Below are 54,219 nucleotides of genomic sequence, written 5' to 3'. Positions count from 1 at the left end.
TTCGTATACAAATGAGTTGAGCGACCCCGCGGCACCTTATCCTGTGCGCTTGGGGTTGTTTTTCGTTTTTTTTGCAAGCCAGCTTCAGGACTGCCCAAGATGACAGAGCACAGCCTCTGGCGTTTCTCGCGTGCGTTGCATCGCGCGATCAACGACCGGCATTTCGAGGACATCGAGGCCCTGATCGAGGAGGACGTCGAGTGGGCGCTCTACGGCCCGATCGACATGTTTCCGTTCCTCGGCGCGCGCCAAGGCAAGGACGCCGTGCTCGACGTCATCCGCCAGTTCGCCGACAATTTCCAGGTCCGCCGCTTCGACCGCGAGAGCATCATGCTCGGCGTCGGTTCCGCCGCCTCGATGCTGCGCTATTCGCTGACCGCCTTGGATTCCAGCAAGCCGATCAGCTTGCGGGTGGCGCAATTCGCCCAGTTCAGGGCGGGCAAGCTCACCAGCATGCGCGTGCTGATCGACACGTTTGATCTGGTCGAGCAGGCACTCGGCCGCGCCATTCATCTGCCCAAGATGACCAGCGTCGGCTGAACGGAACACCAACGGGCCCCGCTGTTCGGGACCGATGGCTGATGCTCCCCGCAACGCGTCCTGGCCTCCAGCCCCGCCGGATGCAATCGTGGAGAAGCTCGTCCTCGGGCGCGCGCCTTTCGCGCGGCCCGTTGGTTCGCGTTTGATGGAACCGCCACAATTTCGCAACGATGGTTCCGCATCCTGGGCGGGAACTGGGCTGACGGGCAGGACGATGGAATTCGCGACAGGGTTTGGCTGGACCAGGCTGCCGATGCTGGCGGCCGCTTTCATCTTGGGATCGGTGCTGACGGTTTCGGCGCAGATCATTCCGCCCTTCTCCCCCGGCCCGGCCGCAGCGCCCGACGACGAGGCCGAGACGGCGGAGGCCCCTGATGTCAACGACCCCGACCTGCTCCGTGGCATCGACGTCGACAAGCTCGATTGGGGCCAGCTCGCGATCGACGCCGGCACGCTCAACGACATCATCGCCGCCAAGAAGCGCGCCCAGGCCGCCGCCAAGGACGGGCTGAACTGGGCAACGAACGCCAACGCCAACGGCTCCTCGGCGGTGACGGTGAAGCAGTCGGTATCCTCATTCTGGGACGCCCGCATCGGCGCCGACATGACGGTGACGAGCGAGCCGCGAACGATGTCCGAGCTGCTGGCGCAGAAGGCCACCAATGGCGGCAGCGTGCCTCAGTCGTCCGGCAGCGCCTGGGCGGCCGCGACCGCGCCGGGCGCGGGCGCGATCTGGGACAAGACCGCAGTCGAGGCCCGCGTCGATCCCGGCGCCGAACAGAGCAAGCTCGGGGCGTCGCTGATCAAGTCGGTGCCGCTGTCGGGCGACACGTCGCTGACACTCCAGAACGGCTACAGCGTCAACCAGCAGGGCACCACGGCGCTCCCCGGCGTCGGCGGTCACATCACGCGCAATTACGAGACCGACCAGTCGGCCAAGGTCACTCTCACCGACACCGGCACCAGCATCACCGCGGGCCAGTCGCTGTCGACCACCGACGACAAATGGCTGCGCAAGGTCGGCGCGGAACAGAAGCTGTTCGACAACGTCACCGTCTCCGGCTCGGTCGGCGAAACCTCGCAAGGGGCGATCAACAAGAGCCTGACGGCGGGTTTCAAGAAGAGCTGGTGAGCGTGTTTTCGCCTCGCCCCGCTTGCGGGACGAGGGAGTCGAGCACCGACCGGGCCGCGCATTCACTTCGGCGCGGCAACCGCGTTCAGACTCCCGTAACCATACGCCACGGCAAAGCCCCCGAATGGACCGCCCTTGCCGCACCTCGGCCAAGTTGCGGCCAAAATCCGACGCCCTAGTCCCAGACTGACGTCGTCGTGCGGGGGACACTCGCGCTGCGCTCAACGCGAACAGGGGAACAACGATGAACGCCATGCGTCCGGAAAAGACCGAAGGTACCGAGACCGAGACCATCGACACCAACCTCGCCGCCGTGACGGAAGTCGAAGCCGGCATCCGTGACTTCGTCCGCAACGACATCGCCTATCTGCGCCGCCCGGCATCGACGACCACGGACGCACCGCCGCTCGATCCGAGCGCGGAGGCCACCGTCACCAACGTCAACTCGCTGATCCAGCGCGTCGCCGGCACCTCGCTCGCCGAGATCGAGAACTTGATTTCCGAGCTCGAGAGCCTGCGCGACCTGCTCCATGCCGAAGGCCAGCGCGTCCAGCGCGAGATCTCCGGCTACGCCCAGCTCAGCCAGGCCGCGATGAAGTCGACCCGCATGATCGCCGACAACGTTTCGCAGTGGAAGCGCGCCGCCGACGGCCTGCGCAACAGCTGATCGTAAGATTCCGCATCACCAGCCGCCGCGTTCCGAAAGGGGCGCGGCGGTTTTGATTCTGGGGGGCATCCTCAATGTAGCGTCATCATCCGCGAAGGCGGATGATCCAGTATTCCAGAGGCGGTGATGTGACACCGAGACGCGGCAGCCTACTGGATGCCCCGCTTTCGCGGGGCATGACAGCGGAGGGGTTTGAACTTCCCGCATCCCCGCGGCGACTAACGCCAGGCGCCCTTGCCATCGCGGCCGGGCCTGGGGACATGTCATGGAAAGCATTCGGCCCGACACCACCGACCCGATACCGCTGCGGCCCGCGCCGAACCAGTTCGGCACGATCATGTTGCGGTTTGTCGGATTGCTGGCGGTTGCGATCGCGATATTGGCGTTCGTCTATAGCCGCTGAAGGCGGAGGCCGCGTTGCGGCCCCGCGGAGTTAACGAAATCTTACCGGGCGGCTTCCACGGTCGAAGCTTCCAGGGTGTAGGCACCATCGGCATAGCCCTTCACCACCATGCCGGCCACCAGCATCACGGCCAGCGTCGCGGTAGCAAAGATGAATCCGACCAGCTTGAGTGCGCCGCGGTCTGCCATGGTCCTCGTCCCCTGTACTCTGCCCAGTTCGTTCAAATAGACAGCGACAGGTTCATAATTGGTTAGCAACTCGATGGTTCCGCCAACTGCTTCGCGGGAAACTATGTTGCGCAGGCTTATGGCAGCCACCCGGAATCGCGTCCATAGCGCGGGGGCAACACTCGCACGCTGTTTTCGTCGTTCATTCTGGAACGAATCTAACCGCCGTTCCCACGCATCGGCACGAAGGCACTGGCGGTGATGGCGTAGACGTCCTCGCCGCGCTGGTTGGTGCCGGTGGTGCGCGCGGTCAGGATGCCCCAGCCAGGTCGCGAGGCGGAGCTGCGCTTGTCGATGACGACGTTGACGTAGGTGACGGTGTCGCCGGCGAGCACCGGCCTGATCCAGCGCAGGTCGCGAAAGCCCGGCGATGGGCCCCACACCGCGACCTCCTCGCCGCGCGAAACGGCTTCCCGCGCCAAACGCTGGCCGTCGGCGACAAGCAGGCTCATGCAGGCCGAGCCGACATGCCAGCCCGAGGCCGCGAGCCCGCCAAACAGCGAGTTCTTGCCCTCCTCGTCGTCGAGGTGAAAACGCTGCGGATCGAATTTTGCGGCGAATGTCTTGATCGACTCCGCCGTGAACGTATAGGCGCCGATCTCGCGGCGATGCCCAACCTCGATCTCCTCGAAAAACGGCATCAGACCGCCCCCTCGCGCCGCTTGATCAGGATCGGCGAGGTCATCTCGCACAGCGCCTGCCCCGCCGCGTTGCGCACGGTGCATTTGAACTTGACGATGCCGAGCTCCGGGCGGCTCTTCGAGCTACGGGCCTCCACGACATCGACGTCGAGCATGAGGTCGTCGCCGGGTCTCAACGGCGACAGCCAGCGCACTTCATCGACACCTGGAGATCCCAGCGACGCGGCGCGGGTAATGAAACCGTCGGCCATCATCCGCATCATCAGCGAACAGAGATGCCAGCCCGAGCCGGACAGGCCGCGCAGCATGCTCTTGCCGGCGGCGTCCTCGTCGAGGTGCATCGGCTGCGGATCGAACTCGGCGGCAAAGGCCAGGATCTCGTCGCGCGTGACATGGCGCGGGCCGAATGTTCCGAACCGGCCGGGCGGGAAATCTTCGAAGGTCAGGGTCATCTTGGGAAAGGTTTGAGGGAATGACAGATTGTGGCCGCACTTTGCGGCAATCTCAACCCGCCGGCCCGCATGGCTCGTGCTACATTCGGCGCGCCGGCGTGGTCTTGAGTCGGATCGGTCAGGGGTCTCGATCCATTTGCAAGGGCCGGCAACACCTGAATTGCCCTGGGGAGAGCAATGTTTTCATTCAGCGACCTGTTTCAATGGGACCGCTTCATCACGCCGACGATCATCAAGACCTTCTATTGGCTGGTGATCGCGCTGATCTGCCTGTTCGGCCTCTCCGGCATCTTCTCCGGCCTCGCGATGATGGCGATCAGCCCGTTCGGCGGCTTCCTGATGCTGCTGTCGTCGATTGCGAGCGTCGTCGTCGGAATCGTGTTCTCGCGCATTCTCGCCGAGCTGATCCTGATCATCTTCCGCATCAACGAGCATCTCGGCGCGATCAGGGATCAGGGCGGCGGGATGAAGTGAGGCAAGCACCGGCGCCGTAGGCTGGGTTAGCCGAAGGCATAACCCACCAACTTCGTTCTGCAAACGAGGAAGCATGGTGGGTTACGCTGCGCTAACCCACCCTACGAACCTATCCAGATCTTACGTATTGAACCTGAAATGCATCACGTCGCCGTCGGCGACGACGTATTCCTTGCCTTCGAGGCGGAGCTTGCCAGCATCGCGGGCGCCGGCTTCGCCGCCGAGCGCGACGTAGTCCTCATACGCGATGGTCTCGGCGCGGATGAAACCCTTCTCGAAGTCGGTGTGGATCACACCGGCCGCGCCCGGCGCTTTGGTGCCGCGATAGATGGTCCAGGCGCGCGCTTCCTTCGGGCCCACCGTGAAATAGGTGATGAGGTCGAGCAGCGTGTAGCCGGCGCGGATCAGGCGATCGAGGCCGGCCTCTTCGAGACCCAGCGTCTCCAGGAAGTCGGCGCGTTCGTCACGTGAGATGGTGGCGATCTCGGATTCGATTTTCGCCGAGATGACGACGGCAATGGCGCCCTCCTTGGCAGCCTGGTCCTGCACCGCCTTCGAGAACGAATTGCCAGTCGCGGCCGAGCCTTCCTCGACGTTGCAGACATAGAGCACGGGCTTGGAGGACAGCAGGCCGAGCATCCCGAAGGCGCGCTCCTCCTCCGCCTTGCGTTCGACGAGGCGCGCTGGCTTGCCCTCGCGCAGCAGCACCAGCGTACGGTTGACGAGATCGAGCTGCTCCTTGGCGTCCTTGTCGTTGCCCTTGGCCTTCTTGGACAAATTGTCGACGCGCTTTTCGAGGCTGTCGAGATCGGCGAGCATCAGTTCGGTCTCGATGGTCTCGATGTCGGCGAGCGGGGCGATCTTGCCCTCGACATGGGTGATGTCGGAATCCTCGAAGCAGCGCACGACATGCGCGATGGCGTCGACCTCGCGGATGTTGGCGAGGAACTGGTTGCCGAGACCTTCACCCTTGGACGCGCCGCGGACGAGGCCGGCGATGTCCACGAAGGTCAGCCGCGTCGGGATGATCTGGCCCGACTTGGCGATCGCTGCGAGCTTGTCGAGCCGCGGATCCGGCACCGCGACTTCGCCGACATTCGGCTCGATCGTGCAGAACGGATAATTGGCCGCCTGCGCCGCGGCCGTCTCGGTCAGCGCGTTGAACAAAGTCGATTTGCCGACATTGGGCAATCCGACGATCCCGCATTTAAATCCCATAATGTCCTCTATTCATGTTCGTCATGGCCGGGCTTGACCCGGCCATCCACGTCTTTGACTTGCGGCACCAAGAACGTGGATGCCCGGGACAAGCCCGGGCATGACGGAGAGCCAGCTATTCCTTGCCGTTGTCGTCCTTGGTCAAAAATCCCTTCGCCTGCATGGCGAGGTGCACCCTGTTGGCGAAAGTCGCATCCGTGCCTTTGGCAACCAGTGCCGCGTGCTCGGCCACTGCGTCGCAGAGCGTCGCCACCCAGTCGTTGTCGGCTTTGGCGAAGTCCGACAGCACGTGGCCGTGCACTAATTCCTTGACGCCGGGATGACCGATACCGAGCCGCACCCGGCGATACTCGTTGCCGATATGGGCGGAGATCGAGCGCAGGCCGTTGTGGCCGGCGATACCGCCGCCGACCTTCACCCGCACCTTGCCCGGCGGCAGTTCGAGTTCGTCATGGAATACGGTGACGTCGCCCGGCGCGATTTTGAAGAAGCTTGCCGCTTCCTGAACGCTGCGGCCGGACTCGTTCATGTAGGTCATCGGCTTGAGCAGGATCACGCGCTCGGTGCCGAGCGTGCCTTCCGAGGTCTCGCCCTGAAACCTGCGGCGCCAGGGCGCGAAACCATGACGCCGTGCGATCTCATCGACGGCCATGAAGCCGACATTGTGCCGGTTACGTGCGAATTTCGGGCCGGGATTGCCGAGCCCAACAAACAGTCGCATGACGCGGCGCGCCCCTCGCTCGGCGCGCGGTCAGGGACCGCGCGCCAGCTTTGAGAGATTACTTCTTCTTGTCGCCGCCGGCGGGCGCCTTGGCAGCCGGGGCCTTGGCAGCCGCTGCCGGAGCAGCAGCACCCGCAGCCGGAGCAGCACCAGCCGCCGGAGCAGCAGCACCCGCAGCAGGAGCAGCAGCCGCGGCCTTCTGCTCTTCGGCGTAGCCGGACGGCGGCACGATGGTGACGAGGGTCGCGTCCTCGGAGGTCAGCGCCTTCACGCCAGCCGGCAGCTTGATGTCGGAGAGATGCAGCGAGTGGCCGATTTCGAGCGAACCGACGTCGGCCTCGATGAACTGCGGGATGTTCTCCACGCCGCACTCGAGTTCGATCGCGTGCGCGACGATGTTCACGGCGCCGCCGCGCTTCACGCCGGGCGAGCCTTCAGCCTTCACCACGTGCAAGGGAACGCTGATGCGGATGGTGGCGCCTTCGCCGAGCCGCATGAAGTCGACGTGGATCGGGAAATCCTTGACCGGATCGAGGTGGTAGTCGCGCGGAATCACGCGGTGCTTGTTGCCCTCGAGGTCGATGTCGACCAGCGTGGTCAGGAACCGGCCGGCGAGGATGCGCGTGCGCAGTTCACGATCTTCGATCGAGATCGTCAGCGGGGGCTGGTTGTTGCCATAGATCACTCCGGGCACTCTCCCGGCGCGACGCTCAGCCCGGGCGGCCCCCTTGCCGCTCTTCGGACGTGCGGTCGCCTTCAATTCCTTGACGGTCGCCATAACGTTAAGTCCTTGTTTTTGCAAAAGTTAATGGGCCGCAACGCGGCCCATGGCATACGCCGCAGCAAGCCTCCAGGGGTGCGGGGGCTGCGGACGTGGCGGGCTTTTACCCGGAAGACGCGGAAATGACAAGGAGAATGGGCGGCCGGTAGCCCGGATGGAGCGCAGCGTAATCCGGGACCTACGCCGCTGGAACACCCCGGATTGCGCTGCGCTCCATCCGGGCTACGATTTCCCCCTACCCGCCGAGCTTGGCCTCCAGCGCCGCGATGCGCGCCTTCAGAGCCTCGTTCTCCTCACGCGCCAGGCGCGCCATGTCCTTGACCGCCTCGAACTCCTCGCGCTTGACCAGGTCCATGTCGCGCAGGAATTTTTCGGCCTGGGTGCGCATCACCGTGTCGAACTCGCGCTTGACGCCCTGCGCGGCACCGGCGGCATCGTTCATCAGGCGGCCGATCTCGTCGAAAAACCGGTTGTTGGTCTGGGTCATGTCGGTCTCCTGGCGGCTTTCGATGAACTCTGCGCGAACGCGCGGGGAGACAATGGCAACCCGATGGAGCCGGTTCAAGGGCCGATCGGCGGTATCCTTGTCATGCCCCGGTTTCCTTGCAATCGTATTCAACGTCCCTGCATAAGAAGAATCATAAAAGGCGCTCGATATGATCGACCAGCAGATCGCGATCCCCACCAAGGACGGTCACACCGCAACCTTCATCAGCCATCCCGAACGCGGCGGGCCGTTTCCGGTCGTCCTGTTCTACATGGACGCGCCGGCGATCCGCGAAGAGCTGCGCGACATGGCGCGCCGGCTCGCGACATCGGGCTATTACGTGATGCTGCCGAACCTCTATTACCGCTCCGGCGTGATGGAGCTCGGCGCGCTGCCGGCAGATCCGAACGCTCCGGAACGCAAGCGCATGTTCGCGCTGATGGGATCGCTCACGATCCCCATGATCATGGACGACACACGGGCGCTGCTCACCTATGCCGAGGGCCAGGCGGCCGCGAACACCAAACTGATCGGTACCGTCGGCTACTGCATGAGCGGCCGCTACGCCGTCAACGCCGCCACGCACTTCCCCGATCGCGTCAAGGCCGCCGCCTCGGTCTACGGCACGCAGCTCGCAACCGACCAGGACGACAGCCCGCATCTCGCGGCAGCCAAGACCAAGGCCGAACTCTACTTCGCCTGCGCCGAGACCGACATCTACGCGCCCGCCGAGATCATCGAGAAGGTGAAGCAGGGCATGAGCGGCGCCAAAGCCGAAGTCGAGATCTATCCCGGCACCCATCACGGCTTCGCCTTCCCCAAGCGTCCGGTCTACGACCGCGACGCCGCCGAGCGGCATTGGGAGCGCCTGCTGGCGCTCTATCGCCGCAATCTCGTCTAGACATAGAAGGCGCGATGCCCTTTCTGCTCATCGACTTTCCCGCCTTCAAGCCGATCGCGATCGAGATCGGTCCGTTCGCGATCCGCTGGTATGCGCTGGCCTATATCTGCGGCATCGTGTTCGGCTGGCTCTATGCGCGCTCGCTCCTGAAGAAAGAGCGGCTGTGGGGCGGCCCGGCGCCGATGTCGCTGGTGCAGATCGACGACTTCATTCTGTGGGTCACGCTCGGCATCATCCTCGGCGGCCGCACCGGCTACGTGCTGTTCTACAATCTGCCCTTCTTCATCGACCATCCCGCCGCGATCTTCAGGCTGTGGGAAGGCGGCATGTCCTTTCACGGCGGCTTCCTCGGCTGCGTCGTCGCGGTGATGTGGTTTGCTTATCGCAACGGCATCTCGATCCTGTCGCTCGGCGACATCACAACCGCCGTCGCTCCGGTCGGGCTGCTGCTCGGCCGCATCGCCAATTTCATCAATGGCGAATTGTGGGGCCGCGCCGCCGACCCGGAGCTGCCCTGGGCGATGATCTTCCCCAACGATCCCACCCAGCTGCCGCGTCATCCGAGCCAGCTCTATGAGGCCGGCATGGAGGGCATTTTGCTGTTTGCCGCCCTCGCAATCATGATCCGCTTCGGTGCCCTGAAACGGCCGGGCATGATCCTCGGGGCGTTCATCCTGATCTATGGTTTGAGCCGGATCGCCGGCGAGCATTTCCGCGAACCGGACGTCCAGCTCGGCTTCCTCTGGGGCGGATTAACCATGGGCATGCTGTTGTCGATCCCAATGCTTATTGTCGGCCTCATACTTATTGTATTGGCAGTGAGGCGCGATGCGCCGAAGCCCGCAGGGGCTATTCGTTAATTCCTCTTGAGAAGATGGACCGTGACCGACCAGCCGTTACTCGACGAGATCAAGGCGCTGATCAAATCCTCAGGCCCCATGCCGGTCTGGCGGTACATGGAACTGTGCCTCATGCATCCGCGCTATGGCTATTACGTCTCGCGCGATCCGTTGGGACGAGAAGGTGACTTCACCACCGCGCCCGAGGTCAGCCAGATGTTCGGCGAGCTCCTGGGCCTGTGGACCGCCTCGGTGTGGAAGCAGATGGGCTCGCCGCAATTCCTGCGGCTGATCGAGCTCGGCCCCGGCCGCGGCACCATGATGGCGGATGCGCTGCGTGCGCTCCGCGTGCTGCCGCCGCTCTATCAGGCACTCCATATCCACATGGTCGAAGTCAATCCGGTCCTGCGCGAGCGGCAGAGTGCGACGCTGTCGGGCGTGCGCAACATCGCCTGGCACGACAGCATCGACGACGTGCCTGAGGGACCGAGCATCATCCTCGCCAACGAATATTTCGACGTGCTGCCGATCCATCAGATGGTCCGTCACGAGAACGGCTGGCACGAGCGCGTGATCGAGGTCGACGCCAATGGAAAACTTCAATTCGGCGCGGCGGCCGAGCCGACGCCGCGCTTCGAGGTGCTGTTGCCGCCTCTGGTCCGCGCCGCGCCCGTCGGGGCCGTGTTCGAATGGCGGCCAGATGCTGAGATCATGAAGCTCGCCAGCCGCGTGCGCGACCAGGACGGCGCGGCGCTGATCATCGATTACGGCCACCTGCGCAGCGATGCCGGCGACACCTTCCAGGCGATCGCGCGCCACACCTTCACCGATCCCCTGAAGGCGCCGGGCCAGGCCGACGTCACAGCCCATGTCGACTTCCAGGCGCTCGCGCGCGGAGCGGAGGACGTGGGCGCCCGCGTGCACGGGCCGGTGACGCAGGGCGATTTTCTCAAACGCGTCGGCATCGAGACCCGTGCAGCCGCCTTGATGCAGAAGGCGGCGCCCGACGTCGCCACCGACATTTCGATCGCGCTAAAGCGCCTGACCGAAACCGGCCGCAGCGGCATGGGCTCGATGTTCAAGGTGCTCGGCATCTCCGAGCCGCGGCTAACGGGCCTTGCGGGCCTCAGCGATCTCGAACGCACCGGAGACGGTTCATGACGCTTGCCTCCTCGCTGCTGTCGGCGGTGCCGGGCCTGCGCCATGCCTTCTTCACCCGCGAAGGCGGCGTCTCGGGCGGCATCTATTCCGCGCTGAACGGCGGGCTCGGCTCCAATGACGATCAACTCCTTGTCGCGGAGAACCGCCGCCGCATGGCCGAGCATGTCGGCGTCGCACCGGAACGCTTTCTCAGCCTGCACCAAATCCATTCGCCCGACGTGCTCGTGGCCGACGCGCCGTGGCCGAGCGGGCCGCGGCCGAAGGGCGATGCGCTGGTGACGAAGGTGCCCGGCATCGCGCTCGGCGTCTCCACCGCCGACTGCGGGCCCGTGCTGTTCGTCGACCCCAATGCGGGCGTGATCGGCGGCGCGCATGCCGGCTGGAAGGGTGCGCTCACCGGCGTCCTGGAGCAGACCATTTCGGCGATGGAGAAACTCGGCGCCTCGCGCGGCGGCATCATCGCCGCGGTCGGCCCGCTGATCCGCCAGGACAGTTATGAAGTCGGCAACGAGTTCGTGACGCGCTTCATCGAGGCGGATGCGGACAACGCCATGTTCTTCATCCCGTCGGTGCGCGAAGGACACGCGATGTTCGATCTCGCCGGCTTCATCCGCAAGCGTCTGGAAGCCGCGGGCATCCTGATGATCGACGATCTCGGTCTGGACACCTACGCCGACGAACGCTTCTTCAGCTACCGCCGCTCGGTACATCGCAAGGAGCCGGATTACGGCCGCCACGTTCACGCGATCGCGCTCGAAGCGTGAACACAACGGCAACCCCGTGTCATTCCGGGGCTATGCCTGCGCGCGATGACAGTGGCCTGTGGCGCCCCCGCCCTAGACGTTAATGCGTTTTAACGATATCGCTGCCCTCCATAATGAGGGACGCGTCATTCATCTTGCGCCGCGCGGGTTCGCGCGTGCTGGCGGTCATGCTGCTGACGGCTGCGACAGCCCTCGGCGGCTGTGCCGGTGGCGGTGGTGCCGCGAACTCCTATGCGATGGCGCCGAGCGCCGGCTCCGGGGCGACAGTCGCGTTCGAATCGATCGACGGGCCGCCGCCGCAAGTGTTCGACCGCATGGTCGGCGTGCTCGACAGCGAATCCAAGCTGCGCAGCCTGTCCGTGGTCTCGCGCGAGGGGACGGCTGCCTACCGCGTGCGCAGCTACCTCTCCGCCCAGATCGTGCGCGGCAAGACCGTGATCGCCTGGGTCTGGGACGTCTACGACGCCAACCAGCAGCGGGCGCTGCGCCTTTCCGGCGAGGAACCGACTGCGGCCAAGGGCGGCCGCGATCCTTGGAGCGCGGCCGACGACCTCGTGCTGCGGAAGATCGCCCAAGCCGGATTCAGCGGACTTTCCAACATGATCAACGGAACGCCGGATGCGCCGGGCTCGGCTCCCGGCTTGCGCGGGCCGGCCGTGGCGAGCGTGATGCCGGAGGCTCCGGTGGCCGAGATGCCGGCCTCGGCGCTGGGCTATGCCGAGCGATAACCCCCGCGAAACCACGGCCCCAACTTCCAGCCAAACCGTTGGCCGGACTCAGGATTTCGCAGGGAAAACGTAGCCTCCCGGGTTGCCATCGCAGCCCCCGGCCTGATATTTCCTCGCCCGTCGTAACCGTGCTTCGAGTGGGTATTGTTTGATGTTGAACATCGTGTCCAGCAAAGCGCGGGAGGAAGCGTCCATGTCGGCCAAGAACGGCTCCATCAAGCTCGTCGCCGGCAACTCCAATCCGGCTCTCGCGCAGGCCATCGCGCAGGGTCTCGACCTGCCGCTGACCAAGGCGGTGGTACGGCGCTTCGCCGACATGGAGATCTTCGTCGAGATCCAGGAGAACGTGCGCGGCTCGGATGCCTTCGTCATCCAGTCGACCTCGTTCCCGGCGAACGACCATTTGATGGAATTGCTGATCATCACCGACGCACTGCGCCGCTCCTCGGCGCGCCGCATCACCGCGGTGCTGCCCTATTTCGGCTACGCCCGGCAGGACCGCAAATCGGGTTCGCGCACGCCGATCTCGGCAAAACTCGTCGCCAATCTGATCACGCAGGCCGGCGTCGACCGTGTCATGACGCTCGACCTGCATGCCGGCCAGATCCAGGGCTTCTTCGACATCCCGACCGACAACCTCTACGCGGCGCCGCTGATGGTGCGCGACATCAAGGACAAGTTCGACCTCTCCAGGACGATGGTGATCTCGCCCGACGTCGGCGGCGTGGCGCGCGCGCGCGGCCTCGCCAAGCGCATCAACACCCCGCTCGCGATCGTCGACAAGCGCCGCGAGAGGGCGGGTGAATCCGAGGTCATGAACGTGATCGGCGACGTCGCCGGCTACACCTGCATCCTGATCGACGACATCGTGGACTCCGGCGGCACGCTGGTGAACGCGGCCGACGCGCTGATCGCCAAGGGCGCCAAGGACGTCTACGCCTACATCACCCACGGCGTGCTCTCCGGCGGCGCGGCCGCCCGGATCACAAACTCCAGGCTGAAGGAGCTGGTGATCACCGACTCGATCCTGCCGACGGATGCGGTGAGCAAGGCGCCGAACATCCGCACGCTGCCGATCGCCAGCCTGATCTCCGACGCGATCGCGCGCACCGCGGCGGAAGAGTCGGTGTCGAGCCTGTTCGACTGATTTTTTCCGCCTCTGGCCGCTTGCGGGCGGAGGGAGTGCGAGCGTCTACCGTGTCCCTTACGAGGCAGCCCCCGGGTTGTTGCCAACGACCGCCCATGACATCATCCGAATCCCGAGTCATCTCTGCCCTCTGGATGCCCGATGCCACGCCGGAAATTTGCCTGGGACAAGCTGTCGGATGACGAGTTGCTCAAGCAACGCCTCTCCAGCCTGAGGGTTACGGTCGAAGGCACCTGGCTCGAGGACTGCGTCAGCACGCTCTACGAGGAGCTGGAAGAACGGGATATCCGGCTGCGGCCGCACACATGGATGTCGAGCGAATGGTTCAGTCCGGGCGGCGTTCCCGGCATCGCCATTCCGTTCTATCTCGCTCATCCCCGCCTGATGAAGCTCGAGAAGAAGATGATGTTCGACGTCGAGGGTGGAACCTGGCGCGAATGCATGGCCATTCTCCGTCACGAAGCGGGCCACGCCATACAGCACGGCTACCAGCTACAGCGCCGCCGGCGCTGGCAGCAACTGTTCGGCCCGTCGTCGAAACATTATCCGCGCTATTACCGGCCCAATCCGGCGAGCCGGCGCTATGTCCAGCATCTGCGGCTCTGGTACGCGCAGAGCCATCCGGACGAGGATTTCGCCGAGACCTTTGCGGTGTGGCTGCGGCCGCGCTCGAACTGGCGGACGCGATATGCCGGCTGGCCGGCATTGAAGAAGCTCGAATATGTCGACGAGCTGATGGGCGAGATCGCGGGAAAGCGGCCGCCGATCACGACGCGGGAGCGTGTCGATACGCTGGGTCGGCTCAGCCAGACGCTCGAAGAGCACTACAAGAAGAAGCAGGCGTTCTACGCCTTCACGCCCCCCAAGACCTACGACCGCGATCTCTCCCGGCTGTTTTCAGCCGATCCACGGCATCACCGGTCGAAGCCGGCTTCGGCCCTGATCCGGCGACACCGCGCCCATATCAGGCAGCTGGTGGCGCGATGGACGGGCGAGAATCAGCTTACACTCGATGCCGTGCTTGACGAGATGATCTCCCGCTGTCGCGAGCTCGATCTGCGCGCCGTCGGCCCCGAACAGAAACTCGTTCTCGACTTCATCGTCCTCGTGACCGCCAAGACGATGCACACGATGTTTGGCCCGTCTCAGCGAAAATGGATCGCACTATGAGACGTCTCCGCATTCTGGTCCTCATGCATCCGGACTTCCTGCCCCCGGACTCCTCCGACGGATACAGCCCGCAGGAGATCAATGCGTGGAAAACCGAATACGACGTGGTGAGCACCTTGCGCGCAGCCGGCCACGAGGTTCGACCGCTCGGTGCGCAGGAGGAAATCAAGCCGGTGCGCGAGGCGATCGAGGAGTTCAAGCCGCACGTGGTTTTCACGCTGCTGGAGGAATTCCACAACAACGTCGCCTTCGACCAGCACATCGCGAGCTATCTCGAGCTGATGAAGGTCCCTTATACCGGGTGCAATCCGCGCGGCCTGACCCTGGCCCGCGGCAAGGATTTGTCCAAGACGCTGGTGCATCACCGCCGGATCGCCGCGCCGGCCTTTGCCGTCTTCCCGATGCGCCGCAAGGTGAAACGCCCGACGCGTCTTGCGCTGCCGCTGATCGTCAAGAGCCTGAACATGGATGGCTCGTTCGGCATCTCGCAGGCCTCGATCGTCGACACCGACGAGAAGCTGGCCGAGCGGGTCGCCTTCATCCACGAGCGGGTCGAATCCGCCGCCATCGCCGAGCAGTTTATCGAGGGGCGAGAGCTTTACGTCGGCGTGCTCGGCAACAATCGCTTACGCGTTCTGCCGATCTGGGAGTTGAAATTCGGCAGCATGGGCGGCCGCTCTTCACGGCACATCGCCACCGAGAAGGCCAAGCACGACACCGATTATCAGGAGAAGGTCGGCATCGTCGACGGGCCAGCGAAGGATCTGGCGCCGGAAGTGACCGCCAGGATCCAGCGGGCCGCGAAACGCATCTATCGGGCGCTTGGCCTCGACGGCTACGCGCGCATCGATTTTCGTCTCACCGCCGACGGCACGCCGTATTTCATCGAAGCCAATCCCAATCCCGAGATCGCGAAGAGCCAGGAGTTCGCCACAGCGGCTCAACATGCCGGACTCAAATATCCGGCCCTCCTGCAGCGCATCCTGGCCCTCGGAATCAGCCGCGCCAAGGCGGGGGTCTCGCTCGGCTGATGACGAACACGGCGGCGATCGCTCCTCATCCGTCGAGACGCGCTTCGCGCCACTAGGGATGAGGAATGGTCGTCGCGCGGCGTTACGCGATTCCCGCGGCGACCTGGCCGCGCAGGCGTTCGAGCCCGAGCAATGTCTCCGCACAGGCGGCCGCCACCTCGACGCCCTTGATCGCAAAATGCTTGCGGAAGAAATCGTAGTGCACCTCGGTTTCGTGGAATTGCTGCGGCGTCAGAACCGCGGAGAACACGGGCACCTCGGTGCGCAGCTGCACGTCCATCAACGCCTTGATCACGGTGTCGGCGACGAACTCATGGCGATAGATGCCGCCGTCGACGACGAGGCCGGCCGCGACGATCGCGGTGTAGCGCCGTGTCTTGGCGAGGATCTGCGCATGCAGCGGGATCTCGAACGAGCCCGGCACCTCGAATACGTCGACATGATTGAGGTGGCGCGCTTCCGCCTCCCTCACGAAGGCGATACGGGCCTCCTCGACCACGTCGCGGTGCCAGCAGGCCTGCACGAAGGCCACCCGCTGCGGTTTCGCGAAGCGCGGGTGCTCGGGCGCCGGATCCTGCGGAACCGGCGGTGGCGTTTGGGTTGGTTGGGAAATTTCGGCCTTGGAAGTTTCGGCTTGGGGGTCTTGCAACATCTGATTCATGGCTTTCCTCAGTTAAGGACCAGAATCAGGGCACACGGAACGACAACAGCCGCATCCTGCGATGCGTCTGCCACCGACCGTTCTCTTTCATCCGGACTTTAACCGTCGGCTTCGGAGTTGCACCGAATCTGCTGACCCTTCCCCTCAGCAAGGCTTTGAGGAAGGCGCTCGCGGGCTTAGGCCTTACGGCCCTTACCGCCGGTGGGGACTTTCACCCCGCCCTGAGAACATCGGCCGTCCGGAATGAACGGCCTGACCGAAATATGACGCCGGTTGGGGGCCGCGGCAAGCGGGTTCCGCATGGGAAAACCGCATGGTCCCATGCCGCCATGGCGGTCCAGAGGCACGCGACGGAATTAACGATTGGCGGGCCATCGAATCCGATTCCGATTTGTTCTTCCCGTTAATAATTGTGGCCGAGATGAGCTGTGGACGAACGAGTCCTGGCTTGTGGACGGACTCGGCAGCCAGTTGCGCAGATTCCGCAAATCACATCAGTTGATCCGCGACAAGCCCGCGCTGATCCGAACGGATCGCCTTAGCAATATTAAGGGAGCGCGCGCCGGACCAACCGCGTGCGTATCAAAGACAACAAAAAGGCAAGAGGTCGAGACGGCATGTCCCTGCTCGAAGGCACCATCGATTCCAAAAACCATCCGCTCGCGGTGGTCGAGGATATCGCTGCCAGCAACAACTGGCCGTTCGAACGCTCCGGCGAAGACGAACTCACGATTGTCTCCAAGGGACAATGGACCGACTACCAGATCTCCTTCACCTGGATGGGCGAGATCGAGGCGCTGCATCTGGCCTGCGCTTTCGACATGAAAATTCCGGTTGCGCGGCGATCGGAGGTCCAGCGGCTCGTGGCCGCGGTCAACGAGCAGCTGTGGGTCGGGCATTTCGACCTGTGGACCACCACCGGCATGATCATGCACCGGCAGGCCTTGGTGCTGCCGGGCGGGCTCATCGCCTCCACAGGCCAGTGCGAAGCCATGCTCGCCGGTGCCATCCACGCCTGCGAACGCTATTTCCCGGCGTTCCAGTTCGTGGTGTGGGCGGGCAAGTCCACGACGGAAGCCATGGACGCGGCCATGTTCGACACGGTGGGCGAGGCGTAGTTTCTTGTCGTCCCGGCCTAGTGCGCAATTGCGCACGGGGGGCCGGGACCCATACCGCGTGATTTCGCTTGTGGCACGCTGCTTGTTGCCAACACCTCCATCCACTAGAACCAGTTGTGGTTATGGGTCCTGGCTTTCGCCAGGACGACGGCGGTGGCAACGGCTATGACGAGCAACAGCACTCTCGAAAACATCACCGGCACCATCCTGCTCGCCGGCGCCGGCAAGATGGGCGGTGCGATGCTGACCGGATGGCTTTCGGGCGGGCTCGATCCGCGCCGCGTCGCGGTGATTGATCCGCACATCTCGGCCGAAATCACCGCGCTTGCCGCTAAGGGGGTGGCGCTCAATCCGGACGTGGCGGCGGCGGGCCCGGTCGAGACGCTCGTCGTCGCGGTGAAGCCGCAAATGTTCCGCGAGGCCGGCGCCAAGCTGAAGCCATACGTCTCGGACAAAACTTTGGTGGTGTCGATCATGGCGGGAACCACGATCGCCTCGCTTCAAGAGATCTGCGGCGGCGCGGTGGTGCGCGCGATGCCGAACACGCCGGCCGCGATCGGTCGCGGCATCACGGTGGCTGTCGCCGCGAACAACGTCAGCGCACCGCAACGCGCGGTGGCCGATGCTCTGCTACGCGCCACTGGCTCGGTCGAATGGGTCGACGATGAGAGCCTGATGGACGCGGTGACCGCGGTGTCCGGCTCGGGCCCGGCCTATGTGTTTCTGCTGGCCGAAGAGCTCGCGCGCGCCGGCGTCGAGGCGGGATTGCCCGAGGCGCTCGCGACAAAACTCGCGCGCGAAACCGTCGCCGGCTCGGGTGAACTTCTCCACCAGTCGGAGCTTGCCTCCGGCACGCTGCGCCAGAACGTCACCTCGCCCGGCGGCACCACGGCCGCGGCACTCGGCGTGCTGATGGGCGAGCCCGGCCTGCGCGATCTGATGATCCGCGCGATCGCGGCGGCGACGCAGCGGTCGAAGGAATTGGCGAAGTAGCTAGAGCGCGGGGCTACGTCGCCCCCAGCCGCTTGTTGAACATCGCGACATTGACGAGCCCGCGGGCGTGGCGGCCTTCGCCGAGCTTGCGCGAGCCCTCGAAGGCCTCGACCTCGAAGCGGATGACGCGGCGCTCGACTGCGAAGACCTTCGCGCTGGTCCGCACCGTCGCGCCGACGAGGGCTGCTGCAAGATGGCGGATGTCGACCTCGGTGCCGACGGTGACCCAGCCCGGCTGAAGGGCGCTGCGGATCGCGTCGCCCGACGTCATCTCCATTTCCAGAATCATCATCGGCGTCGCATAGACCATCGGCATGCCGGGCACGAAATGCCCCACCGTGCGCTCCACCGGCACCACCAGCGTGCGCTCGGCGCTCATGCCGACCTTGATGAAGTCACGTGCGTCCATGGGCCCTCCCCCGTCGTCCTGGACAAGCGAGCAAAGCGAGCGCCGATCCGGGACCCATTACCCCGACTGAAAATTGTCATGCGCGGTCTAAACCACGACCTGCTGCAACAACTGCCGTTTGGATAATGGGTCCTGGCTTTCGCCAGGACGACAGTTGCGTTTGCAGCTACAGGGGTGACTATTTCTTCGCAGCCGCCGCGCGCTCCACGAACGTCTTGCCGCCCTTCATCTTGTGGCGGAGCGGGGCTTCGTTGATCTGGATGACGACGGCGTCGGCATCGACGCCGAGGTTCTTCACCAGTGCCTGGGTGATGTCGCGCATCATGCCGGCCTTTTGCTCGTCGGTGCGGCCTTCGGCCATGCTGACAGTGATCTCAGGCATTTTTCTCTCCCTTGGGGCCGAACACCGGCCATTGACGAGCGTCATCAAACAGGAGGTGGATGCCCGGGACAAGCCCGGGCATGCCGGCGTCAGCGAATGGCTAGCCCCAGCTCACGTCATGGCGCGCCAACACCTCGCGCACTTTGGCGACGAGGTCGGCCTCGCTGCACGAGAACTGCGCCGGGCGGCTCTCGCGCCATTCCTGGTTGGAAGCGATCGCGGCCGCCGCCTTGGCGCCCTCGATCAGATCCTTGATCTGCACCTCGCCACGCGCTTTTTCATCCGAGCCCTGGATGATGACGCACGGCGCTTTGCGGCGATCCGCATATTTGAGCTGGTTGCCCATGTTCTTGGGATTGCCGAGATAAAGCTCGGCGCGAATGCCGGCGCTGCGCAGGCTTGCAACCATCTTCTGGTAGTCGGCGACGCGATCGCGATCGAACACGGTGACGACGACGGGGCCGAACCCGGGCTTCGTGTCGAGCTTGCCGAGCAGCGTCAGCGCCGCCTGAAGCCGCGACACGCCGATCGAGAACCCGGTCGCTGGCACCGGCTCGCCGCGGAAGCGCGAGACCAGGCCGTCATAGCGTCCACCGCCGCCGACCGAGCCGAACCGGACCGGACGGCCTTTTTCGTCCTTGGTGTCGAGCAGCAATTCGACCTCGTAGACGGGACCGGTGTAATATTCGAGGCCGCGCACGACGGACGGATCGATCTTGATGCGGTCTGCGCCGTAACCCGACGCCGTCACCAGTTTGGCGATCTCTTCCAGCTCGCTCACGCCGGCCTGACCGACTTCGCTCTTGGCGAGATAGGTTTCCGCCGCGGCGATCGCCTCCTTCCAATCGTCGCGCGGTTTGGTGATGGCAAGAACGACGTCGGCCTCCGACGCGCTCAAATTGGCGCCCTTCGTGAAGTCACCTTTCCCTTCTTCGCCGCCATCCCATCTACCGGGACCGAGCAGCTTGCGAACTTCCTCGGCGGGAAACTTATCGAGCTTGTCGATCGCGCGCAGCACGGTCAGCCTGCGGCCCGCGTTCTCTTCGCCACCGAGCCCGATTGCTTCCAGAACGCCATCGAGCACCTTGCGGTTGTTCACCTTCACCACATAGGAGCCGCGCGCGATGCCCAGCGCTTCCATCGTGTCGGCCGCCATCATGCAGATCTCTGCGTCGGCCGCCGGCGTTGCCGAGCCAACCGTGTCGGCATCGAACTGCATGAACTGGCGGAAGCGGCCGGGGCCGGGCTTTTCGTTGCGGAAGACATAGCCGACGCGATAGCTGCGATAGGGCAACACAAGACCGTCGGTCCCGTAGCGCTCGCCGACATAGCGCGCGAGCGGCGCGGTCAGATCGTAGCGCAGCGAGATCCACTGCTCGTCGTCGTCCTGGAACGAGAACACGCCCTCGTTCGGACGATCCTGGTCGGGCAGGAATTTGCCGAGCGCATCGGTGTATTCCATCGCCGGCGTTTCCACCGGCTCGAACCCGTAGAGCTCGTAGACGGCGCGGATCTTCTCCACCATCTCGCGCGTCGCCCGGATCGCGGCGGGATCGCGATCCTCGAGCCCGCGCGGCAAGCGCGCCTTCAGTTTCTGCGGTTTTTTGGGTTTTTCGGCCATGCGCGGCATTTACCAGCCGACGCGCGAAGCGGCAACTGCCGGTTAGTTCCTTACGGCTGCTCCATCCGTGCCCGGAGCGCATCCGCGTCCGCTTTCGGCAGCGACTTCAGCGTCGGCTTGATGGTTTCGCCGCCGACGATCTTGTCGTTGCGCATGAACATCCAGTCCGAGATGTCAGCTTCAGTGAATTCGACCTTGTCGCCTGCCCGCTTGCCGGGCAGATCGCGTGGCTCGTTGGCGAAGAGGCCGGAATAGGCCCCATTGGGTAGCTTCTTCACGTCGGCCATCCAGATGTGCTCACCGCCTTTGCGGGTCGAAAAGTGCACCTTCAGGGCATGCCCAGTTTCCGACGGCTTCGGCGCCTCGTAGGAGGCCCAGAAGGTCGGCAGCGTCCCACGGGCGCGCGCGATCGCGGTGTTCATCTCCGGATCGGTGGTGCGCACGTCGACGACGGGCGAACGGCCCTCAGCGGAGACATCCGGCTTGGGGCCGATGGTCAGAATGCCGAATACGGTGATGCCGGTGACCGCGGCAAGAACCACCCATTTCAGGGACTGGGGAAGAGTGGATGTCATGATCGCGATGTCCAGGTATTCGAGGTCTCGGACTTTGTCGTACGATCATCGTGTCGCGTTCATTGCGCCTCTCTCTCGCGAGCGGAGAGAGAGAGAGAGCGAGGGCAAAAATCAAGACAGATTGCGGATCCAGTTGTGCGGATCGTTGGTGCGGCCGTACTGGATGTCGACGAGCTGCTTGCGCAGGCCCATGGCGACCGGGCCGGCCGCGCCGCCGCTGATCTCGAAATCGCCGCTCACCGAGCGCACCGTGCCGATGGGCGAGATCACGGCGGCGGTGCCGCAGGCAAACGCCTCCTTCAGCTTGCCGCTTGCCGCATCCTTGCGCCATTGGTCGAGCGAGTACGGCTCCTCGCGCACGGTCTTGCCGGCGTCCTTGGCCAGCGCGATGATGGAATCGCGGGTGATGCCGGGCAGGATGGTGCCGAGCGGCGGCGTCGAGAGCGAGCCGTCGTCGAACACGAAGAACACGTTCATGCCGCCGAGCTCTTCGATGTAGCGGCGCTCGATCGCATCGAGGAAGACGACCTGATCGCAGCCGTGCTGGATCGCTTCGGCCTGCGCGCGCAGGCTTGCGGCATAGTTGCCTCCGCATTTGACGGCGCCGGTGCCGCCGACCGCAGCGCGCGTGTAATTCTCGGACACCCAGATCGAGACCGGCGCGGGGCCGCCCTTGAAGTAGGAGCCGACTGGCGAGGCGATCACCGCGAAGATGTATTCGGACGACGGCTTGACGCCGAGAAAGGTCTCGCTCGCGATCATGAACGGGCGCAGGTAAAGGCTGCCCTCGCCGCCCGGCATCCAGGCGCGGTCGATGCGCACGACTTGCTCGACCGCCTCGATGAAGACGTCTTCGGGAAGCTGCGCCATCGCCATGCGGTCGGCCGAGTCCTTGAAGCGCCGCGCATTGGCGTCGGGGCGGAACAGGTTCACGCCGCCGTCGTCGCGCTTGTAGGCCTTGAGGCCTTCAAAAATTTCCTGAGCGTAGTGCAGGACGGCGCCGGCCGGATCGAGCTGAAAATTGGCGCGGGCCTCGATACGCGCCTCGTACCAGCCGCCCTTGGCCTGGTTGTAGCGGACCACCGCCATATGGTCGGTGAAGACCCGCCCGAAACCGGGGTCCACCAGCTTGGCGACCCGATCCTTCTCTGGGATCGGATTGGATGCGGGCTGGATGTCGAATTTCATGCTCATGTCCTTGCCTCCCGCTGCCGGTGGCGGCGCCGTTCTGGCACCCGCCTGCCCTGATTTGGGCCCGGCTGGCTCGATTGGTTTCTGGCCGAACCGCCGCCAGCCTTGTTACGGCCGGTTTCCGTGGCCAGCATGTCACCGAGGACATGCTTTTGCGGAAGACGGAAGTCCAGTATGTTTTGCCGAAATGCCGTTCGACAATCGCACGGTAGATCTGCTCCGGCCGTCGCCGCCTGTCCGGCCCTGTGCGGCCGCCTTGCTTCGATGCCCACCCGATGCGAAACGATCTAAAATTTCGTCCGGGCCGATCGTTTTGTAACATTCAAACCAAGATACGTCAATATGCCTGACATAAATTTCGCGACTCCTTCTCAAGACGCTGCCGGGCCGCGGCCGGCCGCAGACGACGGAGGCAATTTGCGCTGGGATATCATCGAACTGCTGTTCTTCGCCTATCGCGATTTCGTCGGCGATCCCGACCAGGAGCTGGAGGCGTTCGGCTTCGGCCGGGCCCATCACCGCGTCATGCACTTCGTCTATCGTTATCCCGGGCTCAAGGTCGCCGACCTCCTCGACGTCCTGCGCATCACCAAGCAGTCGCTCGGCCGGGTGCTCAAGCAGCTCCTGGACGAGGGCTATATCGTGCAGAAGACCGGCGACAATGATCGCCGCCAACGCCTGCTGTTTGCGACGCCGAAGGGCGAGGCGCTGGTGCAGAAGCTCGCCGGTCTCCAGACCACGCGCATCACCAAGGCACTCGCCGAGATGGCGCCGCAGGATGCCGAGACCGTCAAGCGCTTCCTGCGCGCGATGATCGACCGCGACGATCCGGATAAGGTGCTCGAGACGATCTTTGCCACCGTCAATCAGGACAAGGAGTGACCGTGCCGCTCGCTGCCACGCTCGCACGCCCGCCGGCACGCCCCGCCGACGATGCTCCGCATCTCCTGCTGGTCGACGACGACCGCCGCATCCGCGACCTGCTCTCGCGCTTCCTTGCCGGCGAAGGCTATCGCGTCTCGACCGCCGCCAGCGCCAGCGACGCTCGCGCGAAGCTGATGGGCCTGCACTTCGACCTCTTGATCCTCGATGTCATGATGCCCGGCGAGACCGGCTTCGATCTCGCCCGTTTCATCCGGACCTCGTCCTCGGTGCCGATCGTGATGCTGACGGCGCGGCATGAAGCCGAAGCGCGCATCGAGGGCTTGCAGATCGGCGCCGACGATTACGTCGCAAAGCCGTTCGAGCCGCGCGAGCTTGCGCTGCGCATCAACAACATCCTCAAGCGCGCCGCGCCGCCGCCACAGGCCGCTGCGGTCGAGAAGATCGCGTTTGGCCCGTACATCTATCACCTCGACCGCGGCGAATTGCGTCAGGGCGAAGACGTCATTCACCTCACCGACCGCGAGCGCGAGATGCTGCGGATTTTATCGGAGACACCGGGCGAGACCGTGCCGCGCAGCGCGCTGACCGGCAATGGCAGCGTCAACGAGCGCGCCGTCGACGTGCAGATCAACCGCCTGCGGCGCAAGATCGAGACCGATCCCGCCAATCCGCTGTTCCTCCAGGCCGTGCGCGGCATCGGCTATCGGCTGGTAGCCTCGCCATAAAAAGTGAAGCGCCACCGATGAGCACGATCGATACCGGCCTGACGCTTTTGAAGAGCGCCGCCGGCCGCGTCTCCGCCGCCAATGGCTGGATGGGCAACGCGTTCAAAGGCTGGATGCCGACCGGCCTTTATGCGCGTGCGCTGCTGATCATGATCGTGCCGATGGTGATCCTGCAGTCGGTCGTCGCCTTCGTGTTCATGGAGCGGCACTGGAACACGGTGACACGGCGCCTGTCGGCTGCGGTGGTACAGGACATCGCCGCGCTGATCGACGTCTACAAGGGCTATCCGCAAGACCGGGATCGCGACCAGATCCGCCGCATCGCACAGCAGCGCCTCGGCCTCGTCGTCGATTTCCTCCCGGCCGGCGACATGCCGCCGCCGGGACCAAAGCCGTTCTTCTCGCTGCTCGACCAGACGCTGTCGGTGCAGCTCGGCCGCCAGATCGGGCGCTCCTTCTGGATCGACACGGTCGGCCGCTCCAACCTTGTCGAGATCCGGATCCAGCTCGACGACGCCGTGATGCGCGTGTTCGCGCAACGCAGCGCCGCCTATGCCTCGAACTCGGAGATCTTCCTGTTCTGGATGGTCGGCACGTCCTCGATCCTGCTGATCGTCGCGGTGCTATTCCTGCGCAACCAGATCAAGCCGATCCTGCGGCTTGCCGACGCCGCCGAAAGTTTTGGCAAGGGCCGCGAGGCGCCGAATTTCCGCCCGCGCGGCGCGCGCGAGGTGCGGCGCGCGTCGGTCGCCTTCCTCGAAATGAAATCGCGCATCGAGCGAACGATGGAGCAGCGCACCGCGATGCTCGCCGGCGTCAGCCACGATCTGCGCACGATCCTGACGCGGTTCAAGCTCGAGCTGGCGCTGATCGGCGACAGCCCCGAAATGGAGGGCATGCGCAAGGACGTCGACGAGATGTCGATGATGCTCGAGGACTACCTCGCCTTTGCCCGCGGCGATTCCGGCGAGCAGTCGCAGCCGACCGACATGGCGCAGGCGCTCGAGGAGCTGCGCAGCGACGCCGAACGCCACGGCCACACGGCGACCGTCGCATTCAACGGGCTGCCCGTGGTCACGGTGAAGCCGGCCTCGTTCAAGCGCTGCCTCGCCAACCTCGTCACCAACGCCGCCCGCTACGGCAAGAGCATCGCCATCACCGGCCAGCGCGATCACCGTTATTTGACAGTGACGGTCGACGACGACGGACCGGGCATTCCCGCGCATCTGCGCGAAGAAGTGTTCAAGCCGTTCCTGCGGCTGGACAACGCCCGCAACCAGGACGAAGGCGGCACGGGTCTTGGCCTCGCGATTGCCCGCGACATCGCCCGTTCGCACGGCGGCGACATCACTCTTGGCGACAGCCCGATGGGGGGATTAAGGGCGAGCGTGCGGATACCGGTGTAACCGGTGATGTAGCCCGGATGGAGCGTAGCGCAATCCGGGATTCTTTCTTCGCGATCGATGCACCGGCCCCGGATTTCGCTTCGCTCCATCCGGGCTACGATCTTCCCTACTTCGGCAACAGCGCTTTCAGCTTGTCCATGTCGCGCACGTTCATCTTGAAGCCGCCGGGCATCACGATATCGCCGGGCTTCTGGTCCGGCTTGCACGCCCCCAGCCATTTCGCTTCGAGCTGCATGGTCGTGTCGCGGCCAGCCGCGCCGGCGGCGCCGCCTTGCGCGTGCGACGACGTCTTCACCGTATAGGCCGAATTGAAATCGCCGGTGATCTCAGCATGCGAGGCCGTGCTGATGCCGGCGACGTTGCACTCGGAATCGCTGACATAGCCGGTCGCGGTCTTCTTGATGTCCTGCTTGGCGCAGATCTGCTTGGCCATCGGGGAGACGTTGTTGTTCATCTCCTTGTCGACGGTCTCGTCGGTGCAGTGCTGCATGGTCATCTCGGGCACGGGCGTGCCGGTCCTGACCATCTTCAATTCCCACAGGCCCGCCTTGCGCACCGGCAGGTCGTCAGCGCGGACGCTGCCTGCCGACAAGACGAGGCAAAGCGCGGAGCCGAGCAAAGCGAGTTTGCGCGTCATGTGGGAAGCTCCCGGCTGCGAGATAGCGGCGCTACGAAAGCGCCTCAGTAGAGCGTGCGGATCGGCTGGTCGGCGGCGCCATAGGGCACCCAGCGACAGGAGAACGAGATGTAGCCGCCCTCATAGGCCTGCACCGCCAGGAATTTGGCGACCTTGCTGTAGCGCGCGCAGTGATCGACCGCGACCTGCCGCGCATCCACTTGGGTTGCCATCGAATAGGCGATGATGCCACCGGTGTCGTTGCCCTTGAACGGAGGCACCGGAAGCAGATCGGCGCGCGCCGACTGGCTCGCCATCATACCCAGGGCAAGAAGGCCCGCGGCCGCAATGATTCGCATTCCCGTCACTCCGATTGGTTGGCGGCAGTTTACGGTGCCAGCGCGGCGGTGGAAAGAACGGAAGGCCCCTCTAGTGCAGCATTGCGGTCAACTCGTCGGCAAGTGTTGCCGCGCTGCACTTGACCTCCTCCGGCCTTCGCGGCACCGTCGGACCCTCGCAGATCATGCTGTCTGGATCATCCATGCGCGCCTCGACCTTCCTGAAATCGCTCCGCTTCGCCGCCGTGCTCGGCCTCCTGTTCGGGGCGCTGTCGCTCGGCGAGGCCAGGGCCGCCAATCCGCTGGAGCTGAATTTCTGGCTGAGCGGGCCGCGCTATGACGGCAACGTCTCCGAATGCGACAGGGCGCTGCCGACGATCGCCAGCCAGTTCTGGGAGAAAGAAAGCTCGTTCTGGAATTCCTCGTTGAAGATCACGGGCTTCGCCGCGGTTCACGAGACCGCGTTCCGGCCCTGGGCATCCGACAACATCCCGCGCCGCTATTGCACCGGCGAGGCCATGCTCACGGACGGCAAGATGCGCAAGGTGCATTTCTCGATCGTCGAGGATGGCGGCTTCGCCGGCTACGGTCAGGGCGTCGAATGGTGCGTGGTCGGGCTCGACCGCAACTGGGCCTACAACCCGGCCTGCCGCGCCGCCAAGCAATAACTGAAAAAGTTCTGATCCGGACCGGTCCGGCGGCCGAACGACGGTCGCCCGAATTTTGTTCTTGAAATGTTCCTGTCGCCTGCTAGGCTGATCTGCACAGTCTAGTTGAGGGGCGTCGCCATGTTTCATTCCAGATTGCATTCCTTTTCCCGCCTGATGATCTCACTGACGCTTGCAGCCGGGTTGGCTGCATTGGCCGGTGGCGCCAAGGCCCAGGACAAGCGGCAGAACACGCCCGGCGAATTCGATTTTTATGTGCTGTCGCTGTCGTGGTCGCCCTCCTTCTGCGAAGAGGCGGCGGAGCGCGGCGGCCGTTCGCAGATCCAGTGCAGCGGACGGCCCTACGCTTTCGTGGTCCACGGTCTGTGGCCGCAATATGAGAACGGTTTTCCGGAATATTGCCAGCGGCCGTCGCCGCGGCTGAACCGCAGCATCGTCTCCTCCATGCTCGATCTGATGCCGGCGCCGGGGCTGATCTTCAACGAGTGGGACAAGCACGGCACCTGCTCGGGGCTGGCCGACCGCAGTTATTTCGAGACGATCCGGAAGGCGCGCGCTGCAATCAAGATTCCGGCTGAATATCTCGATCTATCGCAGGCCAAGACCGTGGCGCCGGCGGAGGTGGAGGAAGCCTTCGTCAAGGCCAATCCGGGCCTCAGCAATGCCGCCGTCTCGATCACCTGCAACCGGACGCGGCTATCGGAAGTCCGCATCTGCCTCAGCAAGGACCTCCAATTCCGCGCCTGCGAGGAGATCGACCGCCGCGCCTGCCGCCGCGACCAAGTGACGATGCCGCCGATCCGGGGTGGGTAGCCCGAGCGTCGTGCCTCTTTGCTCAAGCCGTCACGTGGCGTAGTGCTCTTGCATGAATTACCGCCACGCCTTTCACGCCGGCAGCTTCGCTGATGTCATCAAGCACATCGTGCTGGCGCGGATCATCACCTACCTCCAGGACAAGCCGGGAGCGTTCCGCGTCATCGACACCCATGCCGGCGCCGGCCTCTACGATCTCGAAAGCGACGAGGCGCGCCGCGGCGGCGAGTGGCTGACGGGCATTGCGCGGCTGATGCAGGCGCGGCTGTCGAACGACGCCATGGCGCTGACCAAGCCCTATCTCGACATCGTCCGCGCCTTCAATCCGAAGGGCGAGCTCAAGGCCTATCCGGGCTCGCCGCTGATCGCGCGCGCCCTGATGCGGCCGCAGGACCGCCTCGTCGCCTGCGAACTCGAGCCGAAGGCGCGGAAAGCGTTGATCGGCGTGCTCCGCCACGACGAGCAGGCCCGCGTGGTCGACCTCGACGGCTGGATGGCGCTGCCGGCTTTCGTGCCGCCAAAGGAACGGCGCGGGATCGTCCTGATCGACCCGCCATTCGAGGCCAAGGACGAGTTCGACAAGCTCGGCGAGGCCTTCTCGGCGGCGTTCGCGAAATGGCCAACCGGTATCTATGTAGTCTGGTATCCCGCCAAGAGCCGACGGGCCACTGATGCGCTGGTGCAATCATTGGCGCGGCTAGCAACCGTCGCAAAGCCCCCGGGAAAATGCCTGCGCCTCGAATTCAGCGTGGCGCCGCAAGCCGACGGCGCAGCCCTCACCTCCAGCGGGCTCTTGATAGTCAATCCCCCTTACACACTGCACGGTGAACTCAAGACGATCCTGCCGGAGCTGGAAATGCCGCTCGGCCAGGGTGGCGCTGCCAGATTCCGATTAGAGGTGCCGAGGCCGTAACACTCCGGCATCTTGGGAAAAATATGCAGGAGCGGTGGTCAATCTGCAGAGAACCGTATTATGCTGTTTCAGTGACTGGCTTTACGTTCCGCTTCCGCGAATGGTTGCGGCGGAGTGAAGGCCTAAGAAAGATCCAGTCGGACCGAATGGTCTGCACAAGGATGGCCAGCTCCCGGGCTTCGTAAGGCCCGGTCATGTCGTGACGTGCGTCTGCGTCACGACGGAGGAGCAATGAGGGGGAGTTTCCCGATGGCCATGACGGGAACGGTCAAGTTTTTCAACGGTGAGCGCGGCTACGGATTCATCAAACCGGACGACGGGGGCCGCGACGTCTTCGTGCATATTACTGCTGTGGAGCGGGCCGGACTGAAGGACCTTGCCGAAGGACAGCGTATTACTTTCGAAGTCGAGCCGGACAAGAAGGGCAAGGGGCCGAAGGCGGTCGATTTGGTCATCTTGTCCTAGCGAGTCCGACGCGAAAACACCGGCGCAAAAAAATCCCGGCCGCGAGCGGCCGGGAGGCTGTAGTCCGGTATTTTCTTCTTTGGGTATCAGAAGTGATAGTTCACGCCTGCGCGCACAACGCTGGCGCTATAGCCGTTTGACACGCCTGTAATCGCGAACTGACTCGTCGACAGATCGATGTAGAGATATTCGAGCTTGGCGCTCCAGTTCGGCGCGAAGCCGACTTCCGCACCAGCACCAATGGTCCAACCGGCGCTGGTGTGCGACTCCGTCCAGCCGAACGTCTGTGCACGCAGCTCGCCGAAGGCGAGGCCCGCCGTGCCGTAGAACAGCACGTTGCTGAAGGCGTAGCCGGCGCGGCCGCGCAGGGTGCCGAACCACGGGTTGGAGAACTTCCACGGCGCGAAAGTGTCGTCGGCACCGGCGGCCTGGATGTCGCCCTCGACGCCGAACACCCAAGGACCGTTCTGGAAATTGTAGCCGGCCTGAACGCCGCCGACGAAGCCCGACGGTTTTGCGGGATTGTTGTTCACCGAGCCCCATTCGTAGCCGAGATTGGCACCGAGATACGGACCGGCCCAGCTATAGGCGTTGAGCGGCTGATTGACCGTGTAGGGCGCACGCTGCCCGTAATTGAGATCGGCGGCCTCTGCCGAAGCCGTCCAGCCGACTGCAGCCAACGCGGCTGCGCCCACAACGAGCCCCTTCATCACACACTCCAACGCAACTGTCCCAACCGGTGCGATGCCCGCGCCGCCGCGCGAGGCAAAACCGTATGGTTACGGAACCACGACTTTTTCGCGTAAGATTTATCGAGAGTTTTAGGTTAAAGGCCTGTTAAGTCGGGTTACCGCGCTGTTAACAGGCTTAAGTAAGCGTTACCGGGAACTGCGCCACCATCCTGTGCGTGCCGCACGGCCGGAACTTCAAATCGGCACCCGCAGCGCCTAAATTCGCACCATGGTTCACGATTCCACCGACAATCCGGACGACGCACGCGTACGCAAACCCGTGCGCGGCAACGCGCCCGATGTCCCGCCCCAGGAAACGGAAGCGGCGCCGCCGGACCTCGATCCCGCCACCGCAAGCGGCGACGACGAGGACGACGCACGGCTGCCGGACATCCTGGAAGAGAGCGGCACGGTCGGCGAAGAGCCACTGGCGACCGGCCACGAGGCGATCGAACGCGCGGTCCGCCTCGCCCCCACCTCGCCCGGCGTCTATCGCATGCTCAACGCCAGTGCCGACGTGCTCTATGTCGGCAAGGCCAAGAACGTCAAAAAGCGCCTGTCGAACTATGCGCGCCAGAGTGCGCCGCAGCCGGCGCGCATCCTGCGCATGATCGCCGCGACGGTTACGGTGGAAATCATCTCGACCCACACCGAGACCGAAGCGCTGCTGCTGGAGGCCAACCTCATCAAGCAGCTTCGGCCGCGCTTCAACGTGCAGCTGCGCGACGACAAGTCGTTTCCCTACATCCTGATCACGGGCGATCATTGGGCGCCGCAGATCCTGAAGCATCGCGGCGCGCAGACGCGGCCCGGTCGCTATTTCGGCCCGTTCGCCTCCGCCGGCGCCGTCAACCGCACCATCACCGCACTTCAGCGCGCGTTCCTGATCCGCTCCTGCACGGATTCCTTCTTCGAGAGCCGTTCACGGCCCTGCCTGCTCTACCAGATCCGCCGTTGCGCCGGTCCCTGCACCCGCGAGATCGACTTCCCCGGCTACACGACCCTGGTGCGCGAGGCGAGCGACTTCCTGTCCGGCAAGAGCCATGCGGTGAAACAGGAGCTTGCTAGCGAGATGGAGAAGGCCTCCGGCGAGCTCGAATTCGAAAGCGCCGCGCTCTACCGCGACCGCCTCGCTGCGTTGTCCGCGATCCAGTCGCAGCAGGGCATCAATCCGCGCACGGTGGAAGAAGCCGACGTGTTCGCCATCCACCAGGAGGGCGGCTTCTCCTGCGTCGAGGTGTTCTTCTTCCGCACCGGGCAGAACTGGGGCAACCGCGCCTATTTCCCGCGCGCGGAGAAGACCTATACGCCGGAAGAGGTGCTCGGCTCCTTCCTCGCCCAATTCTACGACGACAAGCCGCCGCCGAGGAATATCCTGCTCTCGCACGAGATCGAGGAGAGCGAGCTGCTCGCCAACGCGCTGTCGATCAAGGCCGGCCGCAAGGTCGAGGTTTCCATGCCGAAGCGCGGCGAGAAGAAGGAGCTCGTCACCCACGCGCTCACCAACGCGCGCGAGGCCCTGGGCCGCAAGCTCGCGGACACCGCGACGCAGAGCCGGCTGCTGGACGCCATGGCCACGACCCTGAGCCTGCCACATGCGCCGAAGCGGATTGAAGTCTACGACAACAGCCACATCCAGGGCACCAACGCAGTCGGCGCCATGATCGTTGCCGGCCCGGACGGTTTTGTGAAAAACCAGTACCGCAAGTTCAACATCAAGTCGGAAGGGATCACGCCGGGCGACGACTTCGCCATGATGCGCGAAGTGCTGGAGCGCCGCTTCAAGCGCCTGATCAACCCGCCCGAAGAGGGCGCGGCCAAAACCAAGGACGACGACTTCCCGCAATGGCCCGATCTCGTGATCATCGACGGCGGCCGCGGCCAGCTCAACGCGGTCCGGGAAATCTTTGCAAATCTCGGCCTGACCCAGGTGGCGCTGATGTCGGTGGCCAAGGGGCCGGACCGGGATGCCGGCCGCGAGACCCTGTTCATGCCGGAGCGCGAGGCGATCAAGCTGGAGCCGCGCGACCCCGTGCTCTATTTCATCCAGCGGCTGCGGGACGAGGCGCACCGCTTCGTCATCGGTTCGCACCGCAAGCTGCGCAAGAAGGACATCCGCGAGGCCGGCTTGCAGGAGATTCCGGGCATCGGTCCGTCACGCAAACGTGCCTTGCTGCACCATTTCGGAACCCTGAAGGAGATCGAACGGGCTTCGATCACCGATCTCGGCAAGGTTCCGGGGGTGAGCGCCGAGAGCGCCCGCAGGATTTTCGAGTATTTCCATCCCCAGCCGGGGTGAAATAAAGGGGGGCCGCGGTCATATGGTCGTCGCATCCCGCACCCCATTTGGGGAGCGGAACGGTTGACCTTCAGGCTGCAGCGGTATTGGTAGGACGGATGAACATCGCCACGACACGAGGGACCACCAGCCGCGCGATGTCCCTCCCGAACATCCTGACCTACGGCCGGATCGCCGCGATCCCGGTCGTGGTCGGCTGCATCTACGCACAGTCGATCATGGACGGCCCGCTGTGGCTGCGCTGGGTCGCCGTCGCCATTTTCATCGCGGCTGCGGTCACTGACTACCTCGACGGCTATTACGCGCGGATCTGGAATCAGCAATCGGCGTTCGGCCGCATGCTCGATCCGATCGCCGACAAGCTTCTGGTCGCCTCGTGCCTGCTGATGCTGGCCGCCGACGGCATCATTCACGGCTGGTCGCTATGGGCCGCCATCGTGATCCTGTGCCGCGAGATCCTGGTCTCGGGCCTGCGCGAATATCTTGCCGCGCTGCGCGTCAGCGTGCCCGTGACCAAGCTTGCGAAGTGGAAGACGACGGTTCAGCTCATCGCCATCGGCTTCCTGCTGGCTGGTCCGGCCGGCGATGAGGTGGTGCCCATGGTCTCGATGATCGGACTGGCGCTGCTCTGGGCTTCGGCGATCCTCACCATGTACACCGGCTACGATTATTTCGGCGCCGGCATCCATCACCTTATCAAGGAGGATGAGGGATGAAGGTGAAGTACTTCGCCTGGGTGCGCGAGCGCGTCGGCAAGGCCGAGGAGACGATCGAGCCGCCCGCGACCGTGCGTACCGTGGAAGAGCTGATCGCCTGGCTGTCCGGCCAAAGCGAAGCCTACGCCTACGCGTTCGAGAAGCCGAAGGTGATCCGTACCGCGATCGACCATGCCCACGTCAAGTCGGACGCCGCGATCGCGGGCGCTCGCGAGATCGCGTTCTTCCCGCCCATGACCGGCGGCTAGACCATGCCCGTCACCACCTGCCCTGTCACCATCCGTATCCAGCAGGACGATTTCGACATCGCGCGCGAGATCGCGGTGCTGACCGGGAACCGCACCGACATCGGTGCGGTCGTGAGCTTTTCCGGCATCTGCCGCGGCGACGAGGACAGCGCGAAGATCGCCGCGCTCTCGCTCGAGCATTATCCTGGAATGGCCGAGGAAGAGATCAGGCGCCATGCCGACGAGGCCACCTCGCGCTGGCCTCTCAACGGCGTCACGGTGATTCATCGCGTCGGCCGGTTCATGCCCGGTCAGAACATCGTGCTGGTGCTGACCGCCTCGCAGCACCGCCAGGCAGCGTTCCAGGCAGCCGAGTTCCTGATGGATTATCTCAAGACCAACGCGCCGTTCTGGAAGAAGGAAGAGAGCGCCTCCGGCACCGGCTGGGTCGAGGCCCAGGCCCGCGACGATGAAGCCGCCGCACGCTGGACCCGATCCTGATGGCAACAACATCTAAAAAGACCGTGCGCGGCCGCGCCGCGCCAAAGCTCGCGAAAGTGGGCCGCGGAGAGCTTCTCACGCTGGTCGATTTCGTCCGCTATGCGGTGAGCCGCTTCAATGAGGCCAGGCTCGCCTTTGCTCATGGCACGCCCGATCCGGTCGCGGAAGCGGCTTTCCTGGTCTGTGAAGCCCTGCATCTGCATCCCGAGCAGTTCGAGATTTTTGCCAACGCGCGCGTCACGGCAGCCGAGGGCAGGATCATCATCGATCTCATTCATCAGCGCGTCACCACGCGCAAACCGGCCGCTTATCTCGTCAACAAGATCTACATGCGCGGCCTGCCGTTCTATGTCGACGAGCGCGTCATCGTTCCGCGTTCCTTCATCGGTGAGCTCTTGGAGTCGCATTTCGGCGGTGACGGCGAAGCCGGCTCGCTGATCGACGACCCCACCGCGGTCGAGCGGGTGCTCGATCTCTGCACAGGATCGGGATGCCTCGCGATCCTCGCCGCGCATCATTTTCCGAACGCCACGATCGACGCCGTCGATATCTCCAAGGGCGCGGTCGACGTCGCCAGACGGAATGTCGGCGAATACGGGCTCGATGACCGGATCAGCCTGCATCGCGGCGACCTGTTCGCCCCGCTCGGTGACACCAAATACGACCTGATCATCACCAACCCGCCTTATGTCGACGCTGAAGGCATGGCTGCGTTGCCGCCGGAGTGCCGGGCCGAGCCGAAGCTCGCCTTTGACGGCGGCGCCGACGGTCTCGACGTGGTGCGCCGGATCCTGCGCGACGCGCCTGACCACCTGACGCCGGATGGTGGGCTGATCTGCGAGATCGGCCGGGGCCGCAAACTCGTCGACGAGGCCTTTCCCGAACTGCCGCTGCTCTGGCTCGACACCGAGGACTCCGAGGGCGAAGTGTTCTGGATCGCGGCAGCCGATCTCGGCTGATCCATCACCGCGGTCCGACCTCGTTCGGAACAAGTCAAATACCGCCACGTTCATCCCCCGACGATTTTTCTCGCACTCGGAGGATAACCGCATGCTTGCGCCATCGGGCGAATTGCTGCGCGCCGGCGTCGCGCTCAAGCTCAACCATCTCAAGCGCGCCGCCCAATCCTATGCCCGTGACCGGAGCAATCAGGCCACAGGGCGCATGACCTCGTACGCGACTGCGGCCGGACTGCTCGCGGTTGCGGGCTTGTTCGTCGTCGCAGCCTTCTTCGTCGGCCTGATCGCGCTGTACCGCTGGGTTGCAATCCATTACGGGCAATTCTGGGGGTTCGGCGCCGTTGGCGGCGTGCTCCTGATCCTGGCCGCCGCCTGCGCCGGCGTCGCCATGGCCCAGATGAAGCGCAAGACCAAGCCGATCGTGCCGCTCGCCAGCCGCCTGCGCGTGGCGATCGCCACCCCGCGCATCCCGCGCGGAACGGTGAAACAGGCGGTGAAAGAGGTCGCGACGACAATTCCCCTGGCGCCGCTCGCGCCGGGCGAACGAGGACATGAACCAAGACATGGCGGCAGCACGTGGCCGGCTCGGTCCAACCGCCCCGTGCAACTTGGGCTGATGCTCGCAGCCGTTGGGCTGGTCGGGCTCACGGCCGCGCGCCGGCGGCGTCACGGCCACGGAGCGGAGACCTGAAATGCCTATACGGCGCGCCGAACAATTTGACAGCTGGCTGTTGGTGGCAGCCACGACCGTGTTCGTGCTCACCGCGGAACGGTATTTCCAGGATTCCGGCATGGTCCGGGCGGGACCTCCGCACGACCACCGCAAAGGCGAGGCGAATTCGCCGGAAACGAGCCCGGTGGGTGCAGCCTCGCAGCCCGGCCGCGGCCGCCGCGCGAAAAGCCCGTTCGCGATCCCTTGGGCGGGCTGGAAGGACGTCTTCTGGCGCACCTATCAGCGCATCGACGACGATCGCCTGCTCGCAACCGCCGGCGGCGTCGTCTTTTTCGGGCTGCTCGCGATCTTTCCCGCCATCACGGCTCTGGTTTCGTTCTATGGCCTCTTCGCCGACCCCTCGACGATCAGTTCCAACCTGCAATCGCTCGCGATGATGCTGCCCGAAGGCGCGTTCCAGATCGTCGAGGACCAGGTCGCCCGGGTCGTGTCGAACGGCGGCGCGACCCTTGGTTTCACTTTCCTGTTTGGCCTCTTGCTCGCGATCTGGAGCGCCAATGCCGGCGTCAAGGCCATCTTCGACGCCATCAACGTCGCCTATGAAGAGCGTGAAAAGCGCAGCTTCATCCGGCTGAACTCAGTCTCGCTGGCTTTCACGGTCGGTGGCATCGTTGCCCTGCTCCTGATGGTAGGCGCTGTGGTCGCCTTTCCGCTCGCGCTCAATCACCTCGGCATGGCGCCCGAAAGCAAGACGATCGTGGCGCTGGCGCGATGGCCGGTGCTGTTCGTCATTCTCCTTGCCGCGCTCGCCGTCCTCTACCGCTTCGCGCCCAGCCGCGACGCCCCGCGCTGGCAATGGCTGAGCGTCGGAGCGGTGGCGGCCGCGATCCTCTGGATCGCCGGCTCGGCGCTGCTGTCCTGGTATCTCTCGGAATTCGCCAATTACAATGCGACCTACGGCTCGCTCGGCGCTGCGATCGGCTTGATGATGTGGATGTGGATGTCGGCCATCGTCGTCATGTTCGGGGCCGAGCTGAATTCGGAGATCGAACGGCAGACCCTGCGCGACACGACCACCGGGCCGCCCAAGCCGCTTGGCACCCGCCAGGCCGTCTCGGCCGACACGGTCGGCGCTGCGGCGCAATCCTGACTCCGAAATCGGGCCGCTATCCCCTCGAATCAACAATGATGTTAAGCTCATGCCGCTTGGGGGAGCATGCGGCGTGACGGGTTCGATACGCCACCCCGTGTTTTCCCGGTCAGGCAGTCAGCTCTTGAGGCGTAACGCGCGGCATGATTCGTATTTCGACGATCTTCATCGCCATCTGCATGGTTCTGGTCGCCGCCTCGCTCGGGCTCGTGCTCTACGCAGTCGCCGGCATCAGCGGAACCGAATCCGCGATCGTGGCACTGACGGTGCTGACCTTCCTGATCCTCTACAATGCAGTGTCGATGCGACTGCGCGACCGCAGCGACGTCGGCGGCCAGATCACCGACCTTTCGCGCGGCACCGCCGACCTCGCCCGCCAGGTCGCCGAGTTCGGCCGCCGGCTTGCCACGATCGAAGCACGCATCGCCTCCTCCAATTCGACCAACTCCGACCGCATCCAGTCGGTGGTCGGCGAGATCAACGAGCTCGGCGGGTTGGTCAGGCAGCTCGCCACCACCGTGTCGGCCCATGAGGATCTGATGGCCGGCCACGCGCCGGTGCCGGCCCCCGCTCCGATCGCAAGGCAGGAGCCGGAGGCGCAGCTCGACCTGATGGCCACGTTCGAGGAGGGGCGTCCGGCTGCCCCTCCCCCGGCGCCCGCGCCGCAGCCGCGGCCGTCGGCGCCGGCGATTCAGACCCAGACCGCCAATCCGGTTCAGACCGCCAACGGCCGCAACCAGACCCAATTGCTGGCGACGCTCCGCAACGCAATCGACGAGAACCGCATCGACATCTTCCTGCAGCCGATGGTGACGCTGCCGCAGCGCAAGGTCCGCTTCTACGAGGCCGTGACGCGCCTGCGCGACGAGCGGGACCAGTTGGTCGCGGCTGAGGAGTTCATCAGCATCGCCGAGGCCTCCGGCCTAATCGGGCGCATCGACAACATGGTGATGCTGCGCTGCGTGCAGGTGCTGCGACGCCTGATGGTACGCAACAAGGAGGTCGGCGTGTTCTGCAACGTCGCGGCTTCCACGCTCGGCAATTCCACGACCTTCGCGCAATACCTCGATTTCCTCGAAGCCAACCGGGCGCTGGCGCCCTCGCTGGTGCTGGAATTCAAGCAATCGACCTTCCGCAATCTCGGCCCGACCGAGACCGAGAATCTCGCCGCGCTCGCCCAGCGCGGCTTCCGTTTCTCGATCGACCATGTCACCGATTTGCGCATCGAACCGCGCGAACTCGCCGATCGCGGCGTGCGCTTCATCAAGGTGCCCGCCTCGCTCCTGCTCGACGCGAGGCAGGCTTCGGCTTCGGACATCCACCCTTCCGACCTCTCCGACCTGCTCGGCCGCTTCGGCATCGACCTGATCGCCGAGCGGATCGAGGGCGAGCGCGCCGTGATCGACCTGCTCGACTATGACGTGCGGTTCGGCCAGGGGTTCCTGTTCGCGCCGCCCCGGCCATTGCGGCAGGAGGGGTCATCTGCTACCGCCGCGCCGAACCAGGCACAGGACACCCAGGCATCCAATGGCTCCGGCACCCCCAGCTCAAGCGCGACGTCGACTGCGTCTGCGCCACAGCGCGTCACCGGCAACGCCGCGCTCGCGCGTCGGATCTGATCGGCCGCACGCATCATGACCACGCTGCATTTCGCCGAAAGCCTGCGTGAACTCGTGGCGGGCGTGGACGTCGTGCTCAGCGACATCTGGGGCGTGGTCCATAACGGCCTCGAGTCTTTCCCCGAAGCCTGCGAGGCGCTGCACACCTATCGTAGCCGCGGCGGTACGGTCATCCTGATCACCAACGCGCCGCGCCCGGCAGACTCGGTGCAGCGGCAATTGCGCAAGCTCGGCGTCGCCGACGAGACCTACGACGCGATTGTGTCTTCAGGCGACCTGACGCGGCTCTATGTCGCCGATCATCCCGGCCGCAAGATGTTCTGGCTCGGCCCCGAGCGCGACAACTCGATCTACCGCGGCCTCGATGCGGTGACCGCGCCGCTGGAGCAGGCAGACTACATCGTCTGCACCGGCCTCTATGACGACGAGACCGAAACGGCGGAAGACTATCGCGGCATGATGCTGAAAGCGCGCGAGCGCAAGCTGACGCTGGTTTGTGCCAACCCGGACATCGTGGTGGAACGCGGCGACCGGCTGATCTACTGCGCCGGCGCGATCGCGGAGCTCTATCGCGAGCTCGGCGGCGAGGTGATCTTCTACGGCAAGCCGCACCGGCCGATCTACGAGCGCGCGATGGCGCTCGCCGGCGAACGCCAGGGCCACCAGATCGACCGCAAAAAGGTGCTCGCGATTGGCGATTCCGTCCGGACCGACCTCACCGGCGCGCGCGAGTTCGGGATCGATTGCCTGTTCGTGACCCGCGGCATCCATGCCGAGGATTTCGAGGGTCTCGACCAGCTCGACCCGGCTTCGGTGCTGGAATTGTTCGGCCATCCGCCGAAGGCGCTGATGCGCGAACTGAAGTGGTGATGGCTACGGCTTGAAGCGTCGCCTACCTAGACCAATTGCTAAGCCCCCGGACGCCGTCATGGCCGGGCACAGTCGGCCGTAGGACGGCGTCGCTCCCGCTCGCCTACGCCCCGGCCATCCACGCCTTCTTTGCAGCCCCAAACGTGGATGCCCGGGACAAGCCCGGGCATGACGATCCCAATGATGGATTATTATCCGGCCAAGCGCGCCTTACGCGCTTGCCATGTCCGGGAAGACCGCCTCGATCTTGGTCTTCAGCGTTGCCGCGTTGAACGGCTTGACGATGTAGTTGTTCACGCCGGCCTTCTTGGCCGCGATCACGTTCTCGGTCTTCGATTCGGCCGTGATCATGATGAAGGGCGTGGTGGCGAGGTTCGGATCCGCGCGCACTTCGCGCAGCAGGTCGTAACCCGTCATCGGCTCCATGTTCCAGTCGGAAATCACGAGCCCGTACTTCTTGCCGCGCATCTTGTTCAGCGCTGCCGAACCGTCGCTTGCATCATCGATATTCTCGAAGCCAAGCTGCTTCAGGAGGTTCCTGATGATACGGATCATGGTGCTGTAGTCGTCAACCACCAGAACCGACATCGACAAATCAACCGCCATCTCGACTCCCCCAACGCAAACCCAGGAAATATTTACGATCGGACCTGCCGGGCCGGAGCCCCGCGGTTCCACGCCCAAGGACTAGCACCAAGGCGTTAAACAGCGCGTTAACTGGGAACGCCCCCGGTGGACTGAAATCGCTTTCGATGCGGCCGCCCCCTCCCGCTTGACTTCATCCGGCCCATCACGCCACGGTCCCGGCCGGTCCCGCCGGTTCGAGAATTCCCCTGATGGCTCCGCATTTTACCGTTATCCGCGACACCACACCGGACTCCGCCATTGCAAGGGGTGCCGTGGTCGCCATGGGCAATTTCGACGGCGTTCATCTCGGCCATCGCGCCGTGATCGCCGCAGCCCTGGAAATGGGCAGGATACATGGCCGCCCTGCTCTGGCATTGACCTTCGAGCCGCATCCGCGCCGGTTTTTCAGCCCCAACACCCCGCAATTCCGCCTGACGGACGAGCGTGCCAAGCTGCGGCTTCTGGCCGGCACCGGACTTGCCGGCGCCGTGGTTATGACCTTCGACAAGTCCCGCGCCGGGACCAGCGCGCAAGACTTCATTCACCATGACCTGATCGGTCGCCTGGGCATCGGTGGAATCGCCGTCGGCTACGACTTCCATTTCGGCAAGGGTCGGGTCGGCTCGCCGAGCCTCCTGGTCAACGAGGCGCCCCGGCTCGGCATCGAGGTCGACGTGCAGCCGCATGTCGATATCGACGAGCGGCCGGTCTCTTCCAGCGCGATCCGGATCGCGCTCGCCGAAGGCCAACTCGACGAGGCCACGGCCATGCTCGGCGCGCCCTGGTTCATCACCGGCGAGGTCATCCACGGCGAGAAGCGCGGCCGCGACCTCGGATATCCCACCGCCAACATCCGCCTCGATGCCAATTGCGGCCTCAAGCACGGCATCTATGCGGTGCGAGTCGGCCGCGGCGCGGAGCGGCTCGACGGCGTGGCAAGCTTCGGCCGCCGCCCGACCTTCGATAACGGCGCACCGCTGCTGGAAATCTTCCTGTTCGACTTCAAGGGCGATCTTTACGGACAGACGCTCGACTGCGCCTTTATCGGCTTCATTCGCGAGGAGCTGAAATTCGACAGCCTGGAGGCCCTGATCCGCCAGATGGACGACGATTCTGCCCGCGCCCGGGCCATGCTCGACGCCGCCCCGAACGCGTTTCCGAGGCTTGGCGCCATCGATTGAGGTCGGAAATCGGCGCGCCGAACCTTTTGCGCTTCCTCCGCCCCCCTGCTATGGAGAGCCATGTTTGCGCGGCGCATCATAGGGATTAGCGGCCCGGCTTCCGCCTGAGCCTTCGGCTCGGCGCAAGACCGGGATGTTGTCGTTTCACCCGCGATTCCGCATCGCCATCCGTTCCCGCGCCCTTCCGAGCCAGTCAGCCTCATGTCCGACAAGTCCCAAAAATCCGAAGCTAAAGACTATTCGAAAACCCTGTTCCTGCCGCAGACCGAATTCCCGATGCGCGCCGGCCTGCCGCAGCGCGAGCCGGAGCTGCTGAAATACTGGAACGACATCGGCCTTTACGACAGGCTGCGCCAGGAAGCCCAGGGCCGCGCCAAATTCGTGCTGCATGACGGCCCGCCCTACGCCAATGGCAACATCCATATCGGGCACGCGCTGAACAAGATCCTCAAGGACGTCGTGACCAAGAGCCAGCAGATGCTTGGCTTCGACTCCAACTATGTGCCCGGCTGGGACTGCCACGGCCTGCCGATCGAATGGAAGATCGAGGAGGAGAATTACCGCTCCAAGGGCAAGCAGAAGCCCGACTTCCGCGACTCCGCCGCGATGGTGGCGTTTCGCAAGGAATGCCGCGCCTATGCGACGCACTGGATCAACGTGCAGCGCGAGGAGTTCAAGCGGCTCGGCATCATCGGCGACTGGGATCATCCCTATCAGACGATGAGCTATCCCGCCGAAGCGCAGATCGCCCGCGAGCTGATGAAGTTCGCCGCCAACGGCACGCTGTATCGCGGCTCCAAGCCGGTGATGTGGAGCGTGGTCGAGAAGACCGCGCTCGCCGAGGCCGAGGTCGAGTACGAGGACTACACCTCCGACATGGTTTGGGTGAAGTTTCCCGTCACGTCCCCGGCACATGGTGCGCTCGCCAATGCTTCGGTCGTGATCTGGACCACCACGCCGTGGACACTGCCCGGCAACCGCGCGATCTCGTTCTCACCGAAGATCGCCTACGGCCTCTACAAGGTGACGGATGCGGCTGCGGACAATTGGGCGAAGACCGGCGATCTCCTGATCCTGGCCGATGCGCTCGCCGCAGAGGTGTTCAAGCAGGCGCGCGTCACGGCCTATGAGAAGGTGCGCGACATTCCCGGCGATACGCTGGACGCCGTGGAGTGCGCCCATCCCTTGCGCGGCCTCGATGGCGGTTACGAGTTTATCGTGCCGCTGCTCGCCGGCGAGCATGTCACCGACGATACCGGCACCGGCTTCGTGCACACCGCCCCGAGCCACGGTCGCGAGGACTTCGACGTCTGGATGGCCAACACCCGCGAGCTCGATCAGCGCGGCATCTCGACGGCTATCCCCTACACTGTCGACGAGAACGGCGCCTATACGGCGCAGGCCCCTGGCTTCACCGGCAAGCGCGTGCTCAACGACAAGGGCGAAAAGGGCGATGCCAATGAGGCCGTGATCAAGGCATTGATCGAGGCTGGCAAGCTGCTCGCGCGCGGCCGCCTCAAGCACCAATATCCGCATTCATGGCGCTCGAAGAAGCCGGTGATCTTCCGCAACACGCCCCAATGGTTCATCGCGATGGACAAGGACATCAGCGACGATGGCCACGCCAAGAAGGGCGATACACTCCGGGCCCGCGCGCTGCATGCGATCTCGGTCACGCAATGGGTGCCGCCGTCGGGTGAGAACCGCATCAACGGCATGATCGCCAATCGTCCGGACTGGGTGATCTCGCGCCAGCGCGCCTGGGGCGTTCCGATCGCTGTGTTCGTGCGCGAGAAGAGCGACGGCTCGGCCGAGATCCTGCAGGACGAAATCGTCAATCAGCGCATCACCGAGGCCTTCATGGAGGAAGGCGCCGACGCCTGGTACATGGAAGGCGCCCGCGAGCGCTTCCTTGGATCGCGCGCGAAGGAAGACTGGAGGAAGATCGACGACATCTGCGACGTCTGGTTCGATTCCGGCTCCACGCACGCCTTCGTGCTCGAGGATCGCCAGAACTTCCCGCAGCTCGGCAACATCGTCCGCAAGGTCGACGGCGGCAACGACACCGTGATGTACCTGGAAGGCAGCGACCAGCATCGCGGCTGGTTTCACTCGTCGCTGCTGGAGAGCGCCGGCACGCGCGGCCGCGCGCCCTATGACATCGTGCTCACCCACGGCTTCACGCTCGACGAGAACGGCCGCAAGATGTCGAAGTCGATCGGCAACACCGTCGAGCCACAGAAGGTGATCAAGGATTCGGGCGCGGATATCCTGCGCCTGTGGGTCTGCGCCACCGACTATGCCGACGACCAGCGCATCGGCCCGGAGATCCTGAAGAACACCATCGAGACTTACCGCAAGCTGCGCAACACCGTGCGCTGGATGCTGGGAACGCTGGATCACTACAAGCCGGCCGACGCAGTCGCGCCCGCCGACATGCCTGAGCTCGAACGGCTGATGCTGCACGAGCTCGCGGTCCGTGCTGCCGTCGTCCGCAAGGCCTATCAGGAGTTCGACTACAAGACCGTGGTCGCAACCTTGTCCGCCTTCCTGAACAGCGAGCTCTCGGCGTTCTATTTCGACATCCGCAAGGACACGCTGTATTGCGATCCGCCGTCCTCTCTGACGCGCAAGGCGGCGCTGACCACGATCGACCTGTTGTGCAGCTCGATCCTGAAATGGCTGGCGCCGATCCTCAGCTTCACCGCGGAGGAAGCCTGGCGCATGTACAGGCCCGACGCCGAGCCCTCGGTGCACCTGACGCTATTTCCGGAGAACCTCGAAAGCCTGCGCGACGACAAGCTCGCCGCGAAATGGGAAGCGATCCGCAACGTCCGCCGCGTCGTCACCGGTGCGCTGGAGCTCGAACGCGCCGCCAAGAACATCGGCTCGTCGCTGGAGGCATCACCGGTGATCTATGTCGCCGACCGCGACATGCTGGCGACGCTGTTCGACACCGACCTCGCGGAAATCTGCATCACCTCGAATTACGAGGTGCGCGAGGGCGAGGCGCCGGCTTCCGCATTCCGTCTCGATGCCGTTCCAGGCGTCGCTGTCGTGGTGGAGAAGGCGGTCGGCACCAAATGCGCTCGTTCCTGGAAGATTTCGCCGATGGTGGGTGAGGATCCCGAATATCCAGACGTCACCCCGCGCGATGCCAAGGCGCTGCGCGAATGGAAGGCGCTGGGGGTCAGCATCTAGGTCTCACCGTCGTCCTGGCGAAAGCCAGGACCATTACCACCGCCGCCAATTGCGACGAAGGCTGATGACCACAAGTCTTTCAAACAACGACCGCCTCGGAGCATGGGTGCTGGCTTTCGCCAGGCCGACGACGGAGCGTGATGTGGCCAACTGCCCATGACCCCGCTCCGTGCCGGCATCCTCGCGGCCCTGGTCACCCTCGTGGCCGACCAGGCCTCAAAGCTCTGGCTGCTGAATGTGTTCGACCTTGCCCGTCGCGGCGCGGTCGAGGTGACCCCGTTCTTCGACCTGGTGCTGGCCTGGAACATCGGCATCAGCTTCGGCTGGCTCCAGAACGACGGCCAGGCTGCGCAACTGGCGCTGATGGCCGTGAAGGTCCTCGCCGTGGTTGCGCTGGCGATCTGGATGGCCCGCTCGCACACCCTGCTGGCAACCATCGCGCTCGGCCTGATCATCGGCGGCGCGATCGGCAATGGCATCGACCGCGTGGCCTATGGCGCGGTGGTCGATTTCGCCCTGTTCCACGTCGAGATCGGCGGAAATACCTATAATTGGTACGTGTTCAACCTCGCGGACGTGGCCATCGTTGCTGGCGTGGCGGCGCTATTGTATGATTCCTTCCTGGGGGTACCCGCCGCAAAAGCGCCCTGATCCCGGCCGATACGGACCGGCAGGCGGAACCTTGCTTTTGCGAGGGATTATGCCGCGCGAGAGCGGCAAACTGCCACAATTTGGAACAGGTACAGTGATGCGCAGCTCGAAGACCAGCAGTTCGATGGTTGGAGACCCCCGGCAGGGGTTCTGGCGGGCGTTGAAATGGTCCGCTGTCGCGCTCGGCATCGGTCTCGTCATGTCGGCCGGCGCCGCCCGCGCCGGTGACGACGGCGAGGACGATGACGACATGACCTTCGAAGAGAAGCTCATCGACAATCTGATGTCGGGCATCGGCGCCAAGAGCATGGAGAAGAAGGGTATCGAATACCGCGAGCGGTCGCCGCTGGTGGTACCGCCCAAGCTCGACCTGCCGCCGCCCGCCGGAACCGAAGCCAAGAACGCACCGAACTGGCCGAAGGACCCTGACGAGAGACGTCGCAAGGAGGCCATCGCGCAGCGGAAGAAGGCCGTCAAGGCGACGGAGAGCTGGCAGGCAGGGCGGGCGTTGTCACCCGCCGAGATGGAGGTGGGCAGGACAGCCGCACCCGAGCGCACGAGCAACGATCCTATTCAGCCGGGCACCAACGGCAACCCGTCGCTCAGCCCCGCCCAACTCGGCTTCACCGGCGGTCTGTGGGGCATGATGTCGAACAACAAAGGCGAGGCCAAGCAATTCACGACCGAGCCGCCGCGCCAGTCGCTGGTCGAGCCGCCGCCCGGCTACCAGACGCCGTCACCGAGCTACGCCTATGGCGCCGGAGAGGACAAGACACGGCGGACCTATTTCGACATTATGTCCGGCAAGGACAAGGAACAATAGCCCTCCTGTCCCTTCGCGATATCCGGCAGACGCGGTCCCGCGCCGGCGGCTCGTGCGCGCCGGACGCGGTCTTGATTGCTTATCAGTAACTTGCGCCCGAGTTGAGTTCTCTGCTTCGTGACGCGAAGCGTTTGCCGCACGGTGTACCATGCCGTGCCTCCGAGCCGGACATCCGGGCTCGGCCTTTCATAAGGATCATGATGTCCTCTTACCGATCGGCTGCCCGCCTCCTTGCCGCGCTGCTTTCGACGAGTGTCCTGACGGCCGGCGCATCCCTTGCGCAGACCACGGTGACATCGGCCCCGCCCGCCAGCTTCACGCTTGGAAACGGCATGCAGGTCGTGGTGATTCCCGACCACCGCACGCCCGTCGTCACGGAAATGATCTGGTACAAGGTCGGCTCGGCGGACGAGACGCCGGGCAAGTCCGGGCTCGCGCACTTCCTCGAGCACCTGATGTTCAAGGGCACATCGAAGCATCCGGTCGGCGAATTCTCCCAGACCGTACTCCGCGTCGGCGGTAACGAGAACGCCTCGACCTCGGTGGACTACACCAACTATTACCAGCGCGTGCCGAAAGAGCAGCTGCCGAAGATGATGGAGTTCGAGGCCGACCGCATGACCGGCCTGATCCTCAAGGACGAGAACGTGCTGCCCGAGCGTGACGTCGTGCTCGAAGAATACAACATGCGCGTCGCCAACAATCCGGACGCGCGGCTGAACGAGCAGATCATGGCCGCGCTCTATCTCAACCATCCCTACGGCCGGCCTGTGATCGGCTGGCACCAGGAGATCGAGAAGCTCGATCGCGAGGATGCGCTCGCCTTCTACCGCCGCTTCTATGCGCCGAACAACGCGATCCTGGTGATCGCCGGCGACGTCGAGCCCGCCGACATCCGCCCGCTGGTCGAGCGCAATTTCGGCTCCATCCCGGCCCAGCCCGCAATCCCGGCGCGCCGCGTCCGCCCGCAGGAGCCGGAGCCCGCGGCGCCGCGCACCGTGACCCTGGCCGATCCGCGCGTCGAGCAACCCGGCTTGCGGCGCTATTATCTGGTGCCCTCGGCGACCACGGCTGCGGCCGGCGAAAGCGCGGCCCTCGACGTGCTGGCGCAGCTGATGGGCAGCGGCAGCAATTCCTATCTCTACCGCGCGCTCGTGGTCGACAAGCCGCTCGCGGTCTCCGCCAGCGCCAGCTATTCGAGCATCTCGCTCGACCCGACCCAGTTCGCGATCTCGGCTTCGCCCAAATCCGGCGTCAGCTTCGCCGAGGTCGAGCAGGTGGTCGACGGCGTCATTGCCGACATCGCGCAGAATCCAATCCGCGCCGAGGATCTCGAGCGGGTCAAGACCCAGCTCATCGCCGAGGCGATCTACGCCCAGGACAACCAGGCGGTGCTGGCGCGCTGGTATGGCGGCGCGCTGACCACGGGCCTGTCGGTCGAGGACATCCGGAGCTGGCCAGATCGCATCCGCGCAGTCACCGCCGAGCAGGTCCGCACCGTCGCGCAGAAATGGCTCGAGAAGAAGCGCTCGGTGACGGGCTATCTGATCAAGGACACCGCGACCACAAAGCGCGAGGAGAAGCGTTCGTGACTTATCCCTTCCTTCGACGCGTTGCATTCTCTTTTGCCACCGGCGCAGCACTCGCGCTCGCTGCGGTCTCTCCGTCACGGGCGGCTGCAAAGATCCAGCATCTGACCTCACCGGGCGGCATCGAGGCCTGGTTCGTGCAGGATGCAACCGTGCCGCTGATCGCCATGGAATATTCCTTTGCCGGCGGCTCGGCCCAGGATCCCAAGGACAAGTCGGGCGTCGCCAATCTGGTCGGCGATCTCCTCGACGAAGGCTCCGGCGATCTCGATTCCAAGACCTTCCACGAGCGGCTCGACCGCCGCGCCATCGAGCTCTCCTTCAGCGCCACCCGCGACACGTTCCGCGGCAGCCTGCGCATGCTGCGCGACAACAAGGACGAGGCCTTCGACCTGCTGCGGAGCGCGCTGACCTCGCCGCATTTCGAAACCGCCGATGTCGAACGCATCCGCTCGCAGGTGATCTCGGGCCTGCGCCGCGAAACCACCAACCCGACTTCGCTCGCGAGCCGCAAATTCCTGGAGGTCGCCTTCGGCGATCATCCCTATAGCCGGCAGTCCAACGGCAATCTCGACAGCGTTCCGACCATCACGGTGGCCGACATGAAGGATTATGTCGGCCGCGTGCTCGCCAAGGACTCGCTGAAGATCGCGGTGGTTGGCGATGTCGATCCAGCCACGCTCGGCAAGCTGCTCGACCACACGTTTGGCAGCCTGCCCGCCAAGGCCAACCTCGTGCCGGTCCCCGACGTCGAGGCCGCCAAGCCGCCGCAACGCGCCTTCGTGACGCTCGACGTGCCCCAGACCGTGATCACCTTCGGCGGCCCCGGGGTGAAGCGCAGCGATCCGAACTTCATGGCTGCCTATGTCGTCAACCACATCCTCGGCGGCGGCGGGTTGTCCTCGCGGCTCTATCGCGAGGTGCGCGAGAAGCGTGGCCTGGCCTATTCGGTATTCGAATCGCTGCTCTGGATGGAGCATTCGGCGGTCTTCATCGGCAATACCGGGACCCGTGCCGACCGTGCCGGCGACACCATCGATGCCATCGACAAGGAAGTGCGCCGGATCGCAGAGGAAGGCCCGACGCAGAAGGAGCTCGACGAGGCCAAGTCCTATCTCAAGGGCTCGCAGATGCTGGCGCTCGACACCTCCTCGAAGCTCGCGCAGGCGCTGCTGCAATATCAGCAGGACAAGCTGCCGATCGACTATATCGAGAAGCGCAACGCCGTCATCGAAGCGGTCACCATGGACGACGCCAAGGCGGCCGCAAAGCGCCTCTGGGGCCAGGGCCTCCTGACCGTCGTCGTCGGCCGCGCTCCGCAGGCCGCGGCGCAACCAGCCGCCGCACCGGCGACGAAGTCGAACTGACGTCGTCCGTAGGCTTCCTGAAATGGCCGGGCTCGCCCGGCCATTTGCATTTCGGGCGCCATTGCCGAACTTGGGCGGCCGGGATATGTCCGGGCATCACGAATGGTGCCACCATGCTGCGGATATCCCGCGATCTCGTCATCGACGAGGACGACATCGAGATCAGCTTTGTCCGCGCCTCCGGCCCGGGCGGGCAGAATGTCAATAAGGTCGCGACCTCGGCGCAATTGCGCTTCGACACCCGCAAGCTGACTATTCCGGAAGATGCCGCGCTGCGCCTCGCCCGGCTCGCAGGACAGCGCATGACCAAGGACGGCGTCATCGTGATCCAGGCCCAACGCTTCCGCACCCAGGAGCGCAACCGCCAGGACGCCATCGACCGGCTTACGGAGATGCTCGGCGAAGCCATGATCCGGCCGAAGCCGCGGCGCGCGACGAAGCCGACCTTTGGCTCCAAGCAGCGCCGGCTCGAGGGCAAGAAGCGCCGCAGCGACATCAAATCGAAGCGCGGGCGCGGTTTCGACGACTAGCAGACACAGCAAAAGAACTCCGGCCGCAGGGCGACCGGAGTTCTGCCGTTTCACTCCATTGGCTAGTAGCGCTTGCCCGTGGCTGCACCGCCCGTCGCGGAATCGTCGGTGGTCCCTCTGTGCGCAGCACTGCCCGTCGTGCCAACCGTGCCCCTGGTACCCTTCGTCGGCTTCACGCCCGTCGTCTCGCCCGCCGCGCCCGGCTGGGCGCTCATCTCCTCGTCGCCGCTGCCCATTGTGCTGCCTTGCATGGGTTTGCTTTGCACGGTCCCGCTAGGCCTGGCGCCGGACGACGTACCTTGCGCGAGAACGGGTGTCGCAATGAGGGCCGAGACGGCGCATGCGATTGCAGAGGTCTTCAACAACTTCATCCATTTCTCCTGGACTTTCGCGATGATCGGTTCGGCGGCTTGATGCGCCGTCCGCCTGAGCCGAACCAGTCCATCGCGTTACGAGCTCGAACGGCGCGGCCGTGATGCAATCTGTCTCGTGTGGTGATCGTTTAGGGATTTGACGGCGGTTTCGCGGAATTGTCCTCCGCATGTGCGGCAGCGCGGAACGACGCTGCCCGCGCGCATCTCCACACGCAGCGAAACAGCCCGCTACTACCACGGCTTGTTTTGCTGCGCCTAGAATTTGCGCACGCTGAATTGACGTGGATGGGCGGACTTTTGACGATGCGCGCGATCGTGCTGGGGTTGTGCACCGCGATGGTGCTGGTGGTGCAGTTGGCCGAGGCGCAAATGCCCTTGCCGGCTGCAAAGCCGCCGGATGGCGCGACACTGTTCAAGCAGCAATGCGCGGTGTGCCACACCACGAACCTGTCAGAACCGGTGCGGCAGGGTCCGCCGCTGGTTAGGATCGTCGGGCGTCTCGCCGGAAAGGTCGAAGGCTTTCACTATTCAGAGCCCCTCGCAAAAGCAGCCTTTGCCTGGGACGAGACGAAGCTCGATGCCTGGCTGACCAATCCGCAAGCGGTGATTCCCGGCGTCGTCATGGTCTACCGGCAGGCGAAGCCGGAGACGCGCGCCGCCATCATCGCCTTTCTTAGGGAGCAGCACTGAATGGCGAAGCCGGTCCATTCCATGATCCGCGCACTCGACGAGGCGCGCTCTCTCGACTTCTACCAGCGGGCCTTTGGCCTGGAAATCACCGACCGTCTGAAGTTCGCAGACTTTGTCTTGATCTATCTGCGGCACCCGTCCTCACCCTTCGAGGTGGAGCTGACGGTCAATTTCGATCGCAAGGAACCGTATGCGCTCGGCGACGGCTACGGACATCTAGCCGTGGTGGTCGAGGATCTCGATGCCGAACATGCCCGCTTCGAGCGCGAGAAGCTCGCGCCGGGCCAGCTGCGTGACTTCAAGCACGACGGCAAAACGCTAGCGCGCTTCTTCTTCGTCAGTGATCCCGACGGCTACAAGATAGAGGTGATTCAGCGCGGCGGACGTTTCAACTAACCAAATCAAAAATCAAGATCAACGGAGGAATGCCATGAGAGAAGTCGATCGTCGAAGCAAGCACAGCCGCCGCGTCTTTCTCAAGGGCGCCGCGACCGCCGTGCCGGTCGCGGCAGTCGCGGCCAGCGTCGCCGTCAGCGTCGCCGTCAGCGTCGAGGGCGCATGGGCCGACGAGACAAGCGCGCTTTCGCCCGCGACGATGAAGACGCTGCTGAAGGTCGCGCGCGATATCTATCCGCACGACGTCCTCGGCGACAGCTATTACATCACCGCGATCAAGCCGTGGGACGGCAAGGCGGCGAAAGATCCGGCCGTCAAGTCGCTGATCAGCGACGGCATCACACGGCTCGATCAGAATGCGCGTGATCGCCACAAGGTGGCTTACGCCGAAGTGCCGTGGGAAGCCGACCGCGTGGTGCTGTTGAAGGAGATCGAGCAGAGCGAGTTCTTCCAGAAGGTGCGCGGCGACCTCATCGTCTCTCTTTACAACCAGAAAGAGGTCTGGCCGCGGTTCGGCTACGAGGGCTCCTCCGCCGAGCACGGCGGCTACATCAACCGCGGCTTCGCCGACATCGACTGGCTGCCGAAGGCTTAACGTCCACCCAACGGTTCAGGAGAACGCATATGGCAAAATTCGATCTGAACGACTCCGGCGTTGTGGTGATCGTCGGCTCCGGTGCCGGCGGCGGCACACTGGGCAACGAACTCGCACAGAAGGGCGTCAAGGTCGTCATTCTCGAAGCAGGTCCCCGCATCGAAAATCAGGACTTCGTCAATGACGAGTGGGAGAGTTTCTCCCAACTCGCGTGGACCGATGCCCGCACCACGTCGGGAACATGGCGCGTCGCAAAAGACTTCTCGGGTCTTCCCGCCTGGATCGTCAAGGCGGTCGGCGGCTCGACCACACACTGGGCCGGCGCATCGCTGCGGTTCGAGGAGCACGAGTTCAAGGTGAAGAGCACCTACGGCAACCTTCCCGGCGCCAACCTGCTGGACTGGCCGGTCACGCTTGCCGAGATGGAGCCGTGGTACGCCAAGGCCGAGAACAAGATGGGCGTGACCCGCACCAACGGCATTCCCGGACTTCCCGGCAACAATAACTTCAGGGTGATGGAGGCCGGCGCGAAGAAGCTCGGATACAAAACCGTGCATACCGGCAACATGGCGATCAACAGCCAACCGCGCGATGGCCGCGGCGCCTGCCAGCAGATCGGCTTCTGCTTCCAGGGCTGCAAATCAGGCGCGAAATGGTCGACGCTCTATACCGAGATCCCCAAGGGCGAGGCGACCGGCAATCTCGAGGTCCGCCCCGCGAGCATGGCGGTCAAGATCGAGCATGACGCGGGGGGCAGGGTCACCGGCGTGGTGTACGCCGACGAGACTGGCGCGATGCAGCGCCAGAAGGCCCGTATCGTTGCGGTGGCCGGCAATTCGATCGAAAGCCCGCGGCTGCTGTTGAACAGCGCATCCACGATGTTTCCGGACGGCCTCGGCAACTCATCGGGCCAGGTCGGCCGCAACTACATGCGCCACATGACCGGCAGCGTCTACGCCGTGTTCGAGAAATCGGTGCACATGTATCGCGGCACCACCATGGCCGGCATCATCCGCGATGAGGCCGCAAATAATCCGAAGCGCGGCTTCGTCGGCGGCTACGAGATGGAGACACTATCGATCGGCCTGCCCTTCATGGCGGCGTTCCTCAATCCCGGCGCCTGGGGACGTCCATTCACCGCGGCGCTCGACGGCTATCCGCGGATGGCCGGGATGTGGCTGGTCGGCGAGGACATGGCGCAGGAGACCAACCGCATCACGCTCGATCCTGTCGTGAAGGACAAGTTCGGCCAGCCGGTCGCAAGCGTGCACTTCGACGATCATCCCAACGATCTCGCGATGCGCGCGCACGCCTACAAGCAGGGCGCTGCGGTCTACGACGCCGTCGGCGCCACCGTGAGCTATCCGACACCGCCCTATCCGAGCACGCACAATCTCGGCACCAACCGGATGAGCGAGAAGCCGCGAGACGGCGTGGTCAACAAGTTCGGCCAGAGCCACGACGTCAAGAACCTGTTCGTCTCCGACGGCAGCCAGTTCACCAGCGGCGCAGCCTGCAATCCGACGCTGACCATCGTCTCGCTCGCGATCCGGCAGGCGGATTACATTGCGGGTGCGATGCAGAAGAAGGAGATTTGATCCAATCTCGTTCGTCGTCCTGGCGAAAGCCAGGACCCATTGCCGCAGGAAGGAGTTCGGCGAAGGCTCGTTGTTCGGGACCCATACCGCCCATCGCTGATGGATTCCGCGGTATGGCCCCTGGCCTTCGCCAGGACGAGATCGGGGCTATTCCGCCGCATCGAGGATGGGCGCGACCGTCGTCTTGAACGTCTGCACCGGCGCTGTCGCCTTGGCGCGGTAGATCAGGCAGGAGCAGCGCAGCAACGAAGCGAAGTTGTTGACCTCGCCGTGATGGTCGAGCACCTCGGTGTAGAGCGTCGTCAGGAACTTGCCGACGCTCATGTTCTCCTTGGCCGCGATCTCCTCCAGTGTATCCCAAAATGCCATTTCCAGACGGATCGAGGTGCAATGCCCTCCGATCCGCAACGAGCGGGTCTGGGATTCGTAGTCGCGTTGGGGCTGGTGCGCGAAGAGATGGCACATGGCGTCCTCCCGTCCTGTTGCCGTTTTTTCACGATGCTACACCGCAGCCCGGTACCCCACAATCGGGACCAGCACCGGAGATTGATCCATCCCAGTTGCGCGATATTCTCGAACGTCCAATCTCTTCAATGCGATAGACAGCCCTTTTCCCCAGCCCGCCATGTTCCTGTTGCCCAACACATGCTTTTGACGCAACACGGCCTAGAATATCGCTGTCAGCGAATCCAGGTCGAAGCCCAAGTTTCATGCCCGTCCGCCAATTGCCCGAACAGGTCGTCAACCGCATCGCCGCCGGCGAGGTGGTCGAACGTCCCGCGAGCGTGGTCAAGGAGCTGGTCGAGAACGCCATCGATGCCGGCGCCAGTCGGATCGACGTCTTTACCGATGGTGGCGGGCGCCGGCGGATTGGCATTACCGACGACGGCGGCGGCATGACCGCCAGGGACCTGTCGCTGGCGGTCGAGCGTCACGCCACCTCCAAGCTCGACGACGAGGACCTGCTGCAGATCCGCACGCTCGGATTCCGCGGCGAGGCGCTGCCCTCGATCGGCTCTGTGGCGCGGCTCGCCATCACTACGCGGCATGCCAGTGAGCCGCACGCCTGGGCGCTCAATGTCGAGGGCGGCGAGAAAACCGAGATCATGCCGGCCGCGCTCGCGCACGGCACGCGGGTCGAGGTCAACGACCTCTTCTACGCGACGCCGGCGCGGCTGAAGTTCTTGAAGACCGACCGGACCGAGGCGGAAGCGATCCGTGAGGTGGTGCGGCGGCTGGCGATGGCGCGGCCCGAAATCGCCTTCACGCTTGCGGGCGAAGAGCGCGCCCCGGTGACCTGGGCTGCGGCACTGCCCGGCGTCGCCGGTCGCCTGACGCGTCTCGGCGACATCCTGGGGGCAGAGTTCCGCAGCCATGCCATCGAGGTCCATGCCGAGCGCGAGGGCGTAATGGTCGCCGGCTATGCCGCAGCGCCCGCGCTGACCAAGGCCAACGCGCTCGGGCAATATCTCTTCGTCAATGGCCGTCCGGTGCGCGACAAACTGATCTTAGGCGCGGTGCGCGGGGCCTATGCCGACTATCTGCCGCGCGACCGTCATCCGGTGCTGGCGCTGTTCGTCACGCTCGAT

62 protein-coding genes and 1 riboswitch (1 of these 63 cut by a window edge) are annotated in these 54,219 nt (G+C 64.5%); of the genes, 43 read left to right on the top strand and 19 right to left on the bottom strand.

Going from position 1 to position 54,219, the window contains the following annotated elements; genetic code table 11:
* Positions 1–99 precede the first annotated feature (99 nt).
* From GWG67_RS27395 to GWG67_RS27380, 4 genes are all read left to right on the top strand, one after another.
* Positions 100–540: a nuclear transport factor 2 family protein gene (locus GWG67_RS27395; RefSeq protein WP_275172463.1), complete on the top strand. Its 441-nt coding sequence runs from the start codon at positions 100–102 to the stop codon at positions 538–540.
* 214 nt (positions 541–754) lie between these two features.
* Positions 755–1,672 (top strand): hypothetical protein, encoded by a 918-nt coding sequence (locus GWG67_RS27390; RefSeq protein WP_275172462.1) that lies wholly within the window; start codon positions 755–757, stop codon positions 1,670–1,672.
* Between the two features lie 244 nt (positions 1,673–1,916).
* On the top strand, positions 1,917–2,339 hold the full coding sequence (locus GWG67_RS27385; protein WP_275172461.1) for a hypothetical protein: 423 nt from the start codon (positions 1,917–1,919) through the stop codon (positions 2,337–2,339).
* Between the two features lie 265 nt (positions 2,340–2,604).
* Entirely contained in the window at positions 2,605–2,742 is a 138-nt protein-coding gene (locus tag GWG67_RS27380) for a hypothetical protein (protein WP_007614812.1), read from the top strand.
* Between the two features lie 41 nt (positions 2,743–2,783).
* On the opposite strand, the gene GWG67_RS27375 is transcribed toward GWG67_RS27380, so the two are convergent.
* From GWG67_RS27375 to GWG67_RS27365, 3 genes are all read right to left on the bottom strand, one after another.
* A complete protein-coding gene (locus GWG67_RS27375) occupies positions 2,784–2,930 on the bottom strand; it encodes a hypothetical protein (RefSeq protein ID WP_007596790.1) in 147 nt (48 codons plus the stop codon).
* A 197-nt stretch (positions 2,931–3,127) separates the two neighbouring features.
* A complete protein-coding gene (locus tag GWG67_RS27370; protein ID WP_275172460.1) occupies positions 3,128–3,610 on the bottom strand; it encodes a MaoC family dehydratase in 483 nt (160 codons plus the stop codon).
* A complete protein-coding gene (locus tag GWG67_RS27365; RefSeq protein ID WP_275172459.1) occupies positions 3,610–4,062 on the bottom strand; it encodes a MaoC family dehydratase in 453 nt (150 codons plus the stop codon). Before GWG67_RS27365 ends, GWG67_RS27370 begins: the two co-directional genes overlap by 1 nt.
* Positions 4,063–4,239: 177 nt before the next feature.
* On the opposite strand from GWG67_RS27365, the gene GWG67_RS27360 reads away from it, so the two are divergent.
* Entirely contained in the window at positions 4,240–4,536 is a 297-nt protein-coding gene (locus tag GWG67_RS27360) for a DUF4282 domain-containing protein (RefSeq protein ID WP_275172458.1), read from the top strand.
* 120 nt (positions 4,537–4,656) lie between these two features.
* On the opposite strand, the gene ychF is transcribed toward GWG67_RS27360, so the two are convergent.
* The 4 genes from ychF to GWG67_RS27340 all read right to left on the bottom strand — a co-directional run bounded on the left by ychF (position 4,657) and on the right by GWG67_RS27340 (position 7,743).
* Complete coding sequence (gene ychF / locus GWG67_RS27355) at positions 4,657–5,754, bottom strand: redox-regulated ATPase YchF (RefSeq protein ID WP_007614830.1); 1,098 nt, start codon at positions 5,752–5,754, stop codon at positions 4,657–4,659.
* Between the two features lie 115 nt (positions 5,755–5,869).
* The gene (gene pth, locus GWG67_RS27350; RefSeq protein ID WP_275172457.1) at positions 5,870–6,475 is read right to left on the bottom strand and encodes an aminoacyl-tRNA hydrolase; all 606 of its coding nucleotides are present in this window, start codon (positions 6,473–6,475) and stop codon (positions 5,870–5,872) included.
* Between the two features lie 58 nt (positions 6,476–6,533).
* Positions 6,534–7,253 carry a 50S ribosomal protein L25/general stress protein Ctc gene (locus tag GWG67_RS27345; protein ID WP_275172456.1) on the bottom strand — a complete coding sequence of 240 codons (720 nt, stop codon included), beginning with the start codon at positions 7,251–7,253 and terminating at the stop codon, positions 6,534–6,536.
* A 238-nt stretch (positions 7,254–7,491) separates the two neighbouring features.
* Complete coding sequence (locus GWG67_RS27340; RefSeq protein ID WP_007596812.1) at positions 7,492–7,743, bottom strand: accessory factor UbiK family protein; 252 nt, start codon at positions 7,741–7,743, stop codon at positions 7,492–7,494.
* 169 nt (positions 7,744–7,912) lie between these two features.
* On the opposite strand from GWG67_RS27340, the gene GWG67_RS27335 reads away from it, so the two are divergent.
* The 8 genes from GWG67_RS27335 to GWG67_RS27300 all read left to right on the top strand — a co-directional run bounded on the left by GWG67_RS27335 (position 7,913) and on the right by GWG67_RS27300 (position 15,484).
* A complete protein-coding gene (locus GWG67_RS27335; protein WP_275172455.1) occupies positions 7,913–8,644 on the top strand; it encodes a dienelactone hydrolase family protein in 732 nt (243 codons plus the stop codon).
* Positions 8,645–8,658: 14 nt separating this feature from the next.
* Positions 8,659–9,504 (top strand): prolipoprotein diacylglyceryl transferase, encoded by an 846-nt coding sequence (gene lgt, locus GWG67_RS27330; RefSeq protein ID WP_275172454.1) that lies wholly within the window; start codon positions 8,659–8,661, stop codon positions 9,502–9,504.
* A gap of 21 nt (positions 9,505–9,525) precedes the next feature.
* Entirely contained in the window at positions 9,526–10,644 is a 1,119-nt protein-coding gene (locus GWG67_RS27325; RefSeq protein ID WP_275172453.1) for a class I SAM-dependent methyltransferase, read from the top strand.
* Positions 10,641–11,408, top strand: coding sequence for a peptidoglycan editing factor PgeF (gene pgeF / locus GWG67_RS27320; protein ID WP_275172452.1), 768 nt, complete (start codon positions 10,641–10,643; stop codon positions 11,406–11,408). Before GWG67_RS27325 ends, pgeF begins: the two co-directional genes overlap by 4 nt.
* Before the next feature lie 113 nt (positions 11,409–11,521).
* The gene (locus GWG67_RS27315) at positions 11,522–12,136 is read left to right on the top strand and encodes a hypothetical protein (RefSeq protein WP_275172451.1); all 615 of its coding nucleotides are present in this window, start codon (positions 11,522–11,524) and stop codon (positions 12,134–12,136) included.
* 193 nt (positions 12,137–12,329) lie between these two features.
* Entirely contained in the window at positions 12,330–13,283 is a 954-nt protein-coding gene (locus GWG67_RS27310; protein ID WP_007614838.1) for a ribose-phosphate pyrophosphokinase, read from the top strand.
* A gap of 141 nt (positions 13,284–13,424) precedes the next feature.
* Positions 13,425–14,453: a putative zinc-binding metallopeptidase gene (locus GWG67_RS27305; RefSeq protein ID WP_275172450.1), complete on the top strand. Its 1,029-nt coding sequence runs from the start codon at positions 13,425–13,427 to the stop codon at positions 14,451–14,453.
* Positions 14,450–15,484: an ATP-grasp domain-containing protein gene (locus GWG67_RS27300; RefSeq protein ID WP_275172449.1), complete on the top strand. Its 1,035-nt coding sequence runs from the start codon at positions 14,450–14,452 to the stop codon at positions 15,482–15,484. Before GWG67_RS27305 ends, GWG67_RS27300 begins: the two co-directional genes overlap by 4 nt.
* A gap of 82 nt (positions 15,485–15,566) precedes the next feature.
* On the opposite strand, the gene GWG67_RS27295 is transcribed toward GWG67_RS27300, so the two are convergent.
* Positions 15,567–16,145: a 6,7-dimethyl-8-ribityllumazine synthase gene (locus GWG67_RS27295; protein ID WP_275172448.1), complete on the bottom strand. Its 579-nt coding sequence runs from the start codon at positions 16,143–16,145 to the stop codon at positions 15,567–15,569.
* A 75-nt stretch (positions 16,146–16,220) separates the two neighbouring features.
* Positions 16,221–16,378: riboswitch (FMN riboswitch) on the bottom strand.
* Positions 16,379–16,762: 384 nt separating this feature from the next.
* Here GWG67_RS27295 and GWG67_RS27290 point away from each other — a divergent pair.
* Together GWG67_RS27290 and proC are read left to right on the top strand one after the other, a co-directional pair.
* Positions 16,763–17,263, top strand: a complete 501-nt coding sequence (locus GWG67_RS27290; RefSeq protein WP_007614845.1) for a YbjN domain-containing protein — start codon at positions 16,763–16,765, stop codon at positions 17,261–17,263.
* Positions 17,264–17,428: 165 nt separating this feature from the next.
* The gene (gene proC / locus GWG67_RS27285) at positions 17,429–18,256 is read left to right on the top strand and encodes a pyrroline-5-carboxylate reductase (RefSeq protein WP_275172447.1); all 828 of its coding nucleotides are present in this window, start codon (positions 17,429–17,431) and stop codon (positions 18,254–18,256) included.
* Positions 18,257–18,269: 13 nt separating this feature from the next.
* On the opposite strand, the gene GWG67_RS27280 is transcribed toward proC, so the two are convergent.
* The 5 genes from GWG67_RS27280 to GWG67_RS27260 form a co-directional block, all read right to left on the bottom strand.
* Positions 18,270–18,665, bottom strand: a complete 396-nt coding sequence (locus GWG67_RS27280) for a thioesterase family protein (RefSeq protein ID WP_275172446.1) — start codon at positions 18,663–18,665, stop codon at positions 18,270–18,272.
* A gap of 178 nt (positions 18,666–18,843) precedes the next feature.
* Positions 18,844–19,092 (bottom strand): tautomerase family protein, encoded by a 249-nt coding sequence (locus GWG67_RS27275; protein ID WP_275172524.1) that lies wholly within the window; start codon positions 19,090–19,092, stop codon positions 18,844–18,846.
* A gap of 55 nt (positions 19,093–19,147) precedes the next feature.
* The gene (gene hisS / locus GWG67_RS27270; protein ID WP_275172445.1) at positions 19,148–20,668 is read right to left on the bottom strand and encodes a histidine--tRNA ligase; all 1,521 of its coding nucleotides are present in this window, start codon (positions 20,666–20,668) and stop codon (positions 19,148–19,150) included.
* A 50-nt stretch (positions 20,669–20,718) separates the two neighbouring features.
* Entirely contained in the window at positions 20,719–21,243 is a 525-nt protein-coding gene (locus GWG67_RS27265) for a YegJ family protein (RefSeq protein WP_275172444.1), read from the bottom strand.
* 111 nt (positions 21,244–21,354) lie between these two features.
* Positions 21,355–22,437, bottom strand: a complete 1,083-nt coding sequence (locus GWG67_RS27260; protein WP_275172443.1) for a branched-chain amino acid aminotransferase — start codon at positions 22,435–22,437, stop codon at positions 21,355–21,357.
* Positions 22,438–22,776: 339 nt separating this feature from the next.
* On the opposite strand from GWG67_RS27260, the gene GWG67_RS27255 reads away from it, so the two are divergent.
* From GWG67_RS27255 to GWG67_RS27245, 3 genes are read left to right on the top strand one after another with little or no spacing between them, the layout of a single operon-like run.
* A complete protein-coding gene (locus GWG67_RS27255; RefSeq protein ID WP_007596846.1) occupies positions 22,777–23,316 on the top strand; it encodes a MarR family winged helix-turn-helix transcriptional regulator in 540 nt (179 codons plus the stop codon).
* Positions 23,313–24,044 carry a response regulator gene (locus tag GWG67_RS27250; RefSeq protein ID WP_275172442.1) on the top strand — a complete coding sequence of 244 codons (732 nt, stop codon included), beginning with the start codon at positions 23,313–23,315 and terminating at the stop codon, positions 24,042–24,044. Before GWG67_RS27255 ends, GWG67_RS27250 begins: the two co-directional genes overlap by 4 nt.
* 17 nt (positions 24,045–24,061) lie before the next feature.
* The gene (locus GWG67_RS27245) at positions 24,062–25,450 is read left to right on the top strand and encodes an ATP-binding protein (protein ID WP_275172441.1); all 1,389 of its coding nucleotides are present in this window, start codon (positions 24,062–24,064) and stop codon (positions 25,448–25,450) included.
* A gap of 106 nt (positions 25,451–25,556) precedes the next feature.
* Here the strand turns inward: GWG67_RS27245 and GWG67_RS27240 are convergent, their stop codons facing one another.
* Together GWG67_RS27240 and GWG67_RS27235 are read right to left on the bottom strand one after the other, a co-directional pair.
* Positions 25,557–26,087, bottom strand: coding sequence for a DUF3617 family protein (locus GWG67_RS27240; RefSeq protein ID WP_275172440.1), 531 nt, complete (start codon positions 26,085–26,087; stop codon positions 25,557–25,559).
* 44 nt (positions 26,088–26,131) lie between these two features.
* Positions 26,132–26,425 (bottom strand): hypothetical protein, encoded by a 294-nt coding sequence (locus GWG67_RS27235; RefSeq protein ID WP_275172439.1) that lies wholly within the window; start codon positions 26,423–26,425, stop codon positions 26,132–26,134.
* Between the two features lie 182 nt (positions 26,426–26,607).
* Between GWG67_RS27235 and GWG67_RS27230 the strand changes: the two genes are divergently transcribed.
* The 4 genes from GWG67_RS27230 to GWG67_RS27215 all read left to right on the top strand — a co-directional run bounded on the left by GWG67_RS27230 (position 26,608) and on the right by GWG67_RS27215 (position 29,263).
* The gene (locus tag GWG67_RS27230; RefSeq protein ID WP_027565385.1) at positions 26,608–27,072 is read left to right on the top strand and encodes a hypothetical protein; all 465 of its coding nucleotides are present in this window, start codon (positions 26,608–26,610) and stop codon (positions 27,070–27,072) included.
* Positions 27,073–27,192: 120 nt separating this feature from the next.
* Positions 27,193–27,885: a ribonuclease T2 gene (locus GWG67_RS27225; RefSeq protein ID WP_275172438.1), complete on the top strand. Its 693-nt coding sequence runs from the start codon at positions 27,193–27,195 to the stop codon at positions 27,883–27,885.
* A gap of 52 nt (positions 27,886–27,937) precedes the next feature.
* Complete coding sequence (locus GWG67_RS27220; RefSeq protein ID WP_275172437.1) at positions 27,938–28,798, top strand: 23S rRNA (adenine(2030)-N(6))-methyltransferase RlmJ; 861 nt, start codon at positions 27,938–27,940, stop codon at positions 28,796–28,798.
* Positions 28,799–29,047: 249 nt separating this feature from the next.
* Positions 29,048–29,263: a cold-shock protein gene (locus GWG67_RS27215; protein ID WP_092029496.1), complete on the top strand. Its 216-nt coding sequence runs from the start codon at positions 29,048–29,050 to the stop codon at positions 29,261–29,263.
* 86 nt (positions 29,264–29,349) lie between these two features.
* Here the strand turns inward: GWG67_RS27215 and GWG67_RS27210 are convergent, their stop codons facing one another.
* Positions 29,350–29,973 (bottom strand): outer membrane protein, encoded by a 624-nt coding sequence (locus GWG67_RS27210; RefSeq protein WP_275172436.1) that lies wholly within the window; start codon positions 29,971–29,973, stop codon positions 29,350–29,352.
* Between the two features lie 250 nt (positions 29,974–30,223).
* Here GWG67_RS27210 and uvrC point away from each other — a divergent pair, with 250 nt between their 5' ends.
* From uvrC to GWG67_RS27165, 9 genes are all read left to right on the top strand, one after another.
* A complete protein-coding gene (uvrC, locus tag GWG67_RS27205; RefSeq protein WP_275172435.1) occupies positions 30,224–32,293 on the top strand; it encodes an excinuclease ABC subunit UvrC in 2,070 nt (689 codons plus the stop codon).
* A gap of 98 nt (positions 32,294–32,391) precedes the next feature.
* Positions 32,392–33,009, top strand: coding sequence for a CDP-diacylglycerol--glycerol-3-phosphate 3-phosphatidyltransferase (gene pgsA, locus GWG67_RS27200; protein ID WP_007596859.1), 618 nt, complete (start codon positions 32,392–32,394; stop codon positions 33,007–33,009).
* Positions 33,006–33,257: a molybdopterin converting factor subunit 1 gene (gene moaD, locus GWG67_RS27195; protein ID WP_018318355.1), complete on the top strand. Its 252-nt coding sequence runs from the start codon at positions 33,006–33,008 to the stop codon at positions 33,255–33,257. The genes pgsA and moaD overlap by 4 nt, the downstream gene beginning before the upstream one ends.
* Positions 33,258–33,260: 3 nt before the next feature.
* Entirely contained in the window at positions 33,261–33,737 is a 477-nt protein-coding gene (locus tag GWG67_RS27190; protein WP_275172434.1) for a molybdenum cofactor biosynthesis protein MoaE, read from the top strand.
* Positions 33,737–34,696, top strand: coding sequence for a 50S ribosomal protein L3 N(5)-glutamine methyltransferase (gene prmB / locus GWG67_RS27185; protein WP_275172433.1), 960 nt, complete (start codon positions 33,737–33,739; stop codon positions 34,694–34,696). The genes GWG67_RS27190 and prmB overlap by 1 nt, the downstream gene beginning before the upstream one ends.
* A gap of 91 nt (positions 34,697–34,787) precedes the next feature.
* Positions 34,788–35,387, top strand: a complete 600-nt coding sequence (locus GWG67_RS27180; RefSeq protein ID WP_275172432.1) for a phage holin family protein — start codon at positions 34,788–34,790, stop codon at positions 35,385–35,387.
* Position 35,388: 1 nt separating this feature from the next.
* Positions 35,389–36,519, top strand: coding sequence for a YihY/virulence factor BrkB family protein (locus GWG67_RS27175; RefSeq protein ID WP_275172431.1), 1,131 nt, complete (start codon positions 35,389–35,391; stop codon positions 36,517–36,519).
* A gap of 143 nt (positions 36,520–36,662) precedes the next feature.
* On the top strand, positions 36,663–38,138 hold the full coding sequence (locus tag GWG67_RS27170) for an EAL domain-containing protein (RefSeq protein ID WP_275172430.1): 1,476 nt from the start codon (positions 36,663–36,665) through the stop codon (positions 38,136–38,138).
* A gap of 15 nt (positions 38,139–38,153) precedes the next feature.
* Positions 38,154–39,008, top strand: a complete 855-nt coding sequence (locus GWG67_RS27165) for a TIGR01459 family HAD-type hydrolase (RefSeq protein WP_275172429.1) — start codon at positions 38,154–38,156, stop codon at positions 39,006–39,008.
* Positions 39,009–39,218: 210 nt separating this feature from the next.
* Here GWG67_RS27165 and GWG67_RS27160 read toward each other — a convergent pair whose 3' ends face one another.
* Positions 39,219–39,614 carry a response regulator gene (locus GWG67_RS27160; protein WP_007596883.1) on the bottom strand — a complete coding sequence of 132 codons (396 nt, stop codon included), beginning with the start codon at positions 39,612–39,614 and terminating at the stop codon, positions 39,219–39,221.
* A gap of 230 nt (positions 39,615–39,844) precedes the next feature.
* Here GWG67_RS27160 and GWG67_RS27155 point away from each other — a divergent pair, with 230 nt between their 5' ends.
* From GWG67_RS27155 to arfB, 7 genes are all read left to right on the top strand, one after another.
* The gene (locus GWG67_RS27155; protein ID WP_275172428.1) at positions 39,845–40,816 is read left to right on the top strand and encodes a bifunctional riboflavin kinase/FAD synthetase; all 972 of its coding nucleotides are present in this window, start codon (positions 39,845–39,847) and stop codon (positions 40,814–40,816) included.
* Between the two features lie 201 nt (positions 40,817–41,017).
* Positions 41,018–44,017: an isoleucine--tRNA ligase gene (gene ileS / locus GWG67_RS27150; protein ID WP_275172427.1), complete on the top strand. Its 3,000-nt coding sequence runs from the start codon at positions 41,018–41,020 to the stop codon at positions 44,015–44,017.
* 156 nt (positions 44,018–44,173) lie between these two features.
* Positions 44,174–44,668 (top strand): signal peptidase II, encoded by a 495-nt coding sequence (gene lspA, locus GWG67_RS27145; RefSeq protein WP_275172426.1) that lies wholly within the window; start codon positions 44,174–44,176, stop codon positions 44,666–44,668.
* Between the two features lie 97 nt (positions 44,669–44,765).
* Positions 44,766–45,491: a hypothetical protein gene (locus GWG67_RS27140; protein WP_275172523.1), complete on the top strand. Its 726-nt coding sequence runs from the start codon at positions 44,766–44,768 to the stop codon at positions 45,489–45,491.
* A 197-nt stretch (positions 45,492–45,688) separates the two neighbouring features.
* Positions 45,689–47,083 (top strand): pitrilysin family protein, encoded by a 1,395-nt coding sequence (locus GWG67_RS27135; protein WP_275172425.1) that lies wholly within the window; start codon positions 45,689–45,691, stop codon positions 47,081–47,083.
* Positions 47,080–48,447: a pitrilysin family protein gene (locus GWG67_RS27130; RefSeq protein WP_275172424.1), complete on the top strand. Its 1,368-nt coding sequence runs from the start codon at positions 47,080–47,082 to the stop codon at positions 48,445–48,447. The genes GWG67_RS27135 and GWG67_RS27130 overlap by 4 nt, the downstream gene beginning before the upstream one ends.
* Before the next feature lie 113 nt (positions 48,448–48,560).
* Entirely contained in the window at positions 48,561–48,977 is a 417-nt protein-coding gene (gene arfB / locus GWG67_RS27125) for an alternative ribosome rescue aminoacyl-tRNA hydrolase ArfB (protein ID WP_275172423.1), read from the top strand.
* Between the two features lie 62 nt (positions 48,978–49,039).
* Here the strand turns inward: arfB and GWG67_RS27120 are convergent, their stop codons facing one another.
* Positions 49,040–49,348, bottom strand: a complete 309-nt coding sequence (locus tag GWG67_RS27120; RefSeq protein ID WP_275172422.1) for a hypothetical protein — start codon at positions 49,346–49,348, stop codon at positions 49,040–49,042.
* A gap of 306 nt (positions 49,349–49,654) precedes the next feature.
* Between GWG67_RS27120 and GWG67_RS27115 the strand changes: the two genes are divergently transcribed.
* Genes GWG67_RS27115 through GWG67_RS27100 form a run of 4 tightly spaced genes read left to right on the top strand, consistent with a single transcriptional unit; the run spans position 49,655 to position 52,630 of the window.
* The gene (locus GWG67_RS27115; protein WP_275172522.1) at positions 49,655–50,041 is read left to right on the top strand and encodes a cytochrome c family protein; all 387 of its coding nucleotides are present in this window, start codon (positions 49,655–49,657) and stop codon (positions 50,039–50,041) included.
* Entirely contained in the window at positions 50,042–50,437 is a 396-nt protein-coding gene (locus GWG67_RS27110) for a VOC family protein (RefSeq protein WP_275172421.1), read from the top strand.
* A gap of 34 nt (positions 50,438–50,471) precedes the next feature.
* Positions 50,472–51,032 (top strand): gluconate 2-dehydrogenase subunit 3 family protein, encoded by a 561-nt coding sequence (locus GWG67_RS27105; protein WP_275172420.1) that lies wholly within the window; start codon positions 50,472–50,474, stop codon positions 51,030–51,032.
* A gap of 29 nt (positions 51,033–51,061) precedes the next feature.
* The gene (locus GWG67_RS27100) at positions 51,062–52,630 is read left to right on the top strand and encodes a GMC family oxidoreductase (RefSeq protein WP_275172419.1); all 1,569 of its coding nucleotides are present in this window, start codon (positions 51,062–51,064) and stop codon (positions 52,628–52,630) included.
* Positions 52,631–52,777: 147 nt separating this feature from the next.
* On the opposite strand, the gene GWG67_RS27095 is transcribed toward GWG67_RS27100, so the two are convergent.
* The gene (locus tag GWG67_RS27095) at positions 52,778–53,095 is read right to left on the bottom strand and encodes a ribbon-helix-helix domain-containing protein (RefSeq protein WP_275172418.1); all 318 of its coding nucleotides are present in this window, start codon (positions 53,093–53,095) and stop codon (positions 52,778–52,780) included.
* Between the two features lie 245 nt (positions 53,096–53,340).
* Between GWG67_RS27095 and mutL the strand changes: the two genes are divergently transcribed.
* Positions 53,341–54,219 carry the beginning of a DNA mismatch repair endonuclease MutL gene (gene mutL, locus GWG67_RS27090; protein WP_275172417.1) on the top strand. It continues 933 nt past the right edge of the window, so only the first 879 of its 1,812 coding nucleotides appear in the window; it begins with the start codon at positions 53,341–53,343; its stop codon lies off the right edge, out of view.

Source organism: Bradyrhizobium sp. CSS354 (assembly GCF_029051725.1).
In the GTDB taxonomy this organism is placed as follows: Bacteria; Pseudomonadota; Alphaproteobacteria; order Rhizobiales; family Xanthobacteraceae; genus Bradyrhizobium.
The sequence above is the reverse complement of the archived record's forward strand: the minus strand, read 5'-3'. Positions and strand labels throughout refer to the sequence as shown.

Coding starts and splice junctions, on each gene's coding strand:
- GWG67_RS27395 (WP_275172463.1), top strand. CDS start 100: ATGACAGAGCACAGCCTCTGGCGTTTCTCGCGTGCGTTGCATCGCGCG.
- GWG67_RS27390 (WP_275172462.1), top strand. CDS start 755: ATGGAATTCGCGACAGGGTTTGGCTGGACCAGGCTGCCGATGCTGGCG.
- GWG67_RS27385 (WP_275172461.1), top strand. CDS start 1,917: ATGAACGCCATGCGTCCGGAAAAGACCGAAGGTACCGAGACCGAGACC.
- GWG67_RS27380 (WP_007614812.1), top strand. CDS start 2,605: ATGGAAAGCATTCGGCCCGACACCACCGACCCGATACCGCTGCGGCCC.
- GWG67_RS27375 (WP_007596790.1), bottom strand. CDS start 2,930: ATGGCAGACCGCGGCGCACTCAAGCTGGTCGGATTCATCTTTGCTACC.
- GWG67_RS27370 (WP_275172460.1), bottom strand. CDS start 3,610: ATGCCGTTTTTCGAGGAGATCGAGGTTGGGCATCGCCGCGAGATCGGC.
- GWG67_RS27365 (WP_275172459.1), bottom strand. CDS start 4,062: ATGACCCTGACCTTCGAAGATTTCCCGCCCGGCCGGTTCGGAACATTC.
- GWG67_RS27360 (WP_275172458.1), top strand. CDS start 4,240: ATGTTTTCATTCAGCGACCTGTTTCAATGGGACCGCTTCATCACGCCG.
- ychF (WP_007614830.1), bottom strand. CDS start 5,754: ATGGGATTTAAATGCGGGATCGTCGGATTGCCCAATGTCGGCAAATCG.
- pth (WP_275172457.1), bottom strand. CDS start 6,475: ATGCGACTGTTTGTTGGGCTCGGCAATCCCGGCCCGAAATTCGCACGT.
- GWG67_RS27345 (WP_275172456.1), bottom strand. CDS start 7,253: ATGGCGACCGTCAAGGAATTGAAGGCGACCGCACGTCCGAAGAGCGGC.
- GWG67_RS27340 (WP_007596812.1), bottom strand. CDS start 7,743: ATGACCCAGACCAACAACCGGTTTTTCGACGAGATCGGCCGCCTGATG.
- GWG67_RS27335 (WP_275172455.1), top strand. CDS start 7,913: ATGATCGACCAGCAGATCGCGATCCCCACCAAGGACGGTCACACCGCA.
- lgt (WP_275172454.1), top strand. CDS start 8,659: ATGCCCTTTCTGCTCATCGACTTTCCCGCCTTCAAGCCGATCGCGATC.
- pgeF (WP_275172452.1), top strand. CDS start 10,641: ATGACGCTTGCCTCCTCGCTGCTGTCGGCGGTGCCGGGCCTGCGCCAT.
- GWG67_RS27315 (WP_275172451.1), top strand. CDS start 11,522: ATGAGGGACGCGTCATTCATCTTGCGCCGCGCGGGTTCGCGCGTGCTG.
- GWG67_RS27310 (WP_007614838.1), top strand. CDS start 12,330: ATGTCGGCCAAGAACGGCTCCATCAAGCTCGTCGCCGGCAACTCCAAT.
- GWG67_RS27305 (WP_275172450.1), top strand. CDS start 13,425: ATGCCACGCCGGAAATTTGCCTGGGACAAGCTGTCGGATGACGAGTTG.
- GWG67_RS27300 (WP_275172449.1), top strand. CDS start 14,450: ATGAGACGTCTCCGCATTCTGGTCCTCATGCATCCGGACTTCCTGCCC.
- GWG67_RS27295 (WP_275172448.1), bottom strand. CDS start 16,145: ATGAATCAGATGTTGCAAGACCCCCAAGCCGAAACTTCCAAGGCCGAA.
- GWG67_RS27290 (WP_007614845.1), top strand. CDS start 16,763: ATGTCCCTGCTCGAAGGCACCATCGATTCCAAAAACCATCCGCTCGCG.
- proC (WP_275172447.1), top strand. CDS start 17,429: ATGACGAGCAACAGCACTCTCGAAAACATCACCGGCACCATCCTGCTC.
- GWG67_RS27280 (WP_275172446.1), bottom strand. CDS start 18,665: ATGGACGCACGTGACTTCATCAAGGTCGGCATGAGCGCCGAGCGCACG.
- GWG67_RS27275 (WP_275172524.1), bottom strand. CDS start 19,092: ATGACGCTCGTCAATGGCCGGTGTTCGGCCCCAAGGGAGAGAAAAATG.
- hisS (WP_275172445.1), bottom strand. CDS start 20,668: ATGGCCGAAAAACCCAAAAAACCGCAGAAACTGAAGGCGCGCTTGCCG.
- GWG67_RS27265 (WP_275172444.1), bottom strand. CDS start 21,243: ATGACATCCACTCTTCCCCAGTCCCTGAAATGGGTGGTTCTTGCCGCG.
- GWG67_RS27260 (WP_275172443.1), bottom strand. CDS start 22,437: ATGAGCATGAAATTCGACATCCAGCCCGCATCCAATCCGATCCCAGAG.
- GWG67_RS27255 (WP_007596846.1), top strand. CDS start 22,777: ATGCCTGACATAAATTTCGCGACTCCTTCTCAAGACGCTGCCGGGCCG.
- GWG67_RS27245 (WP_275172441.1), top strand. CDS start 24,062: ATGAGCACGATCGATACCGGCCTGACGCTTTTGAAGAGCGCCGCCGGC.
- GWG67_RS27240 (WP_275172440.1), bottom strand. CDS start 26,087: ATGACGCGCAAACTCGCTTTGCTCGGCTCCGCGCTTTGCCTCGTCTTG.
- GWG67_RS27235 (WP_275172439.1), bottom strand. CDS start 26,425: ATGCGAATCATTGCGGCCGCGGGCCTTCTTGCCCTGGGTATGATGGCG.
- GWG67_RS27230 (WP_027565385.1), top strand. CDS start 26,608: ATGCGCGCCTCGACCTTCCTGAAATCGCTCCGCTTCGCCGCCGTGCTC.
- GWG67_RS27225 (WP_275172438.1), top strand. CDS start 27,193: ATGTTTCATTCCAGATTGCATTCCTTTTCCCGCCTGATGATCTCACTG.
- GWG67_RS27220 (WP_275172437.1), top strand. CDS start 27,938: ATGAATTACCGCCACGCCTTTCACGCCGGCAGCTTCGCTGATGTCATC.
- GWG67_RS27215 (WP_092029496.1), top strand. CDS start 29,048: ATGGCCATGACGGGAACGGTCAAGTTTTTCAACGGTGAGCGCGGCTAC.
- GWG67_RS27210 (WP_275172436.1), bottom strand. CDS start 29,973: ATGAAGGGGCTCGTTGTGGGCGCAGCCGCGTTGGCTGCAGTCGGCTGG.
- uvrC (WP_275172435.1), top strand. CDS start 30,224: ATGGTTCACGATTCCACCGACAATCCGGACGACGCACGCGTACGCAAA.
- pgsA (WP_007596859.1), top strand. CDS start 32,392: ATGAACATCGCCACGACACGAGGGACCACCAGCCGCGCGATGTCCCTC.
- moaD (WP_018318355.1), top strand. CDS start 33,006: ATGAAGGTGAAGTACTTCGCCTGGGTGCGCGAGCGCGTCGGCAAGGCC.
- GWG67_RS27190 (WP_275172434.1), top strand. CDS start 33,261: ATGCCCGTCACCACCTGCCCTGTCACCATCCGTATCCAGCAGGACGAT.
- prmB (WP_275172433.1), top strand. CDS start 33,737: ATGGCAACAACATCTAAAAAGACCGTGCGCGGCCGCGCCGCGCCAAAG.
- GWG67_RS27180 (WP_275172432.1), top strand. CDS start 34,788: ATGCTTGCGCCATCGGGCGAATTGCTGCGCGCCGGCGTCGCGCTCAAG.
- GWG67_RS27175 (WP_275172431.1), top strand. CDS start 35,389: ATGCCTATACGGCGCGCCGAACAATTTGACAGCTGGCTGTTGGTGGCA.
- GWG67_RS27170 (WP_275172430.1), top strand. CDS start 36,663: ATGATTCGTATTTCGACGATCTTCATCGCCATCTGCATGGTTCTGGTC.
- GWG67_RS27165 (WP_275172429.1), top strand. CDS start 38,154: ATGACCACGCTGCATTTCGCCGAAAGCCTGCGTGAACTCGTGGCGGGC.
- GWG67_RS27160 (WP_007596883.1), bottom strand. CDS start 39,614: ATGGCGGTTGATTTGTCGATGTCGGTTCTGGTGGTTGACGACTACAGC.
- GWG67_RS27155 (WP_275172428.1), top strand. CDS start 39,845: ATGGCTCCGCATTTTACCGTTATCCGCGACACCACACCGGACTCCGCC.
- ileS (WP_275172427.1), top strand. CDS start 41,018: ATGTCCGACAAGTCCCAAAAATCCGAAGCTAAAGACTATTCGAAAACC.
- lspA (WP_275172426.1), top strand. CDS start 44,174: ATGACCCCGCTCCGTGCCGGCATCCTCGCGGCCCTGGTCACCCTCGTG.
- GWG67_RS27140 (WP_275172523.1), top strand. CDS start 44,766: ATGCGCAGCTCGAAGACCAGCAGTTCGATGGTTGGAGACCCCCGGCAG.
- GWG67_RS27135 (WP_275172425.1), top strand. CDS start 45,689: ATGATGTCCTCTTACCGATCGGCTGCCCGCCTCCTTGCCGCGCTGCTT.
- arfB (WP_275172423.1), top strand. CDS start 48,561: ATGCTGCGGATATCCCGCGATCTCGTCATCGACGAGGACGACATCGAG.
- GWG67_RS27120 (WP_275172422.1), bottom strand. CDS start 49,348: ATGAAGTTGTTGAAGACCTCTGCAATCGCATGCGCCGTCTCGGCCCTC.
- GWG67_RS27115 (WP_275172522.1), top strand. CDS start 49,655: ATGCGCGCGATCGTGCTGGGGTTGTGCACCGCGATGGTGCTGGTGGTG.
- GWG67_RS27110 (WP_275172421.1), top strand. CDS start 50,042: ATGGCGAAGCCGGTCCATTCCATGATCCGCGCACTCGACGAGGCGCGC.
- GWG67_RS27105 (WP_275172420.1), top strand. CDS start 50,472: ATGAGAGAAGTCGATCGTCGAAGCAAGCACAGCCGCCGCGTCTTTCTC.
- GWG67_RS27100 (WP_275172419.1), top strand. CDS start 51,062: ATGGCAAAATTCGATCTGAACGACTCCGGCGTTGTGGTGATCGTCGGC.
- GWG67_RS27095 (WP_275172418.1), bottom strand. CDS start 53,095: ATGTGCCATCTCTTCGCGCACCAGCCCCAACGCGACTACGAATCCCAG.